General features: G+C 31.4%; 52 protein-coding genes and 4 tRNA genes. 42 read left to right on the top strand and 14 right to left on the bottom strand.

The annotated features are described in order from the left end of the window. Positions 1 to 6: 6 nt before the first annotated feature. The gene (locus PKN74_RS03010; RefSeq protein ID WP_472308464.1) at positions 7 to 840 is read left to right on the top strand and encodes a carbohydrate ABC transporter permease; all 834 of its coding nucleotides are present in this window, start codon (positions 7 to 9) and stop codon (positions 838 to 840) included. A 169-nt stretch (positions 841 to 1,009) separates the two neighbouring features. Here the strand turns inward: PKN74_RS03010 and PKN74_RS03005 are convergent, their stop codons facing one another. Beyond that, complete coding sequence (locus tag PKN74_RS03005; RefSeq protein ID WP_472308462.1) at positions 1,010 to 1,276, bottom strand: YbbN family protein; 267 nt, start codon at positions 1,274 to 1,276, stop codon at positions 1,010 to 1,012. 126 nt (positions 1,277 to 1,402) lie between these two features. On the opposite strand from PKN74_RS03005, the gene wrbA reads away from it, so the two are divergent. The 7 genes from wrbA (at position 1,403) to PKN74_RS02970 (ending at position 8,424) form a co-directional block, all read left to right on the top strand. Further along, complete coding sequence (wrbA, locus tag PKN74_RS03000) at positions 1,403 to 2,014, top strand: NAD(P)H:quinone oxidoreductase (protein WP_472308460.1); 612 nt, start codon at positions 1,403 to 1,405, stop codon at positions 2,012 to 2,014. 171 nt (positions 2,015 to 2,185) lie between these two features. After that, on the top strand, positions 2,186 to 2,842 hold the full coding sequence (locus tag PKN74_RS02995; protein WP_472308458.1) for a winged helix-turn-helix transcriptional regulator: 657 nt from the start codon (positions 2,186 to 2,188) through the stop codon (positions 2,840 to 2,842). After that, the gene (locus PKN74_RS02990) at positions 2,842 to 4,011 is read left to right on the top strand and encodes a DegT/DnrJ/EryC1/StrS family aminotransferase (protein WP_472308456.1); all 1,170 of its coding nucleotides are present in this window, start codon (positions 2,842 to 2,844) and stop codon (positions 4,009 to 4,011) included. Before PKN74_RS02995 ends, PKN74_RS02990 begins: the two co-directional genes overlap by 1 nt. 34 nt (positions 4,012 to 4,045) lie before the next feature. After that, entirely contained in the window at positions 4,046 to 5,353 is a 1,308-nt protein-coding gene (locus tag PKN74_RS02985; RefSeq protein ID WP_472308454.1) for a nucleotide sugar dehydrogenase, read from the top strand. A 34-nt stretch (positions 5,354 to 5,387) separates the two neighbouring features. Beyond that, the gene (locus PKN74_RS02980; RefSeq protein WP_472308452.1) at positions 5,388 to 6,461 is read left to right on the top strand and encodes a Gfo/Idh/MocA family protein; all 1,074 of its coding nucleotides are present in this window, start codon (positions 5,388 to 5,390) and stop codon (positions 6,459 to 6,461) included. Positions 6,462 to 6,916: 455 nt separating this feature from the next. Beyond that, the gene (locus PKN74_RS02975; RefSeq protein ID WP_472308450.1) at positions 6,917 to 7,351 is read left to right on the top strand and encodes a hypothetical protein; all 435 of its coding nucleotides are present in this window, start codon (positions 6,917 to 6,919) and stop codon (positions 7,349 to 7,351) included. Positions 7,352 to 7,359: 8 nt separating this feature from the next. Then, on the top strand, positions 7,360 to 8,424 hold the full coding sequence (locus tag PKN74_RS02970) for a gluzincin family metallopeptidase (protein WP_472308448.1): 1,065 nt from the start codon (positions 7,360 to 7,362) through the stop codon (positions 8,422 to 8,424). A 7-nt stretch (positions 8,425 to 8,431) separates the two neighbouring features. Here the strand turns inward: PKN74_RS02970 and PKN74_RS02965 are convergent, their stop codons facing one another. The 7 genes from PKN74_RS02965 to PKN74_RS02935 are packed head-to-tail and all read right to left on the bottom strand — an operon-like array spanning position 8,432 to position 18,665. Then, positions 8,432 to 10,411, bottom strand: a complete 1,980-nt coding sequence (locus tag PKN74_RS02965; RefSeq protein WP_472308446.1) for a glycoside hydrolase family 13 protein — start codon at positions 10,409 to 10,411, stop codon at positions 8,432 to 8,434. 55 nt (positions 10,412 to 10,466) lie between these two features. Next, positions 10,467 to 12,272, bottom strand: a complete 1,806-nt coding sequence (abc-f, locus tag PKN74_RS02960) for a ribosomal protection-like ABC-F family protein (RefSeq protein WP_472308444.1) — start codon at positions 12,270 to 12,272, stop codon at positions 10,467 to 10,469. A 23-nt stretch (positions 12,273 to 12,295) separates the two neighbouring features. Next, a complete protein-coding gene (locus PKN74_RS02955) occupies positions 12,296 to 13,216 on the bottom strand; it encodes an ABC transporter ATP-binding protein (protein WP_472308442.1) in 921 nt (306 codons plus the stop codon). Continuing rightward, positions 13,203 to 13,655 (bottom strand): SsrA-binding protein SmpB, encoded by a 453-nt coding sequence (gene smpB, locus PKN74_RS02950; protein WP_472308440.1) that lies wholly within the window; start codon positions 13,653 to 13,655, stop codon positions 13,203 to 13,205. The genes PKN74_RS02955 and smpB overlap by 14 nt, the downstream gene beginning before the upstream one ends. Positions 13,656 to 13,696: 41 nt before the next feature. Then, positions 13,697 to 14,812, bottom strand: coding sequence for a DNA integrity scanning diadenylate cyclase DisA (disA, locus tag PKN74_RS02945; RefSeq protein WP_472308438.1), 1,116 nt, complete (start codon positions 14,810 to 14,812; stop codon positions 13,697 to 13,699). Next, positions 14,809 to 16,161 (bottom strand): DNA repair protein RadA, encoded by a 1,353-nt coding sequence (gene radA, locus PKN74_RS02940; RefSeq protein WP_472308436.1) that lies wholly within the window; start codon positions 16,159 to 16,161, stop codon positions 14,809 to 14,811. The genes disA and radA overlap by 4 nt, the downstream gene beginning before the upstream one ends. After that, a complete protein-coding gene (locus tag PKN74_RS02935) occupies positions 16,158 to 18,665 on the bottom strand; it encodes an ATP-dependent Clp protease ATP-binding subunit (protein ID WP_472308434.1) in 2,508 nt (835 codons plus the stop codon). Before PKN74_RS02935 ends, radA begins: the two co-directional genes overlap by 4 nt. Positions 18,666 to 18,965: 300 nt before the next feature. On the opposite strand from PKN74_RS02935, the gene PKN74_RS02930 reads away from it, so the two are divergent. From PKN74_RS02930 to PKN74_RS02880, 11 genes are all read left to right on the top strand, one after another. Continuing rightward, positions 18,966 to 19,041 (top strand) — tRNA-Thr (locus PKN74_RS02930). Positions 19,042 to 19,069: 28 nt separating this feature from the next. Continuing rightward, positions 19,070 to 19,156 (top strand) — tRNA-Tyr (locus PKN74_RS02925). A gap of 45 nt (positions 19,157 to 19,201) precedes the next feature. After that, positions 19,202 to 19,366 (top strand): 50S ribosomal protein L33, encoded by a 165-nt coding sequence (gene rpmG / locus PKN74_RS02920; RefSeq protein ID WP_472308432.1) that lies wholly within the window; start codon positions 19,202 to 19,204, stop codon positions 19,364 to 19,366. A 41-nt stretch (positions 19,367 to 19,407) separates the two neighbouring features. After that, positions 19,408 to 19,626 carry a preprotein translocase subunit SecE gene (gene secE, locus PKN74_RS02915; RefSeq protein ID WP_472308430.1) on the top strand — a complete coding sequence of 73 codons (219 nt, stop codon included), beginning with the start codon at positions 19,408 to 19,410 and terminating at the stop codon, positions 19,624 to 19,626. A gap of 86 nt (positions 19,627 to 19,712) precedes the next feature. Further along, positions 19,713 to 20,777 carry a transcription termination/antitermination NusG family protein gene (locus PKN74_RS02910; RefSeq protein ID WP_472308428.1) on the top strand — a complete coding sequence of 355 codons (1,065 nt, stop codon included), beginning with the start codon at positions 19,713 to 19,715 and terminating at the stop codon, positions 20,775 to 20,777. 61 nt (positions 20,778 to 20,838) lie between these two features. Further along, positions 20,839 to 21,267: a 50S ribosomal protein L11 gene (rplK, locus tag PKN74_RS02905; protein ID WP_472308426.1), complete on the top strand. Its 429-nt coding sequence runs from the start codon at positions 20,839 to 20,841 to the stop codon at positions 21,265 to 21,267. 19 nt (positions 21,268 to 21,286) lie between these two features. Next, positions 21,287 to 21,997 carry a 50S ribosomal protein L1 gene (rplA, locus tag PKN74_RS02900; protein WP_472308424.1) on the top strand — a complete coding sequence of 237 codons (711 nt, stop codon included), beginning with the start codon at positions 21,287 to 21,289 and terminating at the stop codon, positions 21,995 to 21,997. 186 nt (positions 21,998 to 22,183) lie between these two features. After that, entirely contained in the window at positions 22,184 to 22,720 is a 537-nt protein-coding gene (gene rplJ, locus PKN74_RS02895; RefSeq protein WP_472308422.1) for a 50S ribosomal protein L10, read from the top strand. A gap of 19 nt (positions 22,721 to 22,739) precedes the next feature. After that, complete coding sequence (rplL, locus tag PKN74_RS02890; protein WP_472308420.1) at positions 22,740 to 23,123, top strand: 50S ribosomal protein L7/L12; 384 nt, start codon at positions 22,740 to 22,742, stop codon at positions 23,121 to 23,123. A gap of 138 nt (positions 23,124 to 23,261) precedes the next feature. Further along, positions 23,262 to 26,819, top strand: coding sequence for a DNA-directed RNA polymerase subunit beta (rpoB, locus tag PKN74_RS02885; RefSeq protein ID WP_472308418.1), 3,558 nt, complete (start codon positions 23,262 to 23,264; stop codon positions 26,817 to 26,819). 81 nt (positions 26,820 to 26,900) lie between these two features. Next, a complete protein-coding gene (locus PKN74_RS02880; RefSeq protein ID WP_472308416.1) occupies positions 26,901 to 31,835 on the top strand; it encodes a DNA-directed RNA polymerase subunit beta' in 4,935 nt (1,644 codons plus the stop codon). 64 nt (positions 31,836 to 31,899) lie between these two features. On the opposite strand, the gene fliD is transcribed toward PKN74_RS02880, so the two are convergent. Beyond that, entirely contained in the window at positions 31,900 to 33,390 is a 1,491-nt protein-coding gene (gene fliD, locus PKN74_RS02875; RefSeq protein ID WP_472308414.1) for a flagellar filament capping protein FliD, read from the bottom strand. 217 nt (positions 33,391 to 33,607) lie between these two features. Between fliD and PKN74_RS02870 the strand changes: the two genes are divergently transcribed. The 11 genes from PKN74_RS02870 to PKN74_RS02820 all read left to right on the top strand — a co-directional run bounded on the left by PKN74_RS02870 (position 33,608) and on the right by PKN74_RS02820 (position 43,720). Next, a complete protein-coding gene (locus PKN74_RS02870) occupies positions 33,608 to 34,768 on the top strand; it encodes an RtcB family protein (protein WP_472308412.1) in 1,161 nt (386 codons plus the stop codon). Positions 34,769 to 34,859: 91 nt separating this feature from the next. Beyond that, the gene (trpS, locus tag PKN74_RS02865) at positions 34,860 to 35,837 is read left to right on the top strand and encodes a tryptophan--tRNA ligase (RefSeq protein WP_472308410.1); all 978 of its coding nucleotides are present in this window, start codon (positions 34,860 to 34,862) and stop codon (positions 35,835 to 35,837) included. A gap of 156 nt (positions 35,838 to 35,993) precedes the next feature. Beyond that, complete coding sequence (locus PKN74_RS02860) at positions 35,994 to 36,515, top strand: hypothetical protein (RefSeq protein ID WP_472308408.1); 522 nt, start codon at positions 35,994 to 35,996, stop codon at positions 36,513 to 36,515. A gap of 37 nt (positions 36,516 to 36,552) precedes the next feature. Further along, a complete protein-coding gene (scpB, locus tag PKN74_RS02855; RefSeq protein WP_472308406.1) occupies positions 36,553 to 37,089 on the top strand; it encodes an SMC-Scp complex subunit ScpB in 537 nt (178 codons plus the stop codon). Next, a complete protein-coding gene (locus tag PKN74_RS02850; protein ID WP_472308404.1) occupies positions 37,049 to 37,783 on the top strand; it encodes a pseudouridine synthase in 735 nt (244 codons plus the stop codon). The genes scpB and PKN74_RS02850 overlap by 41 nt, the downstream gene beginning before the upstream one ends. A 277-nt stretch (positions 37,784 to 38,060) precedes the next feature. Continuing rightward, positions 38,061 to 38,693 (top strand): sigma-70 family RNA polymerase sigma factor, encoded by a 633-nt coding sequence (locus tag PKN74_RS02845; RefSeq protein ID WP_472308402.1) that lies wholly within the window; start codon positions 38,061 to 38,063, stop codon positions 38,691 to 38,693. Then, positions 38,690 to 39,301: a hypothetical protein gene (locus PKN74_RS02840; protein WP_472308400.1), complete on the top strand. Its 612-nt coding sequence runs from the start codon at positions 38,690 to 38,692 to the stop codon at positions 39,299 to 39,301. The genes PKN74_RS02845 and PKN74_RS02840 overlap by 4 nt, the downstream gene beginning before the upstream one ends. Positions 39,302 to 39,399: 98 nt before the next feature. Then, on the top strand, positions 39,400 to 41,901 hold the full coding sequence (leuS, locus tag PKN74_RS02835; RefSeq protein WP_472308398.1) for a leucine--tRNA ligase: 2,502 nt from the start codon (positions 39,400 to 39,402) through the stop codon (positions 41,899 to 41,901). Between the two features lie 121 nt (positions 41,902 to 42,022). Next, a complete protein-coding gene (locus tag PKN74_RS02830) occupies positions 42,023 to 42,700 on the top strand; it encodes a redox-sensing transcriptional repressor Rex (protein WP_472308396.1) in 678 nt (225 codons plus the stop codon). Continuing rightward, on the top strand, positions 42,697 to 43,197 hold the full coding sequence (locus tag PKN74_RS02825) for a hypothetical protein (protein ID WP_472308394.1): 501 nt from the start codon (positions 42,697 to 42,699) through the stop codon (positions 43,195 to 43,197). The genes PKN74_RS02830 and PKN74_RS02825 overlap by 4 nt, the downstream gene beginning before the upstream one ends. After that, positions 43,190 to 43,720: a metal-dependent hydrolase gene (locus PKN74_RS02820; protein WP_472308392.1), complete on the top strand. Its 531-nt coding sequence runs from the start codon at positions 43,190 to 43,192 to the stop codon at positions 43,718 to 43,720. The genes PKN74_RS02825 and PKN74_RS02820 overlap by 8 nt, the downstream gene beginning before the upstream one ends. A gap of 3 nt (positions 43,721 to 43,723) precedes the next feature. Here the strand turns inward: PKN74_RS02820 and tsaB are convergent, their stop codons facing one another. Beyond that, the gene (gene tsaB, locus PKN74_RS02815; RefSeq protein WP_472308390.1) at positions 43,724 to 44,392 is read right to left on the bottom strand and encodes a tRNA (adenosine(37)-N6)-threonylcarbamoyltransferase complex dimerization subunit type 1 TsaB; all 669 of its coding nucleotides are present in this window, start codon (positions 44,390 to 44,392) and stop codon (positions 43,724 to 43,726) included. Positions 44,393 to 44,433: 41 nt separating this feature from the next. Next, positions 44,434 to 45,822: a tetratricopeptide repeat protein gene (locus PKN74_RS02810; RefSeq protein ID WP_472308388.1), complete on the bottom strand. Its 1,389-nt coding sequence runs from the start codon at positions 45,820 to 45,822 to the stop codon at positions 44,434 to 44,436. Positions 45,823 to 45,965: 143 nt separating this feature from the next. Here PKN74_RS02810 and recJ point away from each other — a divergent pair, with 143 nt between their 5' ends. The 11 genes from recJ (at position 45,966) to PKN74_RS02755 (ending at position 55,666) form a co-directional block, all read left to right on the top strand. Then, positions 45,966 to 49,079 (top strand): single-stranded-DNA-specific exonuclease RecJ, encoded by a 3,114-nt coding sequence (recJ, locus tag PKN74_RS02805; RefSeq protein ID WP_472308386.1) that lies wholly within the window; start codon positions 45,966 to 45,968, stop codon positions 49,077 to 49,079. Between the two features lies 1 nt (position 49,080). After that, positions 49,081 to 49,353, top strand: coding sequence for a hypothetical protein (locus PKN74_RS02800; RefSeq protein ID WP_472308384.1), 273 nt, complete (start codon positions 49,081 to 49,083; stop codon positions 49,351 to 49,353). Further along, positions 49,350 to 50,039: a Holliday junction resolvase RuvX gene (ruvX, locus tag PKN74_RS02795; protein WP_472308382.1), complete on the top strand. Its 690-nt coding sequence runs from the start codon at positions 49,350 to 49,352 to the stop codon at positions 50,037 to 50,039. Before PKN74_RS02800 ends, ruvX begins: the two co-directional genes overlap by 4 nt. Continuing rightward, positions 50,030 to 50,101, top strand: a tRNA-Arg gene (locus PKN74_RS02790). Before ruvX ends, PKN74_RS02790 begins: the two co-directional genes overlap by 10 nt. A gap of 57 nt (positions 50,102 to 50,158) precedes the next feature. After that, the gene (gene mreB, locus PKN74_RS02785) at positions 50,159 to 51,166 is read left to right on the top strand and encodes a rod shape-determining protein MreB (RefSeq protein WP_472308380.1); all 1,008 of its coding nucleotides are present in this window, start codon (positions 50,159 to 50,161) and stop codon (positions 51,164 to 51,166) included. A gap of 19 nt (positions 51,167 to 51,185) precedes the next feature. Beyond that, positions 51,186 to 51,908, top strand: coding sequence for a flagellar hook-basal body protein (locus tag PKN74_RS02780; RefSeq protein WP_472308378.1), 723 nt, complete (start codon positions 51,186 to 51,188; stop codon positions 51,906 to 51,908). Between the two features lie 57 nt (positions 51,909 to 51,965). Continuing rightward, on the top strand, positions 51,966 to 52,751 hold the full coding sequence (gene flgG, locus PKN74_RS02775; RefSeq protein ID WP_472308376.1) for a flagellar basal-body rod protein FlgG: 786 nt from the start codon (positions 51,966 to 51,968) through the stop codon (positions 52,749 to 52,751). Positions 52,752 to 52,809: 58 nt separating this feature from the next. Then, the gene (gene flgA / locus PKN74_RS02770) at positions 52,810 to 53,739 is read left to right on the top strand and encodes a flagellar basal body P-ring formation chaperone FlgA (protein ID WP_472308374.1); all 930 of its coding nucleotides are present in this window, start codon (positions 52,810 to 52,812) and stop codon (positions 53,737 to 53,739) included. A gap of 5 nt (positions 53,740 to 53,744) precedes the next feature. After that, positions 53,745 to 54,380, top strand: a complete 636-nt coding sequence (locus PKN74_RS02765; RefSeq protein WP_472308372.1) for a flagellar basal body L-ring protein FlgH — start codon at positions 53,745 to 53,747, stop codon at positions 54,378 to 54,380. Between the two features lie 12 nt (positions 54,381 to 54,392). Then, on the top strand, positions 54,393 to 55,379 hold the full coding sequence (gene flgI / locus PKN74_RS02760; RefSeq protein ID WP_464233769.1) for a flagellar basal body P-ring protein FlgI: 987 nt from the start codon (positions 54,393 to 54,395) through the stop codon (positions 55,377 to 55,379). Positions 55,380 to 55,381: 2 nt separating this feature from the next. Continuing rightward, a complete protein-coding gene (locus PKN74_RS02755) occupies positions 55,382 to 55,666 on the top strand; it encodes a hypothetical protein (RefSeq protein ID WP_472308370.1) in 285 nt (94 codons plus the stop codon). On the opposite strand, the gene PKN74_RS02750 is transcribed toward PKN74_RS02755, so the two are convergent. Together PKN74_RS02750 and rsmG are read right to left on the bottom strand one after the other, a co-directional pair. Continuing rightward, the gene (locus tag PKN74_RS02750; protein ID WP_472308368.1) at positions 55,657 to 56,427 is read right to left on the bottom strand and encodes a lipoate--protein ligase family protein; all 771 of its coding nucleotides are present in this window, start codon (positions 56,425 to 56,427) and stop codon (positions 55,657 to 55,659) included. The two genes, PKN74_RS02755 and PKN74_RS02750, sit on opposite strands and share 10 nt — an antisense overlap. Beyond that, positions 56,424 to 57,101, bottom strand: coding sequence for a 16S rRNA (guanine(527)-N(7))-methyltransferase RsmG (gene rsmG, locus PKN74_RS02745; protein ID WP_472308366.1), 678 nt, complete (start codon positions 57,099 to 57,101; stop codon positions 56,424 to 56,426). Before rsmG ends, PKN74_RS02750 begins: the two co-directional genes overlap by 4 nt. A 70-nt stretch (positions 57,102 to 57,171) precedes the next feature. Here rsmG and PKN74_RS02740 point away from each other — a divergent pair. Next, positions 57,172 to 57,259: transfer RNA gene (locus PKN74_RS02740), tRNA-Ser, on the top strand. A 59-nt stretch (positions 57,260 to 57,318) separates the two neighbouring features. Here PKN74_RS02740 and lepB read toward each other — a convergent pair. Beyond that, on the bottom strand, positions 57,319 to 57,671 hold a 353-nt coding region (lepB, locus tag PKN74_RS02735; RefSeq protein WP_472308364.1), incomplete at its 5' end, for a signal peptidase I.

The following is a 57,671-nucleotide window of genomic DNA, read 5'->3' as shown; positions in this document are numbered from 1 at the left end:
TTATTTATGCGAAAAGTAAAAGTATCACCTATTGAACAAATTGTTGTACATTTAATATTAATAATTTGGTTATTAATTTCGGTGATCCCCTTTGCATGGATGCTTTCAACCTCTTTCAAAGGACCAGGTGAAATTTTTATCTTTCCACCTAGGTGGATTCCCAAAAATCCAACTTTAAAAAATTATAAAGATCTATTTCAACAAATGAATTTTGGTAGACCGTTCTTAAATTCTGTAGTAGTTTCTCTTTCCACAACCTTTTTATCAGTCTTATTAGCAACTATGGCTGGTTACGGATTTGCAAAATTTAACTTTAAAAATAAAAATACTTTATTTCTTTTAGTTCTGGGAACAGTTATGGTTCCTGGGCAAATCACTATGATTCCTGTTTTCTTATTGTTAACTAAACTAAGTTTACTGAATACTTATTGGGGCTTAATCTTACCAGCAATAGCAAATGCATTTAATATATTTTTCATGAGGCAATTTATTAGTGGAATACCAGATGAGTTAATAGAAGCCGCGAAAATGGATGGGGCTAATGAAGGGTGGATATTTTTCAAAGTTATTATTCCCTTGTCTAAACCAGCTATGGCAGCTATAACTATATTCACTTTTACAGGTTCTTGGAACAATTTTCTATGGCCCTTAATTATAGCAACAGATGAAAGTATGTACACTTTACCGGTAGCTGTTTCTGTTCTTGGAGGTCAATATACGGAAAACATCGCGATGCAAATGGCTGGTTCAGTCATAGTCATTCTACCATTAATAATAGTATTTTTATTCACCCAAAAATACTTCATCAAAGGAATCACTTTTACCGGATTAAAAGGATAATATAAATAAAGTGGACGTGTAGTTAAGTACGATATCAGTGGATTTACCAACACGGAAACCAACTACGATGAATGATCAAAATATGTCGCAAAATTTATGAATCAACCAAAATAAAAGCTGCTTTAAGCAGCTTTTTTTAGCAATACTTTTAAACTTTTCTGAATAATTCTTAGTCAGTTGAATAGTATCTATCTAAAAAGTTTCTAATCTCATATCCTCCAAAATAACTTGAAAACCTTATTAATTCCTGATTTTCTTTATTTAAGAAAATAATGGTTGGAACAGAAAAAACCAGCATTTGACCAGACTCTTTTTGACTGTTAGATACATCTACAATCTCATGAGGTATATTGTACTCATCGCAAATGAGAATAAACTTAGGTAAAAAGTCCTTACAGACCGGACAATTATCACTTTTAAGATAAAGTGCTTTCATTGTAAATTTCCTCCTTAATCGTTTACTAAGGTATGTTCATTAATTATTATATATTTTAAATATTTTTAAAATATTAATGTTATCATAAAAGAGACAAAATTTATCTCGATTAAAGGAGGTTACTTTATGGCAAGAATAAGTATAATTTTTTACAGTATGTACGGTCATACATACAAATTGGCAGAAGCAGAAGCCCAGGGGGCTAGAGAAATAGAGGGTGTCGAAGTCGATATTTATAGAGTTCAAGAAACTGTTCCAGAAGATATCTTAATAAAATCGGGCGCAAAAAAAGCCCAAGAAGCCTTTAAACACCTTCCTATTGCCACTTTAGATTCTTTAACACAAGCTGATGCTATAATATTTGGAACTCCTACAAGGTTTGGAATGATGGCTGCTCAAATGAGACAGTTTTTAGATACGACAGGAGGATTATGGAGTAGAGGAGAATTGGTTGGAAAAATTGGAAGTGTTTTTACAACTACTAGCACACAACATGGAGGGCAAGAATCAACTATCTTGAGTTTTTACACTACATTGTTACATCATGGGATGATAATTGTAGGGCTACCTTTCACTTTACCCTCATTAAGTGATAATTCTAGCGTTCATGGCGGATCACCATATGGTGCTTCTGCAATAATTAAATCAGAAGATAACTCTCCCAATATAATTGAACTTGAGATTGCTAAAACGCAGGGAAGACGTGTTGCAGAAATTGCTAAAAAACTTTTTGGATAATTTTTTTGTAAATAAATCAGATAACGTATAAAAACCTAGAGAATATTCTCTAGGTTTTTTATAGTTTTTATTAAAAAGAAATTTAAAAACTTGACATTAAATATAAGAAATGTTATAATGAAATAAATTATTCACTTAGTGAGTGAATTAAAGTTTTGGGGTGATATATTCATGTTAAATATTGAAAAATATACATTTTTTAATCCCTCTCCAAATTTTAGGGAAATGATGATATTAAAATTAATTTCTGAAGATAATGATATTTCTCAGGATAAAATTTCAAAAAATGTTGGCATTGTTCCGTCCATGGTAAATAAATATTTAAAGGATTTTGAGGAGAAGGGTTATATACTAAAATGTGGGGAAAATAAAAGGAATATGAGTTATGAACTAACTGAACAAGGAATAAAAAGGTTGCAATTCCTTACAGTAAGTTTTGTCGATGAAGTTTCAGAATTGTATTTTGATACAAAAGAATCATTTAAAAAAGTTCTACATACCCTAAAAAAGGATAAACTTGAGAACATATTGTTGTATGGTGCTGGCGTAGTTGGGGGTATTGTTTTAAAAATTTTAAAAAGCGAAAATGTTAATGTTGTCGGCTTTCTGGATGACTCTGTCTCAAAACAAGGTGATCAGTTGAAGGGTATAGATATATATCCTCCGGAAAAAGCTAAGGAAATAACTTATGATGCATTAATAATTGCTTCTTTTAGACATTCTGAAAAAATTTTAAATAATGCTTTAGAAAGAAATTTAGAAAAATTGTACGTTTTTCAAATAGATGAAGAAGGAAATATCTTGTTAAGGAAGGGGGAGCAAAACTAATGGAGGAAAAAATGCAAGTTCCTCTTTTTGATTTAACTCGTCAATACAAAAAAATAAAAAAAGACGTGCTTAAAAATTTAGATGCTGTTTTTACATCCGGTAATGTAATAATGGGAAGCAACGTCAAAATGTTTGAAAAAGAGGTATCTAATTATCTTGGAGTAAAAAATGCTATAAGCGTAGCAAATGGTTCAGATGCTCTAAGGCTTTCAGTTCAAGCACTTGATATAAAAAAAGGAGATTACGTTATTACTACACCATATACCTTTTTTGCAACCGCTAGTTCTATAGTTTTAAATCAAGCAACTCCGATATTTGTAGATATAGAAGAAGACTTTTTTAATATAGACTTGGATCAAGTAGAAAAAGTTCTCAAAACTCACCCTAAGAAAGAACGTATAAAAGGTATAATTCCTGTACACCTTTTTGGTAAGACAGTTGATTTAGAAAGATTAGAAAATATAAAAAATAATTATAAAGTAACTATTATTGAAGATTGTGCTCAATCTATAGGATCTGTTTGGTATTACTCAAGTGGAGACAAAAAGTGTAGCGGAACGGTCGGAGACCTAAATGCATTTTCTTTTTTCCCTACAAAAAACCTTGGCGGATATGGTGATGGAGGCTTAGTTGTTACAAATAATGAAAAGTTAGCTGATCGAGTTAGAAAACTAAGGGTTCACGGGGCCTCTAAAAAATATTACCATGACGAGGTGGGATACAATTCTCGTTTGGATGAGGTACAAGCAGCTATATTACGTATAAAATTAAAAAACTTAGATTATTACATTGAAAGAAGAATAAAAAAGGCTCAATATTATAACAAGTTTTTTGAAGAAAAAGGCTTGGATAAATATATAAACTATCCAAAATATTTTGATAATCGAGTTCATGTTTACCATCAATATGTAATTTCAGTAAAAAACGAGGAAGAACGTGACAAATTGAAGAAATTTCTTAAAGAAAATGGAATTGAAACTGGGATTTACTATCCGTTGGGTTTACATCTTCAAAAATGTTTTGAAAATCTTGGATATAAAGAAGGTGATTTTCCAATAACAGAAAAAGCTACACGAACAACACTAGCTTTACCTATGTTTCCAGAGTTAACCAGGTACGAACAAGAATATGTTGTTAGAAAAATAAAGGAGTTTTATGCTAGTTTTTAATTCTTATTAAATAGGACAAAGGGGGTAAAAAGCAATGGCTTTACTAGAAAAAATTCAAAATAAAACAGCTAAGATTGGAGTAATAGGTTTAGGTTATGTTGGATTACCTCTAGCAGTAGAAAAAGCCAAAGCAGGATATACCGTTCTAGGGTTCGACGTTCAAAAAGAAAAAGTAGATAAAGTTAATAAAGGGATAAATTATATAGGAGATGTAGTCACTGCAGAACTTGAAGATTTAGTTAGAGAAGGAAAATTAAGTGCAACAACTGATTATGATAGAATAAGGGAATGTGATGCAATAATGATTTGTGTTCCAACCCCACTCAATAAATACAAGCAACCTGACTTGAGTTTTGTAATTAATTCAACTAATGAAGTTGCTAAAAGAATGAAAAAAGATACTTTAATAGTTTTAGAAAGTACCACTTACCCTGGTACCACAGAAGAGGTGATGCTACCAATATTGGAGCAAAATGGTTACAAAGTAGGAAAAGACTTCTTTTTAGCTTTTAGTCCTGAAAGAGTGGACCCAGGTAATTTAGTCTACAAAACAAAAAATACCCCAAAAGTAGTTGGTGGTGTTACAGAAAAATGCACTATGTATGCAAAATCATTATACGAAAGGGTTTTAAATGCAGAAGTTTTTACAGTTTCCTCTCCTAAAGAAGCTGAAATGTCAAAAATCCTAGAAAATGCTTTCAGGATAGTAAATATAGCTTTCGTTAACGAAATGGCAATCCTCGCTAAAAAAATGGATATAAATATTTGGCAGGTAATAGATGCAGCTGCAACAAAACCTTTTGGATTTATGCCGTTCTACCCTGGACCTGGCGTTGGTGGACACTGCATTCCAATAGATCCTTTTTATTTAACTTACAAAGCAAGAGAATACGATTATCATACTAGACTTATTGAACTAGCTGGGGAAATCAATGATTATATGCCTGAATATGTGGTTGAACGGTTAATGGATATTTTAAATAACAATAAAAAATGCTTAAATGGGGCGAAAATCTTAATGTTGGGTGTTAGTTATAAAAATGATATAGATGATTTGCGTGAATCCCCTGCTTTAAAAATTCTAGAAATATTAGAGACAAAAAAGGCCAACATAAAAATACACGATCCGTATGTTAAACAATTTAAGTATAAAGATAAATTATATACAACTGAAGATTTAACGGAAAAATTATTAAAAGAAAGTGATGCTGTTATAATTACTACGGGTCATAAAAAAGTAAATTATGAATTTGTAGCTGAAAATGCCGTTGTAATTTTTGATACAAGAAATGCAACTAAACATATAAAAGATAAATATCCTGAAAAAATCTTTTTAATTTAAAACAAAATTTAGTCTATATATGGAAGGTGCTGCAATGTTAAGAATGGCGGTAATAGGTTGTGGAAGAATAGCTCAGCAAAAACATTCTGAGGCCTTAATAAAAAATTCTGATTTCATAGAAACAGTTGCTGCTTGTGATTTAGTCGAAGAAAAAGCAGAAGAATTTGCAAAAAAAATAGAAAATGCAGGTTTAAAAAAACCAGAGATATATATTGACTACAAAAAACTTTTAAAAAGAAAAGATATAGATGCAGTAAGCATAGCTACAGAAAGCGGAAATCATTATGAAATTAGTATGGAAGCTTTAATAAATAACAAGCATGTTTTAGTAGAAAAACCTATGGCCCTGTCAACAAAACATACTAAAGAAATGATCAGAGAGGCAAAAAGCAATAATTTAAAGTTAGCCGTCTGTTTTCAGAATAGGTTTAACCTTCCAATTCAGGAATTAAGAAAAAAAGTTGAACAAAATGCTTTTGGTAAGATTCTCCATGGTCAAGCTTCAATAAGATGGAATAGAGACAAGACTTATTACGAGCAGGCAAAATGGAGAGGTACTTGGAAAGATGATGGGGGTACCCTAATGAATCAGTGCACGCACAATATTGATTTGCTAATATGGAATATGAATTCCGAAATTGAAGAAATATACGGTGTGATAAAAAATTTTACTCATCCTTATATAGAAGCGGAAGATTTTGGAAGTGCCATAATCAAATTTAAAAACGGATCTATCGGTTTAATAGAAGGCTCGGCAAATGTTTACCCTAAGAATTTAGAAGAAACTTTGTCAATCTTTGGAGAAAAAGGTACTGTAGTTATTGGAGGATTAGCTGTAAATAAAATCAAATATTGGAGGTTTCCTGACCAAGAAGGACATCCCTTTCAAAACTTACCTGATCCTGATACTGTTTATGGTAGTGGTCATATTCCACTATATAAAGACTTTTATGAATCAATCAATGACAACAAAGAACCTTATATAAATGGCACCGAGGGTCAAAAAGCTGTTGAAGCTGTTTTAGGAATCTATAAATCTGCAAAAGAAAGAAGACCTATCAAATTTCCCGTAGAATTTTCAACTTTGGAGATGATTTCTGACGGTTGAGTTAAGGGAGCTATACTGTAAACCCTTCTAAATTAAAAACCCTATTTTTTCGAAAATTTTCTTTCAAAAGTTTCTAAGTATTTAAGAAATACCTTATGGTATAATTAGTTACCATGAGTATAGAAGAAAAGGAGGTTAGAATTTTCCGTATTTATGACTACGGGAAATTCTTTATTTTTTATGTTAGATGAAAAAAAGTAGATTTCCATACTTTCTTCTTTATAATCATTGTAGTTATAAAATTTCATCAAATCAAAAAATCGAAGAAAACCTATTCATAGAAAGAATATATAGGGTAATGCTAGCAGATACAAGGGTTTTTATATAATAGAAAAATTGTTGTAAGTTGTTATAACTTGTTGTGGTGACGGGGTTCTTAAACATTTTTTAGTAAAATGTATAGAAATTTTATGAATTTATCACATTAATAATTACTTAAAAAAGAGGTGTTTCTAGTGTTTATTAATCAAGTTGTTAACTTATTTCAAGAACTAAATAAGAAAGAAATTAAGGCAAGTAAGTTAGGTTGGACACAGTATACTACAGGTTTTGATTTAGGAATTGAACAAGCTTATCAAGACATAGCTACTTTCTTAGAAGATGAGGAAAATTTTAAAATCATATGTGAGCATAAAGAAAAAGAATTAAACACTGTTGATAAACGAAAGATAGAAATAGCATACAAGATCTTTGAACCGTTTCATAAAAATAAGAAAATAAACGAGCTAAACCTCCAAATAAGGCAAAAAACCAATGAACTCTCTATGATACTTAATACCTTTAGATTTAAGATAGATGGCAAAGAAGTAACTTCAGTAGAAATAGATCAAATGTTGACTAATGAAGATAGAAACCTAAGAAAAAAGCTTATTTTTCGAGAAATCAAATAAATAAAGTTTTGATTGATAACGGATTTATTGAACTCATAAATCTAAGAAAAGAATTGGCAAAAGCTGAAGGTTCAAGGGATTTTGTAGAATATATGCTGAAAAGAGATGAGCTAAGCTCAAATATATTTGAAGGGTGGAAAGATGAATTAAGAAGCTATATAGATATACTAAATAATAAAAGGAACGAGCTTGCCAAAAGATATTTAAATATGAACGAGTTGAAACCTTGGGATGAGGAATACTTAAAATCTATAATAGCTCCTTCTTTAAACAAAAAAGTTGACATGACAGATTATTACAATATCTTAAGAGAATTCTTCCTAAACTTCGGAATTAATCTAGACAATTTTAATATAACTTATGATATTTTCCCAAGAAGAAACAAATCTGAATGGGGATACAATTTTCGAATAAAAACTGGTGAAGATTCAAGAGTTTTGGCAAACGTTAAAAATCGCTATTCCGAATATAAAACCCTTTTACACGAAAGTGGACATGCAATTCACTCATTCCTACAAGATCCAAATGAAATAATACTAAATAAAGGAATAAGCGGCATTATTACTGAAGGTATAGCAAATCTATTTGGAAGTTTTATATATGACAAATTATTTTATATAAACTTCTTTAACAAAGAAGTAGAAGAAGAGTTTGAAAAAATAAAAGAATACGAAAAACTGAGTTATTTAAAATTTATAGGAAACATTTTTTTCGATCATGAATTATATAGAAACGAAATTTTTTCTTTAGAGGACATTTATAACTTATATTTTAGGGTTTATGAAGATTTATTTGGAGATAAACCTTTAGAAGAAGAACCTCCTTTTGGTTACAGAATTCATTATACTACGCATCCTATATATATGCATAACTATTTTATGGGAGATGTTACGTGTGAAATGTTAAGAAAGGTATTTTGCGAAAAGCAAAACGTCGAAAACATCTCTGAAAAACCTACAGAATTTATTGGATTTTTGATAGAGGAAGTTATCAAACCTTCTGGATTGTATAAATATGAAGAATTGTTTGAAAAAATTAGTGGAGAACCTTTTTCTCTAAAATGGTACTTCTAAAAAGTCTTTAATTTACTTTTATAATAATAGCTGTCTTTTCTGGGATTTTTAAATTTTTTATACCTTCACTAAAATATTCATCTTCTAAATTCACTTCTTTTGTCGAGAAAAGAATTTCTGTTTGTCCTTCTTTCTTATCTAACAACCAAACAGGAATTTCGGCTTCAATTACTTTTTCTTCCCTGTTTATTATTGTTACAACATTTTCATCTTCGTTCCAAGAAGCATAAGCCACATATCCTTCTTTCCAGTCGATAAAATCGAACGAACCTTTTCGTAGACAAGGTGTAGTCTTGTAGATTTTAATTAATTCCTTTGTAAAATCAAATATTTCTTTGCTTTCTTCAGTTTCTTTTCCCCACGGATAAGGCCTTCTATTATCAGGATCGGTCCATCCTGCAAGTCCTATTTCGTCGCCATAATACAAGCCAGGCGATCCCGGTATTGTAAACATCATTACAAGTCCTATCTTAAAAACTTCTAAGTCTCTTCCCTCAATAGCTTCTTCATGTGTTCTTAGGCCTAATCTACCAACTTTTTGAGTTGTTCTTGTTATCCATCTTGAATGATCATGATTACTCAATTGATTTAACGCAATAAATTTGCTGTTCATTGGCAATTGCGACAGAGCCCATCTTACAGTATTGACTAAGTAATTAGAATTTTTTAATAACTCTGGTTTTAAGTAGTCGTTATGTTTTTCCATTCCTGTTAAAAAGTAACTAATCGGATCCATACAAGTTATATAATTCATTATTGAATCCCAGCATTGTCTTTCCAACCATGGAAGCGGAGACTTATATATTTCTGCAAATATTACCGCGTCAGGATTTACCTTTTTCACTATTTTGTAGAAAAACCTCCAAAAAGAGGTATTCATTTCGAAAGATTTTCCTAAATCATCAGCTACATCCAATCTCCATCCATCTACATTGAAGGGCTCGCTTACCCACTTTTTACCAATATCAGCTATATATTTCCATAAATTAATATTTCCATAATTCAATTTGGGAAGGGTCCTGTACCCCCACCAACCTTCATACTTTTTTTTTGAATTCCAATAAAAATATCTTCTATATGGTGAAGATTCATTATTTAAAGCACCATCTCCATAAAGATTCATCTCATCAATCCATTTATGAAAAGAACCACAATGATTAAACACACCGTCTAAAACAACCTTTATATTCCTTCTATGGCACTCTTCTACTAATTTCTGAAATAGTTCATCACTTTTAATTAGATTAATTTCAGAAGTTGTTCTAACTTTATATTTTTCTGTTAAATCTTCAGTATCCTCGATGATAACTCCAAAATGTGGGTCTATATGTTCATAATCTTGAGTATCATATTTATGAGGACTAGGAGAAACAAAGATTGGATTTAAATAAATCGTTTCTATCCCTAAATCTTCCAAATAATCAAGTTTTTCTAAAACACCTTTTAAATCTCCCCCATAAAACTCTCTGTGTCCATTTTTAGGATGAGGAAGTGTTTCCCAATCTTTTTTAACCACAACCTGCCCGTCATATCGATATTCATTGTTTACAGGATCATTAGTTTCATCAGCATTATAAAATCTGTCAACAAAAATCTGGTAATAAACAGAGCCTTGTGCCCACTTTGGGATTTTAACCCCAGCTATTAAAGTAAAATCTATTATTGGCCTGCTGTTCTCAACAACTCCCATCGCATCATAAACGATGTTTTTTTTCTTTTCCAATAAATTTATTTCAAAATGGTATTTTAAAATCCTGTCTGGCATATTAAAAGTACTTTCAAAAAAACAATAATAATCAGTTTCTTTATAAAACTTCATTGATTTATGTTGATACCTTTTGACGTTTTTCTCAGGCATAAAAATAACTTTTCCTAAACTCTTACCTAAATATTTTGGTATTCTTAATCTAACAGTAACAAGATCCCCTATCTCAGGTTCTTCGGGTGAAAGATAAAAACTTGTTTGATCTGAATAGATACCCCTCATAATCTTTTTATCCTCCGATTTATTGTTTATATAAATTTAATGTATTTTATTATATTTATATAAAATTTTTATTTTTTTCTAGTGCATCTAATTCATCTATAATTTCTTTTTCCATTTTTTCTAAAACCAATAACTTTTGTTCTAATTCATTTTTTTCTTCCATTAACTCTATTATTTTATTATAATCGTCTCCAAATTCAAAAAGTTTAGCCTCGATCCTATCTAAGCTTTTGAATAATGCCCAAGCTTGGGTTCTTACAGATAAAAGTTGATCATTTAAACTTTTTATCCTATTTTTTATTCTATTTCTTTCTTTGTAAGTTTCATTTTGCGCTTTTTTCTTTTGTAATTTAAAAGAAGAACTTCTAATATTATCTAAAATATTGTCAAGATTTTTAGATTCGATACACTCTTCATTGTCAATCAATAAAAATTTATCTGCTATATTTTTTATAAAGCATTCATCATGAGAAACAAAAATTATAGCACCTTTATACTCTTTGAGGGTCTTTTCAAGTGATTGAATTGTCAAAACGTCTAGATTATTTGTTGGTTCATCTAAAATTAAAACATTAGGTCTTTCAAGTAGAATCTTGGCTAATGCTAGTCTTGTCAGTTCTCCACCGGATAATTCTTTCACTTTCTTAAAAACTTCATCACCATAAAATCCAAATCTGCCTAAATATTTTCTGACTTCAAAATCTTTCCAATCTTGCACCAATTGCCATGTTTCACCCAAAACATCCATATCATCAGAGAGTTCCATAACAACTTGATCTAAATATCCCACTTTTATATTATATCCCCATTCTATTTTTCCAGAATAAGAACTTATTTCTCCCATCAATATTTTTAAAAGAGTAGTCTTTCCACAACCATTTTTCCCTAAAATTGCTAATTTTTCTCCTTCATATAATTCAAATGAAATGTTATTCAATAATTTTTGCATCTTATCATACGAGAAAGAAAGATTCTTAACCTCTATTACTTTGTATCCAGTTTTTGGTGGTTCGGGAATTTTTATTTCAATTTCTTTTTCTTGTTCAATGTTTTCGATTTCTTCATATTCTTTTTTTAACTCATTTAATTTTCTTTCTCTTATTACAGCTTGTTTCATCATCTTTTCAGTTCCCCATGTTCTATACCTTTGAATCATCTTTTCCAACCTTTGAATTTCTTTTTGTAAATTATTTCGGCGAGCATTAATTGAGTTTATATAGATCTCTCGAGAGGAAATATATTCGTCATATGTTCCTTTGAATTCCCATATTCGTGAATTGTTTATTTCCCAATACCTATTACAAAGCTCTTTCAAAAATACCCTATCATGAGATACTATAACCATAGCTCCCTTGTAATTTCTTAGGTAATTTATTAGCCATTCTATTGAATATAAATCCAGATGATTAGTTGGCTCGTCTAACAACAATAAATCGTTCTTGCCAGACAAAGTCCTTGCTAAAGATAATCTGGTTAATTCTCCCCCACTCAAACTAGAAACTTGCCTATCCCATTGGTCTTCGGAAAAACCAACGCCCACAAGTAAACTCCTTGTAATTCTGTCAACTATATAATCAGAATAATCTTCTAAAACTGCCTCTTTTATGAAATCGTAAATACTTAAATTTTTGCCATCAACGCGATATTGTCTAAGGATAGAAATGTTTAAATTATTTTTTCTTATTACTTGACCTTCAATAGGTTCGGTATCCCCATAGATAATATTAAGTAAAGTTGTCTTACCAGCACCGTTTTTTCCAATTAGTGCTATTCTATCACTGGGATTTATAACCAAATTCACATCATAAAACAAATAAAAATCCCCATAATTATGTGAAACATCTTCCAATCTGATAAGCACTGCTAATCATTCCTCAAATTATATTAATTTTCAATTATATAAGAATATATATCTTCTAAAGTTGGTCGCAATTTAGTTTGTGATACTTCTACTTCATCTAAAGAAAAATAAGGGTTTTTAGTTTCTACAATTATTTTTTCTTCAGAAACAAGTTTAATTGAAATAACATCGGGTAAGCTTTTGAGCCTTTCAAGCACCTTTGGATGATCTCCTTTTCTAAAGGTAAGTTCATATATATTTATTTTAGAATCAAATTTTTCATATATCTTATCAATACTGTCTTTAATCACAATTCTCCCATCAACTATTATTCCTACATTTGTAGCTAATTGTTCAACTTCCCATAAATAATGAGAAGATATTATAATTGTAGTTCCTTTTGTAATATTTTCGTTCAAAACAAACTTTCTTATAAATCTAGAAGATTCTACATCAATTGCATTTGTCGGTTCATCCAACAAGAGTATTTCTGGAGATTTTAACAAAGCTCTGGCAATATTAAGCTTTTGCTTGTTTCCAGATGAAAGATTTTTTGTTAACTTACGGTCATACTTATCTAAATCAAAATTATGTAAAAATTCGGTTATTTTCTCCTCGGCGTTTTCCACATCAGCAACCGCTGCAAAAAGTTTAAGATTTTCATAAGGAGTTAGATCTTCTTCTAAAACAGAATAATCAGAAACCAATGAAATATATCTTCTTAATGTTTGCTTATTTTTATATAAATCTTGCCCAAAAACTCTAACTTCACCAGAAGTTGGAGTTAATAAAGTAGATATCATCTTCATTATTGTAGATTTCCCTGCTCCATTAGGTCCTATAAGGCCGAATATTTCACCCCTATTGATTTTTAAATCAACATTATTAACAGCTATTGTATTTCCAAACTTTTTGGTCACCTTTTCAAAAGAAACAGCTTCGTTTACTCCCTCAAATGTTCTCATATTTTTCTAACTTTTTAACTCTCCTTTCAAAATCTCTTTCAGCTATTTTTTCCCGTTTATCGTATTTTTTTAGTCCTCTAGCAAGCGCTATTTTGACTTTTATCAGACCTTTATCGTTTACATAAAATTCTAAAGGGATAATAGTTAATCCTTCCTTTTTTACTTTATTCTCTAAACGTATTATTTCTTTTTTATGCATTAACAATCTTCTAGGCCTTTCTGGATCGTGATTGAAAACTGAAGCTCCTGGATAAGGACCTATATGAACATTATATAGAATTAATTGACCATTTTCTATTTTACAAAAAGAATCTTTTAGATTAATGTTTCCAGCTTTAGCAGACTTGACTTCCGTTCCTTTCAATTCTATCCCACATTCATAAGTTTCTAAAATTTCATAATCATGGTACGCTTTTTTGTTTCTAGCCAGAACTTTCATTTTTAACACCTCAATTTAAAAACTTTTAATTTTTTCTGTTCTTAGCTTCCTACCCTTGGAGTCTGCCTTTCACTACTAGTCAAGAAATCAATCTCCTCTTGACTTCTTTTCTTTTTATCCAAAGCATTCAATATAACTTCGGCCCTTCTTTTTCCAACTCCAGGAATGGTTGTAAGGTCTTCAAATTTAGCTTTCATCAATTCAGGAAGAGTTTTGAATCTTTCCACAACGTTTCTTACAACTACCGAGGGAAGATTCGTAGAATAAAGTATTCTATAACCTTTTGACGCCACTCCAAACTCTTCCAATTCATCTTCGGATTCTATATTTTTATAACCAAGTGCCTTCGCTACTTCCAACGGCCTTACTAAATTATCTACACCCAAATCTTTAAAAATTTCTATAGCATCTTCAGGTTTTTGATAGGGCAAATTTTCTACACTATAATCCATAATTATTGCTCCTACAAGTTTTGGAACAGATCTTAAAATCTCTTCATATTCAAGCCTTACACTTCCAGCCACTTCTCCCAATTCTAGCAAATATTGTTCCGCTTTTTGAGTAATACGTATTGTAAGCATGCCTTTTGATATAACTTCAACTACATCTCTAAGAGAGACTTTTTCCTTTATCTCTTCTAAATTTAAATAATCTACTAGACTAATAAAACTTTGTCTATACCGTTGAGCTATTGTAATTTCTTGATTCAATCTCGCAAATAAAACATTTTCGGGTAGTAACTCATGCTTTAATTTATCATAATATACAGATATAATATTCCTTCTTTTAGAAATCGCAACTGTTAAATCACCTGTCTGTATGGCAACTTTTTCTGCGGTTTTATGTCTCATTCCAGTTTCAGAGCTAGGTATATTTTTATCTGGGTTAAGGAGGGCATTGGCATATAAAATTTTAGTACCATCGCTATTTAAAACCACTGCTCCGTCCATTTTAGATAGTTCATACACTTTTTCAGGTAAAAAGTCACAATTTAATTCAAATCCTGGCTGTATGAGTCCATCTTTGACGTTATCTTCTGGATGAGATGAAAAGAATAACAAGGCTCCAAGGCTAGCTTCCATTATCCTGTCTACCCCTTTTCTCATAGGTTTGCCGGGAGCTAATAAATTGAAGATTTTTTGTAATTTTTCGTTCAAGTGTCACTTCCCTCCTCTCCAAATAATTTTATCAAATCTTTAACATTTTCAGCAATTTTAAAATTTTTATTTACAATATTTTTATTTTTGGGGATTAATATGACATCAGCGCCTAACTTTTGAGCTACTTCTATCCTTTTTTCTAAGAGCGATACTGTTCTAACTCTTCCATCTAACCCAATTTCTCCCATAGCAATTACTGAAAATAATAGCGGTCTGTCTATCATAGAAGAAATCAAAGAAACTGCGATTGCTAAATCCATTGAACTATCGGATATCTTCAATCCTCCAGACGTGCTAACAAATATATCCTTGGTTTCAATAGGCAGCTTTAGTTTTTTTGAGAGAACGGCTGTAATCATCAACAACCTATCCAATGGAATACCAGATGTAACTCTTCGAGGTGATCCATAAACTGGATTACTTACCAAAGCTTGAATTTCAATTGGTAAAAATCTATGACCTACTTTTACAACTGTCAAAGTATTACCTGGTTCATTAGAATATTCCGACAGGAAAAAAGAAGTAATATCTTCTATTGGTTTTAAACCTGTTTGAGTAATTTCCAATATTATCATCTCATCTGTAGGACCAAATCTATTTTTTAAAACTTTCAATATTCTGAGCCCTGAACTTCTTTCTAGATCTATTTGAATCACACAATCAACCATATGTTCCAAAACTTTAGGACCTGCTATAGCCCCTTCCTTATTTACATGACCAACAAGGACTACGGGCACTTCAGCCTTTTTTGCATAGTCTACTATCTTTCTTGCACATTCTCTAACTTGAAGTAAACTCCCAGGCACCGAATCAACATCATCACTTTTCAAAGTTTGTATGGAATCTATAAATATAGCAGCAGGAGAGTAATCACTATTAATTAGAGTGCTGATAATTGTTTCAACGTTACTTTCAAACATCAGAGCGATCTTTTTGTTGCTTATATTTAGCCTTTCAAATCTTTGAAGAACCTGATTTATCGATTCCTCACCAGAAATATAAAATATTAATCCTTCATCGATATCTAAAGAATCAGCTAGCTGAGTTAGAAGAGTACTTTTACCTATACCTGGTTCACCACTCACCAGATAGACCCCACCTTTGACAAGACCTCCATTTAGGGCTTCGTTGATTTCTTTTGATTTAATAGAAATTTTTTGTGGGGGAGAAACTTGTTGTCCAATAAATACTATTTCAGCACTTTCTTTGATATTGTTATCAAAAGCAATATCCGCGGTATATTCTACCGCGGATTCTAATTCTTTACATACCGGACATCTCGCAAACCATTTGTCTGTTTCATAACCACAATTGTTACAGACATAATACTTTTCTATTTTTTTCAAGTGTTAACCACTTTCTTTTCTGCTTTTTTACGCTTATTAGGAGATTTTCTGAAACTTAATTTGTCATCATTTTTCCTATGAGTTACGATTATTATGTCATCTTCCTCATATTTATTCTTAAGAATTTCTTCAGATAAAGGATCTTCAATATATCTCTGAATTGCTCTTTTCAATGGCCGAGCTCCAAATACAGGATCATATCCTTTATCTAATAGAAAATCAATTGCACTCTCTTTGACTGAAAGACTAAGATTCTTTTCTTCGAGTCTACTTTTTATATCGGATATTTGGATAAATATAATTTCCCTAAGCTGCTTTTTGGTTAATGGGTGGAAAACTATGATGTCATCTAATCTGTTTATGAATTCCGGTCTAAATGTTTTTTTGACTGCAGACATCACCTGTTCCTTCATATCTTGATAATCACTTTCGAAATCGTCAGTGTCTACAAATCCCATCGTTCTTTTAGTTTTGCTAATCTGTTCAGATCCTAAGTTTGAAGTCATTATTATGATAGTATTTCGAAAATCTACAGTTCTTCCTTGAGAATCAGTTAGTCTCCCTTCATCCATTATTTGTAATAGTATGTTATAAACATCTGGATGAGCTTTTTCTATTTCATCTAAAAGTATAACTGAATAAGGTCTTCTTCTTACTATCTCTGTTAGTTGACCTCCCTCTTCATATCCGACATATCCTGGAGGTGCACCGATAAGTCTAGAAACACTGAATTTTTCCATATATTCATTCATATCTATTCTTACTAAATGTGTTTCATCACCAAATAAATATGCTGCTAAAGCTTTTGCTAACTCAGTTTTTCCCACTCCAGTCGGTCCCAAGAATAAGAATACTCCTATTGGTCTTCTTGGATCCTTCAACCCACTTCTTGCTCTTCTTATGGCTTTAGATACAGATTTTATAGCTTCATCTTGACCAACAACTCTCTTATGCAAAACATCTTCAAGGTTCAACAATCTTTGCATCTCTTCTACTTCGAGTTGTTGCAAAGGAACTCCGGTCCAATTCGAAATTATTTCTGCTATATCTTCTTCTGTTATATCAATTATGTTATTTTCTGCTTCGTTTCTCCATTTCACATATGCCTCTCGGTACTTCTCTTTCATCTTCTCTAATTCATTTTCGATTTTTTCCCTTGGCTCTTCCCTGGAGAACTTGTTAGCTACTCTTTTCTTTTCAAATTCTTCAATTTTTTCTAACTCCATTCGAAGCTTTGGAGGCAAAGTTAAAGCTACTAATCTAGATCTTGCACCTGCTTCATCTATTACATCTATTGCCTTATCCGGTAAATTTCTATCTGTTATATACCGGGCTGAAAGATGAGCTGCAGCTTCAAGTGCCCTATTAGAATATCTAACTTTATGATGTTCTTCATATTTATGCTTTATTCCTTGTAATATTTTAATGGTTTCTTCTACTGAGGGTTCAGTCACATAAATTTTTTGGAACCTTCTTTCCAGTGCTGGATCCTTTTCTATAAACTTCCTGTACTCACCCGATGTTGTTGAACCAATTATAGTTATCTTTCCATTAGCTAAAGCTGGTTTTAAAACATTAGCAGCGTCCATCGATGAACCTTCAGCGGCACCAGCTTCTACAATCATATGGAGTTCATCTATAAATAGGATTATATCTTCTGTCTTTTCAAGTATTTGCATTAATTTCTTCATTCTTTTTTCAAATTCGCCGCGATATTTAGTTCCGGCAACTAAGGCTGTAATATCCAAAGAAAAAATTGTTTTATTTTTTAAGATTTCCGGAACGGATCCTTCCACAATTCTTTGAGCTAACCCTTCCACTATTGCGCTTTTGCCCACACCTGCTTCTCCAATCAACACAGGATTGTTTTTCTTTCTTCTCGCTAATATCTCCATAACTCTATTTATTTCTACATCTCTTCCTATTATTGGATCTAACTTGTGATTTTCAGCTAAAGCAGTTAAATCTATTCCAAAATCTTCTAATTGCTTAAGAGCATTTTGCTTTTGACGTTTTCGTTCTTCTAGTTCTTCACTTTTAACAATATCAGTTTTTCCAGATAATTCGCCCTTCAACATCATTTCAGATAATTCTTTTCTCATTAACGATAAATTGATACCCGATCTTTTAAGTATATGGGAAGCAATTCCTTCTGCTTCTCTACAAATACCCAATAAAAGATGCTCAGCATCAATTTTGTCATATCCCATCAATTCTGCTTCATCATATGCAAGTTCTAATATTCTCTTTGCTCTAGGTGTAGGCTGCGGAGAACCAATTATTCCCTGAGTAGAATTGGTCCCAACGACATTGGTTATCTCCATCTTTATATTATTATAATGAAGATTAAATTCATCGAATATCTTATCTAAGTGCCTACCTCCAACTTTTAAAAGCCCTAAAAGTATATGCTCGGTTCCAACATATGGATGACCCATTTCTTTCGCTTCATTTTGGGCCTCAATAAATACTTTCGCGGCTCTTTCCGTAAAATTATCAAACATGTCTTCTCCTCCTTACTACCATCAACCTATATGATTCTATTCTAATTTTATATTGTTATAATGATTCATATAAAAACACTGGCTACCCCAAAAAATAGTAACTAAAACTGCTTTGTTTTTCACTATAATTGTATCATGAATATTATTAAAAACAAAGTAAATAAAGTTAAATTTGATAGAAATTGGTTTTTTAAACAAATATTTAATATAATATATTCGTTTTAATCTTTTTTTAACTCAAATGCAATTGACAATTGCACACTGGTTTGATATAATCTTTTGCAGTTGAATAATGTTCATGCCGATGTAGCTCAATTGGCAGAGCGGCTGACTTGTAATCAGCAGGTTGGGGGTTCAAGTCCCTTCATCGGCTCCAAGTTATAAACAATTTATTATGTTGATTTGGTGAGGTGCCCGAGAGGCCAAAGGGGGCGGACTGTAAATCCGCTGGCAGATTGCCTTCGAAGGTTCGAATCCTTCCCTCACCACCATTATTCTTATGATCTACTTATCTACTCTACAAGAGAGGTGAAATTATGGCAGCAAAGACCCCGATCATAAATTTTTCATTAAAATGCACTGAATGTAATAACAGAAACTATTACAAGAAAAAAAATAGAAACTTTAAGAAAAAAATAGAACTAAAGAAATATTGTCCAAAGTGTCGTAAACACACTTTACACGTTGAATCAAAGATTTAATCATAAATTAGCACATACTTTAAAAAGTAGGAGTGTTTTAAATGTCAAAATTTTGGATTTTTTTAACATCAGTTTGGCAAGAAGCAAAAAAAATTAAGTGGCCTACAAAAAAAGAGTTGCTAAATTCCACTTTAGTTGTTCTGGTTATTTTGGTAGTCGTAGCAGCTTATTTATTTGTTGTTGATTTTGGTTTAGTCCAATTTTTTACACGTTTGGTGTATCCTTTTTTCTTGGGTATAACTCCTTCTTCTTCACCTTAACACCAACTAATATTAATTAATATTAAAAAATTAAAAAATTGATAAATTTAACAAATTGAATTCAAAAACGTGGTGATTTTTTAAAGATGCGTAAAGAATGGTATGTTTTACAAGTATATTCTGGAATGGAAAACAAAGTCAAAGAAAATATTGAAGAGAAAATCAAAAATCTTGGATATGACAAATATGTTGGAAGAATCGTTATTCCTGAAATAGAAGAATTAAATTACACAAATAGGCGAATAGACAGAATATTTGTGTCGAAAGAAGCGGAGCTGTTTGTAAAGAAAGGCAAGGATGTAAAAAAAGGTGATTTGCTTGCTAAGGAACCACCTACCAAAGTCAAATCAAAAGGAAAGATCATTGAGGTAAAAAATTACCGAAAAATTATGGTTGAAACTGAAGGGAAAAAATACTCAAAAACTTTTTTAATACCAGAAAGTGTAGGAATAATAGCAGGTTTAAGAGTAGGAAAAAAAGTATCGTCCGGAACTCCACTGAGCAAAAATTTTGAATATGAATGTGATGTGGATGGTGAGATTGTAAGTATAGAAAAGGTTAAAAGAATAGTCGTTCAAACTGAGTCAGGAGAAAACGAAGTATATATTGTTCCAAAAGAAACTTTCAAATCAGAAATTTATAAAGTTGGAATAATTGTAGAAGCCGAGGAAGTAATTGGGGATGCTAAAGAATATAGGGCAAAATTTGCTGGGAGAATAGATATACGAGAAACTCCTCTCATTAAAGAAATTAGATTGATAAAAACTAAGAAGAAAAATTTATTCCCTGGATACATATTTATTGAAATGATGTATACTAAAGAAGTTGAAGAAACTATTAAAAAGATACCTTATGTGTCAACTTTTTTAAACATAGGAGGCAAACCTTTCAAACTTCCAAAAAATGAAATTAATGTGGTGTTGAGATTGATAGGGGAAGAAGAATTCGAAAAGAAAAAGGTTCAAGAAATTAGAACCGATTTTGAAATCGGAGAGCATATTAAGATAATCAGCGGACCTTTTGAATACTTTACAGGAAAAATAAAAGGTATCGATTTAGAAAAACAAGAGGTAAAAGTGGGTGTAAGCATGTTCGGAAGAGAGACAACTGTTACACTTTCATTAAGTGAAATTGAAAAAATTATCGATTAAATTTAACATAACGAGAGTGGGAGGGATTATTCCCGATATACCACAAGGAGGAAGAGATTGAATGGCAAAGAAAGTTATTAGAGTAGTAAAACTTCAATTAGAAGCAGGAAAGGCAACTCCTGCACCTCCTGTTGGCCCAGCGTTAGGCCAATATGGAGTAAATTTAATGGAATTTTGTAAAAAATTTAACGCGCTTACAGCTGATCAAGCAGGAACTCTTTTGCCTGTAGAAATTACTATCTATGGAGATCGTTCCTTTTCTTTTGTAGTAAAAACTCCTCCCGCTTCGTTTTTACTAAAAAAAACAGTTGGTGTAAAATCTGGAGCCAAGGAACCTGGAAAAGAAGTGGTAGGTAAAATCACAAAATCCCAGCTAAGAGAAATAGCCGAAGTAAAGATGAAAGATCTAACTGCTAAAGACATAGATGCTGCTATGAGAACCATAGCCGGAACGGCAGAAAGCATGGGAATAGAAATAGTCGAAGGCTAGAGAGGGAGGAGGAATAGCTATGCCAAAAAGAGGAAAAAAATACAAAGAAGCTTTAAAACTAGTGGATAGAACAAAAAGGTACAGTATCGAAGAAGCTATTGAGCTTGTAAAAAAAGTTTCCTATACAAAATTTGATGGAACTGTTGAATTACATATAACTTTAGGAATAGATCCCAAAAAGACAGATCAAAATATTAGAGGAACAATTTTGTTGCCAAAAGGCACTGGTAAAATGGTAAGAGTTTTGGTGTTTGCTGAAGGTGAAAAGGCAGAGGAGGCTCGTCAAGCCGGCGCAGATTATGTTGGATCAGACGATTTAATAGAGAAAATAAGTTCTGAAGGATGGACAGATTTTGATGTGGCCATTGCTACTCCAAACATGATGCCTAAAATCGCAAAGCTCGGTAAGATTTTGGGCCCTCGTGGCTTGATGCCATCACCGAAAGCCGGCACCGTCACAGATAACGTAGCACAAGCTGTTAAAGAATTTAAAGCTGGAAAAATAGAAGTTAGAAATGATAGAACTGGCAATATACATATACCAATAGGCAAAGTTTCATTTGATAATGAAGACCTCAAAGAAAATTTACTTTCGGCACTTGATCAAATTAATAAAATGAAACCAGAGAGTTTAAAAGGTAAATTTATTAAAAACGTAGTTATCGCTCCTACAATGGGTCCTGCAATATCTTTAGACTTAAGTACTCTTAATTTGAGCAAAGTTGCCTAATAATTTGTTTGAATATTGAAATTTAATACTACGTACCAAAGAAAGTAGGTCTTTTACAAGATAAGAGTAAAATTCTCGCCTACAGAGGTACGTGGAAAAGTAAAGAAATAAATGGAAGAAATTTAAAAATTTATTTCTTTTAGAATCCGCGGCCTTGTGCCGCTTTTTTTATGAGGAGGTGTTCTTTTGTTAACTAAAGAACTAAAAAAAGGATTAATTCAAGATTTCATTGATGCGCTAGAAAACGCTAATTTAATTCTCTTTATTGATTTTACTGGTATGAATGTTCCTTTATCCCATCAATTTAGAATGGAACTATACAACAATTTTGAAGAAAATGTTGTATATAAAGTATATAGAAATTCCTTACTAAAAACTGCTATTAAATTAGCAGATAAATCTGAAGAAGATTTTGAAGATTTTTTGAAAGGCCCTACAGGTATATTATATGCTAAAAATGTGGATCCCATAGAAGTTTTAAAATTTGTTAAAAAATTCTCTGATTCTAACAAAGGAATCCCTTTTATCAAAGGTGGAATCTTAGAAAGGCAAATAATAGATTCAGAAAAGGCTAGCGAATACGCAAAACTTCCTTCAAAACAGGAGTTGTATGCTATGGTTGTTAGAAGTATAAATTATCCAATATTTGGTTTAGTTAATGCCTTAGCGGGCAATATAAGAAACCTTGTTTATGTTTTAAACGCTATAAAAGAAAATAAGTAAATTTGGAGGTGCATGGTAGATGACAAAAGAAGAATTTATCAACGAAATTAAAAAAATGACAGTAGCTGAACTCGCTGAATTAGTCAAAGCTTTAGAAGAAGAATTTGGAGTTTCTGCAGCGGCTCCTATAATGGCTGCAGCTGTTCCTAGCGTAGCAGCTGGCCAACCAGAAGAAGAAGAAAAAACATCTTTTGACGTAGTCTTAAAAAGCTTTGGAGAACAGAAAATCGGCGTAATAAAGGTAGTAAGAGAAATAACAGGATTGGGACTAAAAGAAGCAAAAGATTTAGTAGAAAAAGCCGGTACACCTGAAGCGAAAATAAAGGAAGGTGTAACTAAAGAAGAAGCAGAAGAAATCAAAAAGAAATTAGTAGAGGCCGGAGCTGAAGTCGAAATTAAATAATTGAACTAATATTTTAACACAATTTTCAAGAAAAAAAGATATAATTGAGTTCGCATTGGACTTTTTGTCTGATGCGAATTTTGCTGTTTAGTTTTGGTTTTGTAAAGATATATTTTTCGTATGCTGAGGTGATTGTTTTTGAACACTATCACTAGAAAAGTAGGTAAGAGGTATAGGAAATTCTTTGGAAAAGTCCCAGAAAATGTAAATTTGTACGAAGATTTAGTCAAAATACAAAAAGATTCTTTCAATGACTTTCTAAATCATAAATTGCTGGAAAGTATCAAAAGTCACATGCCCATTCAAGTATCTGTAAAATCTACTGGTAAAAAAAACAAAGATATCTTAGTTGATTTTTTTGATACGAGATATGAAAAGCCCGTTTTAACTGAAGATGAATGCCGCGATAAGGGTTTAACTTATGCAGCAAAAGTCTATTTAAGTGTTAGAATAACAGATACTTCCACTGGCGAAATCATCGAAAAAGATGATGTATTCTTATGTAATGTCCCATATATGACCGATAGAGGTATCTTTATAGTTAACGGTGCAGAAAGGGTTATAGTAAACCAACTTGTCCGATCGCCTGGAATTTATTTTATAAAAGAAGAAGAAACTGATACCAGCAAAGAAATGTATACAGCTCATTTTTTGCCTGATAAAGGCGCTTGGTTAGAGATCCTGTATAATCCTAGTAAAGAAATTCTTCAAATTAGAATCGATAGAAAAAGAAAATTTAATCTTTTTCTATTCCTAAGAGCTTTAGGTTACGAAAGTGATTTGGATATTCTAAAATTATTTCCTGAAACTATTAATCTTGAAGATGATATTGAAGTTTCTTTTCATAGTGAATGTACTGTTTTATCTGACTTAAAATTTGAAGAACTTGAAAAGTTGGAACCTCCTAGAAGATCTACAATGGGGATGAAACTTTCTGAAATAATTGATATTTTAAAAGAAAATGAAGTGGAAACTATTACTGTATGTAACAGAGTTGCACAAGTAACTTTGGATAGGATGAAAAAGAGATATGAAAAAGATGGGGTTTTAACTCCATTAGATGCATATAAGGAGATCTATTCAAAACTGAAACCTAACGAAATTCCTAGACCTCAAAAAGCTAAAGAAGAAATAGAAGATATGTATTTTAATCCTTCAAAATTTGATTTCTCCAATATTGGTAGGCAAAAAGTTCAAACCAAATTACGAGGCGCATATATTGAATACCTAAGAGAAGTTGAAAACAAAGATATTCCACCTGAAATGGAAGAAAAGATAAAATATCCTTTCAACTCTAATGCTGTTGAGAAACTAGACATTATATTATCCACCCGTTATTTATTAAAGTTACCTGAAAAACCTGAAGGTTTAGATACAAGAGATCATCTGGGTAACAAAAGGGTTCGCTCTGTAGGTGAACTAATGAAAGTTGAGTTTGAAAGAGCCTTTTCGAAAATTGTTCAACACATTCCCGAAAAGGTTGCAGTTGCACAATCTATAAACAAAATAAACCCTCAATCATTAATAAATTCTCGAGCCATAATGACCGCATTTCATCAATTTTTTGCTACTAGTCAATTATCACAGTTTTTAGATCAAGTCAATCCTCTTGCCGAATTAACTCATAAAAGAAGATTATCTGCCATTGGACCTGGTGGCTTAAAGAGAGAACATGCTAAATTTGAAGTTAGAGATGTACATCACTCACACTATGGCAGGATGTGTCCAATAGAAACACCCGAAGGAGCTAATATTGGACTTATAACCTCTTTAGCAATTTTAGCAAAAGTTGATGAGTATGGATTTCTAACTACACCTTACTACAAGGTAAAAAAAGGAAAAATTGAATATAAAGAAGTGACATATTTAACTGCAGATGAAGAAGAGCTTCACAAAATCGCTCCTGCATCTGTTGAAGTTAATAAAAATGGAGTTATCACTACGGAATACGTTGAAGCAAGATATTTAGGTAAAGTATCGCTCTTCCATAGAGATGAAATAGAATATATTTCAGTTACTCCTAAGCAAATAGCTTCTGTGTCAGCTGCTTTGATCCCTTTTTTAGAACATGACGATGCTAACAGAGCTCTTATGGGGTCTAATATGCAAAGACAAGCGGTACCATTATTAAAAACAGAAGCTCCTTTTGTTGGTACAGGAGTAGAATGGTTAGCTGCAAGAGATTCTGGATATTTAATCCTTGCTGAACACCGGGGATTTGTTGATTATGTAGATGGTAGGAAAATAGTTATTACTAGGCTAAATGACAAAGATGAACCTATAATAGATTCAGAGGGAAATACTGTAAAAGATGAATACATTTTAATGAAATATGTCAGGTCTAACCAAGATATGTGCATAAATCAAATGCCTTTAGTAGACGTTGGAGAAATCGTAGAAAAAGGAGATCCTCTTGCGGATGGCCCATCTATGGATATGGGAGAACTTGCTTTGGGAAAGAACGTTTTAGTGGGATTCATATCTTGGGAAGGGTATAATTTCGAAGACGCGATTGTAGTAAGTGAAGAACTATTAGAAAACGATACTTTTACGTCTATTCATATTGAAGTGTACGAAACTAAAGCCATGGATACCCAATTAGGACCAGAAGAAATTACTGCTGATATCCCTAATGTTAAAAAAGATCTATTAAGAAATTTAGATGAAGAAGGAATCGTTAAAATAGGATCCTATGTTTCGTCTGGGGACATTTTAGTTGGTAAAGTAACCCCAAGAGGAGAATCTGACACTTCTCCAGAAGAAAAACTTATTAAATCAGTTTTTGGAGATAAAGGAAGAGATGTAAAAGATACTTCCTTAACGTTACCTCATGGAGTTGAAGGTAGAGTAATAGATGTTCAAGTTTTTGATCGAAAAGATATACCTTCTTTGGAAATTGGCGTAAATAAATATGTTAAAGTCTTTATAGCTACCAAGAAAACTCTTGAAGCGGGAGATAAATTAGCAGGTAGACATGGAAATAAAGGGGTAATCTCTACTATTTTAAATAAAGAGGATATGCCTTTCATGCCTGATGGTACACCCTTGCAAATGCTCTTGTCTCCTTTAGGGGTTCCATCTCGTATGAATATAGGACAAATTTTAGAATTACATTTAGGTTGGCTTTCCATGCTAACTAATGATTATTATGCATCTCCAATTTTTGATGGAGCTACAGAAGATGAAATAATGGATGAACTGCATAAAATAAGAAAGAAAGAGGGTCTTGATCTAGGGGAAGATGATAACTATCCTACTGGAAAGATAGTTTTAAGAGATGGTAGAACTGGCGAACCTTTTAATTTTCCCGTAGCAGTTGGTTCTATGTATATACTCAAGCTTTCTCATATCGCAAAGGATAAGATTCATGCTCGCTCAACAGGACCATATTCGTTAATTCATCAACAACCTCTAGGTGGTAAAGCTCATTTTGGAGGTCAAAGGTTCGGTGAGATGGAGGTTTGGGCCTTAGAAGCACATGGAGCAGCGCATACACTCAATGAAATGCTAACTTACAAGTCTGATGATATTAGAGGAAGAAATGAAGTGTACAAAGCGATTTTAAAAGGTGAAAACTTACCCGAACCTGGAATACCAGAAAGCTTTAAAGTTTTAGTGAAAGAATTACAAGGTTTATTGCTTGATATTAGGATATACGATGAAGAAGGTAATGAATTAGACATAGATAAAATTTAGAATAAGTTATTAATTGTAGGATTTGGTTAATTTCATGCTCCACAAAGCAGAGAAAATTAATCCTCAAGGAGTGAAATTTTAATGGCGAACGTTTCTTCTTTTCAAAGAAAAATAGCGAAAATAAAAATTGGGGTTGCTTCTCCAGAAACTATTTTAGCAAATTCTAACGGCGAGGTCATAAAACCTGAAACCTTAAATCATAGAACGGGAAAACCCGAAAAAGATGGTTTGTTTTGTGAGAAGATTTTTGGCCCTACGAAAGATTACGAGTGCGCTTGTGGAAAATATAAAGGGAAAAAATATGAAGGTACAGTCTGTGAAAGGTGTGGAGTTAAGGTAGAATCCAAAGAGGCAAGAAGGAGGAAAATGGGGCACTTGGCGTTAGCTACCCCCGTTTCGCACATTTGGTATCTTAAGTCTTCTCCATCTGTGCTTTCTATACTTTTAAATATTAGTGTTAAAGACCTAGAAAACATTATATATTACGGGTCAAAAAGAGTGGTTGAAAGGGCTTATCTTATTTTAGCAAGTTCACAAAATGATGCTTTAGGGTATTTCCCTGGAGAAATATTATATCAAAAAGAATTTGAAATTTATTCTCAATACCTAAATTTGCATGTAGAACCTGCAGTTAAAACTTCTTCAGTAAAAGGATTACCTGTAGCCGATATAAGTGGAAAAGTTGATATAAAAACCGAATTAACAGAAACTGACAGAGAATTAAGTTGGATAATAATTCGAGATGAAACAGGTATTGAAAGAAGATACCCTATTTTTGAAGGTGCTTCGATCATGGTTGAACAGGGACAACATGTAGAGAAAGGTACCCCTTTAGCGGATAGATTCTTATATGAAGATGACTATCTGACTCAAAAAGAATATTCCTTGTTCATGGAGCATTATCCCGGATCTATAGAAGTTGAAAGAGACATAGAGAGGGATACTCCTATTGTAGTTATAACTGATATAGATAAAAGGTTTTCAAAAAGAATTGGTAAAAAAACAGGAGATATACTACTAGAAGATGAAGCAAGAGCTTATGAAGAAGTAATGAAGATATTAAACTCAAAAATAAAAGAGGAAAGAGAAAGAGTAATAAATAAAACCTTAACAGAAGATATAACTTTCCCTGAGAAAAAATTTGCAAAAGGTCTAAAAATCACACAGGATGTACTCAATCAATTATTAGAATTCGGTGTAAAAGATGTTTTAGCAAAAGATGAAGAAGACAACGAACGAATTTATCAGATAAACAAATATGAAAAATTCGAAGCTGGATACGGAGCGGAAGCTGTTCAAAAATTACTAAAAAAGTTAGATCTTGAATTGTTGAAGGCTAAATTAGAATCTGAATTAGAAAAATTAGATAAAAAAAGTCAAAAGGCCTTAAAAATTCTAAGAAGATTGAAACTTGTGAATGACTTTATCAATTCTGGAAACAAACCCGAATGGTTAATAACTAGTTTAATTCCTATTATTCCACCTGATTTAAGGCCTTTGATTCAAATAGAAGGTGGAAGATTTGCGGCTACGGATTTAAACGATCTTTACAGAAAAGTTATAAATAGAAACAATAGATTAAAAAGACTTCTAGAAATGGATGCCCCTGAAATTATAATTAGAAATGAAAAGAGGATATTACAGCAAGCTGTAGATTCTTTAATTTATAATGGCCGTGTTGGAAAACCAATGACTGACCGAAACAGAAGGCCTTTGAGATCATTGACTGATTTATTGAAAGGCAAAAAAGGAAGGTTTAGGAGAAATCTTCTAGGTAAAAGAGTTGACTATTCAGGAAGAGCTGTAATAGCAGTAGGACCTGATTTAAAACTCCATGAATGTGGTTTGCCTAAAAAAATGGCACTAGAATTATTTAAACCTTTTGTTTTAGCTGAATTACTTAAAGGTTCGAATGCTGCAAGTAAAAGCGCAAGAAAGTTCAAGAAAACTATAATAGAAAAAGAAATGCCAGAAGCCTGGGAAGTTCTTGAAGAGGTTATAAAAGGTCATCCGGTTTTGTTAAACAGAGCTCCTACTCTTCATAGAATTTCAATTCAGGCATTTATTCCAAAACTTATAGAAGGAAATGCTATAAGATTGCATCCTTTAGTATGTCCACCGTTTAATGCTGATTTTGACGGAGATCAAATGGCTGTACACATACCTCTTTCTAACATAGCTCAAGCGGAGTCTAAATTCTTAATGCTGTCTAGATACAACATTATTTCTCCAGCAAATGGGAAACCTATATCCATGCCTGGAAAAGATATAATTGCTGGCACTTATTATTTAACCATGCATGAAGATGACAAATTTGAAAATACGAAATTGCCTAAAAGTCCACAAGATATGGGTAATGATAGCTTTGTAAGATATGTCTTTTCTGATAATTTGGAAGCTATTTATGCATATGAATACTTCAAAATAATTGATTCTGACATACACTTACAAGGTGATCATTTAGAATGGAAAAAATCTGATTTTTCCTTACATGAACCAATAGGTTACAAAGATAAAAAAGGAAACTTAGTCAAAACGACCGTAGGAAAAGTTATATTCAATGAAGCTGTTGAAGAAGACTTAATTGATTATTCCAAAAAAATGGATAAAAAAGAATTAAAAAACCTTATTTTTGCTACCTTTGAAAAATATGGTATAGACAAGACAGCTGATTTGTTAGATGACATAAAAGATTTTGGTTTCCATTATGCTACTTTATCTGGATTAACCATATCAATCAGAGACGTACTCCTCTCTCCAAAAAGAGAAGAAATAATAGAGGAAGCCAAGAAAAGTGTACTAGAAATCGAATCTCTCTATGAAGAAGGATATCTCAACGACAATGAAAGATACAAAGAAATCATACAAATCTGGGAAAATGCTACGAACAAAGTAACAGAAGAAACTGCTAATACATTTAGAAAATACCCATTTAATCCAATATGGATGATGATAGAATCTGGAGCTAGAGGTAACATAGATCAATTAAAACAATTAGCAGGAATGAGAGGTTTAATGGCTGATCCGTCTGGTAAAATCATCGAAGTACCTATTACCTCAAACTTCAAAAATGGATTGTCAGAACTCGAATTCTTCACGTCAACACATGGATCCAGAAAAGGTTCAGCTGATACTGCTTTGAGAACATCTACAGCAGGATATCTAACTAGAAGACTTGTGGATGTTGCTCAATCAATTACTATAACAGAGGAAGATTGTGGAACAGATAAAGGCGTCGAAGCAAAAGAACTTTGGTCAGACGGTTCAAAAATTGAAAATCTCTCAGATTTCTTATTTGGAAGAATATTAGTAAGAGACGTCTTAGATCCTGAAACCGGAAAAATTATATTTAATAAAGATACTGGAAAGAAATATGAAAAAGATTTGATGTTAAAAGAAGGAGACGCAAAGTTCTTAGCCAACTATACCAAAGAAATTCCTATATATGTCGACAGAAAATTGAATATGGAAAACATTCCAAATAACATCTATTGTGAATCTCTAGAAGATGTGGTGATAGACAATAAAGTTCTGATTAAAAAAGGTGAAGAAGTTACAGAAATTGTGACAAAAGAGTTACTTTTACATGGGATAAAATCTCTAAATGTAAAAGAATATAAATCAGTAGATTTTGTACATGTTGGAGAAGATTTGAAAGTTAATATAGATGGCAGACCGACGACATTACTTAAATATCAAGAAAGAATTGATATAAAAACCGCTAAATTACTTGAAAAACATGGTGTTGCAAAAGTTAGAGTTAGACCATTAATATTCATAAGATCACCTTTAACCTGTGAAGCTGAAGAAGGAATATGTGCAAAATGTTATGGTATGGATCTATCAAATTATAGATTAGTGAATATTGGTGAAGCTGTTGGAGTTATTGCTGCTCAATCAATTGGTGAACCAGGTACACAGTTGACCATGAGAACGTTTCACACTGGTGGTATTGCTACTACTCAAGACATCACTCAGGGTTTACCAAGGGCCGAAGAATTATTTGAAGCGAGGAAGAAAACCAAAGGTCCAGAAGGAATCTTTGCCAAATCGAAAGGGATAGTTAAAGCAATAGAAAGAGACGAAGAAAACAAAAAAGGTAAAAAACTCAGAATAATTGTAGAAACACCAGATGGCGAATTAGATATATATGAAGCTGATTACAAAACTAAAGCTGCAGTTGAAGTCGGAGATAAGGTATTACCTGCTCAAAGATTGACTACGGGCAACATAAAGCCAAGAAAGATACTCAAAGATTTAGGTGTGGATGAATTATCAAATCATTTGTTAAGCGAGATAAAGAAAATCTACGCTGAGCAAGGCGTTGACATCCATGATAAACACTTTGAAATAATAATTAGACAAATGATAAACAAAGTGGAAGTTATCGATGGCGGAGATACACACTACATGCCAGGAGACTTGGTACCATACAATAGAGTAATAAAAATTAATGAAGAAATTTTGAATGAAAATGCTCTAGTACCTGAAAATAGAGAAATAGTTCTAGGGAAAAAATTAGCTAAAAAGGTAATTATTGCTTCAGAAAACGATGATGAAGAAAGCAAAGTTTATGAACAAGGGACTAATATAACTGAAGAAGTCATAAAAGATATAATAGAAGCTGGTATTAAAGAAATAGAAATTTACGAAGAATATAAAGAAATAAAAGCAGAGGACGGTACTACCCACATAGTTGGTACCCCCAAAAAATATCTAATTAATGCAAAAAATACTATAAAGTTTGAAAGAAGATTGCTAAGAATAACAAAGGCTTCATTAGAGAGAGAAGGTTGGCTTTCTGCAGCCTCATTCCAACAAACTGTGCAAGTATTAACTGAAGCTGCAATTGAAGGAAGAGTTGACAAGTTAAAAGGCTTAAAAGAAAATGTCATAGTTGGTCAACCAATCCCAGCAGGTACAGGTTTAAGTTTATACACAAATCTTAATTACGAAATTGCCCAACCAGAAAAAGAAGCAGAGGTCGCCGCAGGAAGAGAAAAATCAGTTGGTTAATAGAAAAAATATTTTTAGTTCATAGAAAATGGTGCTGTTTGATAACAGCACCATTTTCTTTTACTTATTGTTTTTGATTAAAGAAAGCATTTTGTATATAAGCACCTTGAATTGTCAGTTTTTGAATAGCTTGTTCCATCGCTGCAAACTTATTATAATAGTAAGCTTCCTTTCTTTGAAGTTTATCTAAAAGAGTGGTCATATCTTTAGCAAGCCTTCTCATTTGATTTCCAATTGTACCATTTGTACCGGCGATTCTGTCAATATAACCGTTGAACTTGGTAACTTCATAAACATAGTTTTGTATATTTTGTGCCACTCCATATTTTCCGTTGGTTTTGTCATTTATAGCAAATAATTTCCAAACATCCTCTGGATTCTTACTTAAAGCCTCTCTAAGTTTATCCTCATCTAATTTTAAAAGTCCTTTCATCGTATTTTCATAATTTCTACCTGTGTCACCCGAACTTATTCCTATACTTAGTAAGCTCCTGAACTCCCCATCCACATTAGTAGAAGAATAAACTATATTCCTTAAGTTATAAAAAATATTCTCTAAATTCCTGTTTCTTGTTAATAACCCCTTCATGTAATCTTCTTCAGTCATATCCTCTGCCGCTTTATTTGTAACTTTACTTTCATGAAGTAAATCATATATATAAGTAATAGTTTCGTTGTACTTATCCACAAATTGTTTAACAGCTTCGACGCTTTTATCGACATCCTGTTCTACAGAAACTTTAACGTATTCATCATACGAGAGAGACTTTAATTCTATTGTTGTACCAAATATATTTATTGTATTTTCTGTTAAATTTTTATATGTTGTTGAAGGAGTTGTACCATTAAAAGATAACTCAACTTCTGCATAACTGCCCAAAGTAATATTTTCATTATTTAATTTCAAGTTGGTTAATAACAGTTGGCCTAAAGAATCTTCTTCGGCCGTTATTTCTATTTCCTCTGGGCCATTTTTATTGCTGATGATAAAAAATTTACCGTTTACCTCATCAAATTTCGCACTTACACCCGCTCCAGAATCATCTATCTTCTTTATTAAATCATTAATGGTATCACTTGATGAAAGAGAGATCTCTTTAGAAGATGTTCCTTTTTTAATTGAAATTTTTATATCTTCAGTATCATTGCTTCCTAAAATTGAACCTAGCGTCGATTTCTTAGTTATATTAGAATCTATTTCTTCGCCTATTAACACTGAAGGCGAAGCTAAAGAGTTAACTTTTAAATAGAAAGTTGCGTTGTCAGCATCGGCTGAAGAAGATGCTGTTAATACCTTTTCATTGGAAGAAACAGCTTTTTTGGGGATTAAATTTCCTTGCAATTTAAACTCGATTAGAAAATCATAAAACTCTTCTAACTTCTTATCTATTTGCATCCAGACCTTTTGTTGATAGTTTAAAGTATCAAATTTTTCTTGAGCTCTGTTTAAAGGCTGCATTTCTATTTCCATTAATTTCGAAACAGTAGATGCAGTGTCCAATCCTGATACTATACCAGGTATTTGAAAAGACCCTAAATAAGGATTGTACGCCATGTTATCATCCCCTTCTATTTTAAAAAACCAGTAACACAAATTAGTTCATATCAAATTTTCTATCCACTTTATTATCGTCCATTTCCTGTAAAACTTAATAAATAAAAAAAATTATGCTTTTTACTATACTCATAAATATTATAACCTGTTTTTAAATTTTTTAACACTTTTATGTTATTATTTTGATGAATGAAATGTAAAGTAAGGAATGAAAAATATGATGGTAATTAAAGGTCAATTTAATGAAGCGGTAGTTTTCACTAAAAGTTTAGAAGAAGAAGCTATACAACAAATCAAAGAACTTTGTAATCAAGAATTTGTAAAAGGTAGCAAAATTAGAATCATGCCTGATGCCCATACTGGAGTAGGATGTGTAATAGGGACTACTATGACTATTAAAGATAAAGTTGTTCCAAATTTAGTAGGCGTGGATATAGGCTGTGGTGTAGATGTTTGTAAAATACAAGAAAAAAATATTAATTTTGAGGCTCTTGATAATGTTATTAGAAGAGAAATTCCTTCAGGATTTAAAGTTCGAAAAGTACCTCACCCTTATGTGGAGATGACCAAAATCTTTAATCTAAAATGCAGAGATTATGTAGATCTAGAAAGAGCTTTGGTAAGCATCGGTACTCTGGGAGGGGGTAATCATTTTATAGAAGTAGCAAAAGACAGTGAAGGTAACTTATACTTGCTCGTTCATTCGGGTAGTAGATATTTAGGCAAAGAAGTTGCAGAATATTACCAAAATTTGGCTTATGCACTGTTAACAGGACAGCCTATTTTCACAAAAAAATCAAAGAAAAAAAAGAATAAGAATAAGGTAGATACTGGAAAAATAAGCATTCCAAAACATTTAGCTTATCTCGAAAATGGTCCGTTTGAAGATTATTTACACGACATGCAAATAGTCCAACATTATGCTCAAATAAATAGACAAGCTATTATAAACATAATAGTACAAAACATGAATTTAACAATTGTTGAGCATTTTTCAACCATTCATAATTATATAGATTTAGAAAACATGATCTTAAGAAAGGGAGCTGTTTCCGCCCAAGAAGGAGAGAAGTTAATAATACCTATCAACATGAGAGACGGGAGTTTAATCTGCATAGGAAAAGGAAATCCTAACTGGAACTATTCCGCCCCTCATGGCGCAGGAAGAATCATGAGCAGAAGGCAAGCAAAAAAAGATCTTGATTTAGAAAAATTCAAAAACAGTATGAAAGGTATTTATTCTACATCTATAGGCTATCAAACACTAGACGAATCTCCTATGGTATATAAACCAATTGAAGAAATAGAAGAGGCTATTAAAGATTCTGTAGAAATTATAAATAGAATAAAACCCGTATATAATTTCAAAGCACCATGAATGAAGTGTGTGTTATAATTTGAATGTACGTTTATAATAATCAGAGTATTTCAATAAATATGACAAATTATTCTAATTATGGAGGCATAAGATGATAATCGTTAGTGGTATGAGAGCTACTGGTAAACTACATATTGGCAATTTAGTCACTCTAAAAGAATGGGTAGATATTCAGGAAAAAACACCTTTTAATTTCTTTTTTGTGGCAGATTGGCACGCATTAACTTCACATTTTGATAGCGTTGAAGTTATTGAAGAATCTACTTTAGATATTCTTAGACATTATCTAGCCGTTGGACTTAATCCCAAAAAAAGTGTGATTTTTGTACAATCTGCTATCAAAGAACACGCAGAACTATATCTGTTATTAAGTATGATAACCTCTGTTTCTCGCTTGGAAAGAATACCTACCTACAAAGACCAAATCAATAATATCTCAGATAAAGACTTAACAAACTTAGGATTTTTAGGCTATCCGTTACTTCAAGCTGCAGATATTTTAATGTATAAAGGGGATGGAGTTCCAGTTGGTGAAGATCAGATTTACCATATAGAATTTACGAGAGAAATTGCTAGAAAATTTAATATGCAATACCGCGAAGTTTTTCCAGAACCACAAGCTATAATCTCTCAAGTTAAGAAACTACCTGGCACAGATGGAAGAAAAATGTCAAAAAGCTATGGAAATATTATAAACATCGAAACAAACGAAAAGGAATTGAATGAAAAAATACTTCCTATGATGACAGATCCAGCTAGGGTTAGAAGAACTGATCCAGGTAACCCTGAAAACTGTCCTGTGTGGGAATATCATAAAGCCTTTACAAAATCCCAAGAAGAAAAAGATTGGGTAATTCATGGCTGTACTACAGCTTCAATAGGTTGTGTTGACTGCAAAAAATTACTTATTAAAAATATGAAAGAAGAATTGGAACCTATTTGGCATAAACTAGCAAATATCTCAACAACAGATTCTAAAAATATTGCTTTAGAAGGTAATGAAAAAGCAAGGACAGTTGCTAAACAAACAATGCAAGAAGTTAAAGATGCGATGCATCTAAGATGGTAAAAAGAGAGGGGAACTAAGGTAAGCTATGAAGAAGTAAACATAGAATTAGACATATTTTCTGGTCCTTTTTCTAAATTAGTTGAATTAGTAAAAGAAAAGAAGATATCTGTCAGAGAGATATCAGTTAGTGCTATTGCTGATTTATTTCTTGATTATGTGGAAAAAAATTTTGAAGATTTAAATTCAGTTGTAGAATTCCTAGAGCTAGCCTCATATTTAACCTTTTTAAAATCTCGAGAAGTTCTACCAAATTCATCCAAAGATCGAGATTTCAAAAGGCAGAGAGATTTCATTTACACTACTATTGAAAACTATGATATTTTAGAACAAGCAAAAAACCTAATTAAAGAGGATTTTGGAGAAAACAAAAGAAAACCTATCAAAGTTAAAAAAACTGCTACTCTAGATAATGAAGATGTAGGATATCAATTAGTTAAATTTTTTGATGATTATATAACAAATCAAAAAAGGTTAGAAATCATAAAAGATGATTATAACGTTGAAGATGCTATCAAAGAATTGCAAGAAAAAGAACGGTTTGATGTATATAATCTTTATGAGTACGCACAATTTAATAAACTAAGATTTGTTGTCTTTTTTTTAGCCGCCCTGGTGCTTGTTCAACATAAAATATTTGATTATAAAGATGGTTTTTTTGAATGTATTAAAATAAATTAAAAAATGATTACGTAAAGAGAGAGTAGGAAGAAATGAAATGAAAGATAGAAGAATTGATGTTGAAATAAGGATGATAGAGGCTCTTATATTTTCTAAACCCGATGGAATTTCACTCCAAGAAATATCTAAGCGACTTAAAATAAAAACTGAAGATGTAAAACAATATCTAAATGAAATAGAATTACATTATATTCAAGACCAACATGGAGTAGAATTAGCAAGAAATGGAAATAAATATAGATTTGAGATCAAACCAGAAATCAAATCCATGATATTTCCTAATCCTAAAAAACTTGAATTAACTGAAACTCAATTTGATGTTTTGACTATTCTTTTTATGAATGGAGAAAGTAGGCTAATAGAAATAGAAAATATAAGAGGAAAGAATAGCTACTATCAGATAAAAAGACTGATGGAGCATGGCTTAGTTAAAAAGGTGAAGAGAAAAAATCAACCTTATTATAAACTAACTGATAAATTTTATGACTTATTGCCAGACAAAACAATAAGGAAACTGGAGGATATGAAAAAAAGTGACTTTGCAAAAAGCCATTCAGACTTTGTTCCTAAGTAGGAGAAAGTCATCTGAGTATATTATAGGAAATGGTGTAAAAGTTAATGGCCAACTTATAAAAGAGCCATGGTATGAGTTAAAAGACACTGATGTTATTGAATTTAACAATAAAATTGTAAAAGTTTCAGATATCCAAAAAATAGAGCAAAACAAGGTTTATTATCTACTAAATAAACCAAAAGGTTATTTATGCACATTTAAAGATGATTTTGGACGAAAAACAATAGAAGATCTTATACGAAATAAGATAAAAGAAAAAGTTTTTTATGTAGGTAGATTAGACTACGATGCCAGTGGCATATTGCTTTTAACTAATGATGGAAATCTGGCTAACTTCTTATTAAGGCCGGAGAATAATATAAACAAAGTATACAACGTTTTAATAAATGGAATTATATCTCAAAAAGAAATAAATAAATTAAAAAATGGGGTAATTTTAGAAAATGGATACAAAACTCTTCCCGCTAAAGTAAAAATACTTAAAAAAAGTGATAATTCCTCTCTAGTTCAAATAACAATAAACGAAGGAAAAAAGAGACAAGTCAAACTTATGATGGGATCCTTAGGATATAAAGTTATCGAATTGTCAAGGGTTAAATTTGGACCGTGGAGCATAGATGAAGTACCAAATTCTGGAGATATAAAAAAACTGAATGAAATAGATTTTACTGAAGTTGGATATAAAAAGATATGAGGACGCAACGCGTCCTCATATGGATGAGCCGAAATATCAATTATGATGTTTCGGGGGGATGGGTAAGTTCATTATACATTATGATTATTAAGGATTAAATTCAATTAAATTAATCTAGGTTGCATTTTTTTCTCTTTTATGTTTATTTCCAAAAAAAGAAGCAAATGTATTTTGAGGGTGAAATTATTCACCCTTTTTCCATTACGAAGTACAATGTAGTATAATAAAAGTAAGTTAAAGTTATCTCTTCACATACTATTTAGAAATAGGGAGTTTTATGGGTAGAAATATTTATAAGCTTAGAGGTTTGCACTTAAACGAACTCATAGAATTGTCACAAGTAGGTGACAAAGAAGCTTTAGGACTTATATTGGAGAAATTTGAGCCTATGGTGAAATCTATTGTTTCAAAATACTATGGAACATGGGTAGAATTCGAAGATTTTTTACAGATAGGTTTTGTCGGCTTAATTCAAGCAGTTTATAATTTTAGAGACGATGCAAATACTAAGTTTTCTAGTTTTGCTTATATGAACATTTCTTCTGAAGTTAAATCTTTCGTAACTTACCTTAATAGGAATAAGCATAAGGTGTTAACTGATGCAATCAGTATCGAAAGAAGTGATGATTATTTCAGCGAGAACGCTGATTATTATATTGAAGACACTGATTCAGAAAAGCAAGATTTCTTAATGGACTATTTTTTTGCAAAAGGTATGGAAGAATTACATGATGATGAAAGAGAAATTGTCGAATTATGGATGAAGGGATATACTTATCAGGAAATAAGTGATATATCTAATGTAAACACAAAGAAAGTTGATAACACTCTTCAGAAAATTAAAAAAATCTTAGAAGAAAAAAAAGATGAATACGATAAAATAAAAGAAATTTTTGGGGGGTTAATATGAAATTCAAGATAACACTCGTCGTAATGGTCCTTGTAGCTATAACAATTGCAATAACGAATGAGATAAGAGTTATTGAACTAAAAAGAAATTTCCAAAGTCAATTTAATAGACTTAATTCTAACTTAACACAAAAATTAAATGATCTTGAAAAGGAAATTGAAACTCTTCAAAGCTATTATGATCCTAACGGAATAGTAGAAAAATTTATTGTCTCAAAAAGTTTTTTAGAAAAAAATATGAATGATTTAGATAAAATCTTAACTAGCTTAGATGAACCTTCTAATTCTGGATATATACAAATATATATAATTGGTCACAACGAAGTATGGGTATCTTTTAAAAATCCTGAAGGAAAATACATCTTCCAAGGAAATTTAAAGCCTGGTTTAAATCCATATAAATTTTATTTTTTCAAGGGTCCGACTGTTGAAACACAATATACTTATCAAGTACCTTACAATTCATCTTTTAAAAGCGGTGTCCCAGATAATACTTACTTTTTGATAAAAGAACCTGGTCAATACAGACTTATAAAACATCCAAATAAAGAAATTAACAACATAATGAAAGATTTAAATCTTTACATTCCTACTGTTACCGGACAATAAATGTGGTATAATTAACAAGGTGCATATTCTTTATATCTACTAAGATATATAACTATCTTAAAATGTTGATTAAACTTAAAATGGAGGAAATAACAAAAATGTCTGTTACAAACAAAGTTTACGATCCTAAAGAAATAGAACAAAAGTGGCAAAAGTTGTGGGAAGAGAATAAGATATTTAAAACACCTAATAAAGATATTAAACCAAAATATTATGACTTAGTTATGTTTCCATATCCATCTGGTTCTCTGCATGTAGGACACGTCAAAAATTACGTTATCGGAGATGTTGTGGCAAGGTATAAACGTACTAAACAATTTAATGTTTTACATCCTTTTGGCTTTGATGCGTTTGGATTACCTGCTGAAAATGCAGCTATAGAAAAAGGAAAGTTGCATCCAGAAGATTGGACATTTGAAAATATCGATATTATAAGAAAACAAATTAAAAAAATAGGAATAAGTTATGATTGGGATAGAGAAATAATAACTTGTAAAGAAGATTATTATAAATGGACACAATGGCTGTTTCTTCAACTATATTATAACGGCTTAGCTTACAAAAAGAAAGCTCCTGTTAATTGGTGCCCCCACTGCAAAACTGTTTTGGCCAATGAACAAGTTGTTAATGGTAGATGTGAAAGGTGTGGAACAGAGGTTACTATTAGAAGGTTAGAACAATGGTATTTTAAAATTACAGATTATGCAGAAAGACTTCTAAACGATTTGGATACACTTACAGGTTGGCCTGAAAACGTAAAAACAATGCAAAAAAATTGGATTGGTAAAAGTGAAGGTGCTGAAGTAGAATTCAAAATACATGGTATAGATAAAACTCTAAAAGTTTTTACTACAAGGCCGGATACTCTATGGGGCGTTACATTTATGGCTTTAGCGCCAGAATCTCCGTTAGTTGAAGAGTTAACTACTCCAGAAAACAGACAAGAAGTCGAAGAATTCATAAAAAAGATTAGTGTTCAAGATAGATTTAAAAGGACTTCTCAAGATGCTCCTAAAGAAGGTGTTTTTACGGGAAGTTATGCTGTTAATCCTGTTAACGGAGAGAAGATACCTATATATGTTGCAAATTACATTTTATACGAATACGGTACAGGTACCATAATGGCGGTACCTGCTCATGACCAAAGAGACTTCGAATTTGCTAAAAAATATAACTTGCCAATTAGAATCGTAATAAAGCCAAAGGATGCAAATGACTCTTTAAATGAAGATGATCTCGAAAATGCTTATACAGGTGACGGAATACTAGTTAACTCCGACGAATTCACTGGTTTAGAAAATCAAGAAGCCATAAAAAGAATTTGTGAATGGTTAGAAAGTAATAAACTAGGGGCTTTCGCTGTTCAATATAAATTGAGGGACTGGCTTATTTCAAGGCAAAGATATTGGGGAGCTCCGATTCCTATCATTTATTGTGACAAGTGTGGCACAGTCCCTGTACCCGAGGAAGACCTCCCTGTAAGGTTGCCAAAGGATGTTGAATTTAAACCTACAGGGACAAGTCCGCTCATTGATCATCCTGATTTCAAATATGTAAAATGTCCAAAATGTGGTGGCAAAGCAAGAAGAGAAGTAGACACAATGGATACTTTTGTTGATAGTTCTTGGTATTACTTAAGATATATTAATCCAAACTTAACAGACAAGCCTTTTGAAAAAAGTGACGTTAATTACTGGTTACCTGTTGATCAATATATAGGTGGAGTAGAACATGCCATTTTGCATCTACTATATTCTAGATTTATAACCAAAGTATTGAAAGACTTAAACTATCTAGACTTTGATGAACCATTCGAGAATCTTTTCACCCAAGGAATGATCTACAGAAATGGCGCAAAAATGTCTAAATCTAAAGGAAACGTTGTTTCTCCAGATGAAATGATAGAAAAATATGGAGCAGATGCTTTAAGAACCTATATACTTTTTATGGCCCCCCCAGAAAAAGATGCTGAATGGAATGACTCAGGAATAGAGGGTACTTATAGGTTTTTAAATAAAGTATGGAACACTTATATGAAAATTATTGAAAAGGTAAATAACATAAAATTTACTAAGAAATATTCTTTAAATAATAAGGTTGAAAAAGACTTAAGGAGAAAGCTACATAGGACTATAGAGAAAATAACAAATGACATAGAAGGTAACTTCCAATTTAACACTGCTGTAAGTTCTTTAATGGAGTTATTGAATGATTTCAATAATTACATAAACTCTGTAAATGAAAAAGAATGGAATATATTTCTATTAAAGGAATTTGCAGATAATTTTGTATTAATGCTTTCTCCGATTGCACCACATATCTGTGAAGAATTATGGAATTTGCTGGGAAAACAAAGCCTTATCTGCGAAGCCTTTTGGCCTGCAGTGGATAAGAAAGCGCTTGAAGTAGAAGAAGTGACTATAGCTGTCCAAATAAATGGAAAATTAAGATCTCAGGTTACAATTAATTTAGATCTATCTGAGGAAGAAATTAAAAAGGTAATTTTAGAAGATGAAAAAATTAAAAAATATATTAAAAACAAAACTATAAGAAATATAATATATGTCCCTGGAAAAATCATCAATATAGTGGTACAATAAGGTTTCATGTAATAATTTGGCCTTAAAAATTTGTAAGATTATTCAACTAAAACATTTAAAAGGAGGTGCAAAAGTTTTTCTGCTTTTTAATAACTTAGTTCAAGCGGAAAAACTAAAAAAAATGAAAGACGTAAAAGTTCCAAAGCCTACTATAAAAAGAATTGCGATGTATAATAGATTTTTAACCCAATTAAAAGAAGAGGGAGTAGAGAAAACATCTTCCAAAGAAATTGCAGAAGCTTTAAACATAAAAGCCTCTCAAGTTAGAAAAGATTTATCTTATTTTGGAGAATTTGGGAAAAGAGGGGTCGGATATAATGTAGAAAAATTATTATCAAAAATACACATAATTCTTGGTACCGAGAGAGTTTGGAACATTGCTATAGTAGGTGTTGGTAACTTAGGAAAAGCCATTTCACATTATCCTGAACTTGAGAAAAATAAATTTAGAATAGTCGCGGCTTTTGATGTTGATAAACGCAAAGTTAATTCAGTCTTATTGCCAGGAGTAGTAATTAAACACATAAATGAGTTAAAAGATGAAATGAAGAAAACTAATTTTGAAATAGCTATATTAACTGTTTCTTCTAACGCTGCTCAAACTGTTACTGATCTGCTTGTAGAAGCAGGGATAAAAGGAATTTTAAATTTTACTCCTGTCACTCTTAATGTAAGCGAAGATGTAGTTGTAGAAAATGTAGATTTTGTAGTCTCGCTCAAAACTTTAACATACGAAATTATTTCAAAAGCTGGTCGTTCTTCCGAAGAAAATACTACGAAGGAGGATACTGTTTTTTGATAAACTTAATTTATCCTATTTCTTTAGAAAACCTAAATAAACTTAAAAATGCTGAAAAAATCTTATATACAGGTAAGGTTATTTTTGTTACCCCTGAAGCTTTAGAAAGATTATCTAGTTACTACACTTTAGAAGGCATTCCGCTGTTTAACTTTTTAGGGGAATTTGTAACATATGGTACATTTAATTGGGCGCACAACGAAATTAAAAATATAAATATTTCCAAAATTTCAAATTATTTTGATTTTTTATTTTCTTCTGGAACTAATACCCTTATTGTCGACAAACTCACTTCTAAGGATTTGCATCAGCTCCAACATTATAATAGGCCCATATTAAAAACAGTTTCTAAAACAATAAAATGTGAACAAGCTAAGGTTCTATTTTATAAAGACCTAAAAAATGGCGGTATCATTGAATGTTGGTTAAAAAATCAACCCCTAGAAGTGTTAAATTTTAAAGATATTGAAAAGGTAGAAAACAAAAATAATGCCTAATTTCAAAACTCATATTTTTTCAGGTATTCTTGTTTTCCCTATCTTTTTCTTCTTATTTAATTGGCTTTATACTCTTTTTTTCAATGAAGTTAATTACATTTCTTATGAAATTGTTATTTCTTATTTTTTATTTGTAATAGGTAGTGACTTCCCGGATGTAGACCATAATTATTCATTTGTTAATAAGTTATTTAGACTCTCTTTGATTTTTGGTGTCGTTTATTATTTGTTTGAATATGACTATTTATATAGAAATTATCTGCCCCTTTCTTATAACTTGTCAAACTTAATAATTTTATCTTTAGGAATATTAATAGGGTTACTTTTAGGATTTTTGTTCAATGCACTTACAAAACACAGAGGAATTTGGCATTCCATATTCATGGCCATTGGTATGTCAGTTGCAATTTATTTAATCAATATAAAATCGCGAAAACCTGTGAAGATTCTATATTGCTTCAGTTTTTTATCAGGTTTTTCTTTACATCTTTTTTTAGATAAATTTCTTGATTCTAGTAAATAGCATTTAAGTATGGTTCTTTTCATAGTTTTCTACGGCAATAGGTTTTTGAAGATACAAAGGTATCACTTCTTCTACTTTCACTTTTTCTCCTCTTAGGGCAACTTCAATTATACTTTCATCGTCAATTTCTGCATTTAGTAATCGATTTTCTAGTTTATATTTTTCTTTGAAGTAGGAAGCTTCTTCATTTATTAAAATACAATCCTTAAGAATTCTATGAAAATGAATATAAAAAACCATTTCTGGCCCGAAAATTCGCTTGAGATTCTTATAAATAGACACATAAGCTGCATTTTCCCTAGCCCTTTTTAACACAGCCAATTTTTCCCCAACTAAATTTTTGTAATTCTTCAATGCCGAAAGATACAAAAAATCTGAGGAATAAAATGTATAAACTTCTTTTTCTGGTTTAATTACTAATAAACCTTGCAAAGTTGATATAGCCACCCTTATACCAGTAAATGATCCTGGTCCAATGTCAACAGCAAACATTTCTATATCGTTTATCTCTAAACTTGAATCTATCAATATCTCTTGAATTGCGCTTGCAAGATAATTTCCAGATTTTTTACCCAATAAAATTTTTTTATATATTTCATCATTTTTGGTCCTTAATAAGACAAACATTTCACTCAACGACGTAGATAAAATTAATAAATTTTCTTCTTTCATATTTAATATCTCCTTTAGATCAAAAATCTATTTTTTAAAAGTTATTTTTTATCGAATATATTTTTATTTTTTAAATTTAAAGCAGATTTATATGCATTTATGGAAGCTGCATAATCTCCTAATACTTCATAGGATCTTGCTAGTACAAGAAAATTCTTATAATTTCCTGGATCTTTAATAACCAACTTTTCAGCTAAATGCACCGCATACTTACCAAACTTTAAATTGCACAAAAAGTTTATTTTATTATATGTTGGAAATAATTCAAAGTATAAAAAAATGAACAAAGTTGCAATTCCAATTCCAATAATAATATATATAAATGCAACATACTTATTTTCACGAACTTGATTTTCTGCTTTTGTTTTCTGCTGAGATAAAGATGAATCTACACTTACCTTAGAGGTTGGGTAACTTTGAATTCTAATAACGTTATTTTGTAATTTTAATATTTCACCGTTTATCTCGTTGTTAAAGGCCAATTGCAAATTTTCAAAGTTTTTCTCAATGGGTACAAGTTCCTGAATACCATCTAATTTGGAATTCAAAGTTCTTAATAATGAATAATACATATTATACAAAAGATTCTTCTCAATCTGTATATCTTTAAGTTCAATACCAACATCATAAACCTGTGAAATAAAAGAAGGTAATTCTTGTTTCTCTATAAAAAAAACACTGTTGTTAAGAGATGTAAGCATCTTTTTTATTGTAAAATACTTATCAAGTTGTGAATAAACTACTAAGGATTGTTTTAAAAAATTATTTTCTTCTAAAAAGGAAAGAAGATTATATATGCCTAAATAATTTTCCTCATTTACTACATATCTTGACTTATTAATAATTTCTTCAAATAGAGCAAAATTATTTTGGGGGACAAATGTTGAAATAAAATTTTTCATGTCTTCGTCGAAAAAAATCGGCAATTTAACAGAATTTTCCACAATACTTTCTATGAATTTTTCGTATGAATTCACGCTTAAAAACTCGCGTAAGCCATCTAATTTATATAGATATTTATAAAATGGTTCGGAAAAAATACCTGTTTCAAGTATTTCTTCAATGACAGTAGGAATTTGAGGAAAAATATAAATAATCATTTCAGTATCTTCTTTGGGTAAACGGAAATTCGCGCTTAATACTCCTAGATTAATACAAAAAGATTTGAGATCTTCAGAAAGAACAGCATCTACAAAGTAAAAATCTTTATATTTATTGTACAAATACCTTTTTGCAGATATCAATTCTCCCACTTCTGAAATTTTGGTGTCTGTGGGATTGTCCTTTATATATTCTACAAAATACTCCCACGATATTTCTAATGTGCCAGGATTTTTTGAAAGATTAATTAGATCATCTATTGAAACTGCTCCTAATACATGAGAAACAAATAAAAATAAAACCAATGTTATCAAAATTCTTTTTCTCACTTTATGAATATCTCCTTTTTCTTTGTTAGCTAGGTTAATTATACTACATTTACATATAACCTAATATACATGTTTTGGTTTAGGAAAGCTAATAAGGTATAATATATATAAAGAAAAAAATAAAGAGAAGGGAGAAATTGAATATGGAGGGAAAATGGAAGGTTTTTTGGGACCAAAAAGATCCTCTTTATAAAGAAAGGGAAAAGATCGCAAAAAACCTATCTTTTTCTTTGGGAATTTCAGACTTTTTAAGTAAACTGTTGGTTTCTCGTAATATAGAGACTCCCGAAGAAGCAGATATATTTTTAAACCATCCTGAAGAATATACCTATGATCCTTTCTTAATGAAAGATATGTCAAAAGCCGTTGAAATATTAAAAACCATCAAACAAAAAAAGGAAAAGATAGCAATATTTGGTGATTACGATGTTGATGGAGTGACCTCTTGTGCGGTTTTGTATCTTGGTATGAAAAAATTAGGTTTTGAAGTAACATCTTATATACCTTCTAGAATAGATGAAGGATACAGTCTAAATGAAAAAGCGATTTTTGAATTAAAATCAAAAGGATACAATAATCTAGTAACGGTTGATTGTGGAACTACCTCATTAAAGGAAATAGATTATGCTAAATCTTTAGGCATGAGAGTAATCGTTACTGATCATCATATTCCTAAGGATGAACTCCCAAATGCCGACGCTATCATAAATCCAAAAAGAAATGATTGTAAATATCCTTTCAGAGATTTAGCGGGAGTAGGTGTAACTTTTAAACTACTTCAAGCGCTTTTTAGTTCTTTTGACGAATCATTAGACCCGTTTGAATATATTGACCTCGTAGCTGTTGGTACTATCGCCGATATAGTATCCATCCTATCTGAAAATAGATATTTTGTAAAAAGAGGAATAGAAAAGTTAAAAACAAATCCTACCAAAGGCCTTGCTTATCTACTAAACGAGTTGAAAATAGTCGACTCAGAAATTAACTCTAGAACGATTGCTTACAAAGTAGCTCCAAAAATAAACGCCGCTGGTAGAATGGCTAATGCATACGCTGCTTTCAAACTGTTAACTTTAGATGAGGAGGAAAAAATCAATAAGGCAGTTTCTGATCTTTTAAAACTTAATTCAAGACGGCAAAGTACTGAAAGAGAAATATATTTATACGCTTTAAGTTTACTTGATTTACATCCAGAATATAAAGACGACGATGTACTAGTTCTTAGTGGAGAAAACTGGCATTTAGGAGTCCTAGGAATAGTTGCTTCTAAATTATCAAGTCAATTTAATAAACCAGTATTAATGATTTCTAAAAGTAAAGATATCTGCAAAGGTTCTGGAAGAAGTCCTCAGGGAATTGATTTAATGGAACTATTACTCAAAGTTAGCGAAGAAAATCTTCTAGAAGAATTCGGTGGACATAAGTTAGCAGCGGGATTCTCCTGTTATTCTAAAAACATAGAAGCTCTAAGAAAAACCGTTAATACTGCTTACAAAGAAATTTATGGAAAAAAAGAAATCCCATATTATTTAGAAATAGATATGGAAATTGATTGCATATTTCCAAACATGTTTGAGGACTTAGAAAAGTTGGAACCTTTTGGTTATATGAACCCAGAACCATTATTTTTAATAAGAAATGCAAAAATTGAAAACTTAAAGTTTTTCAGTAATGGTTCTCAAAACTTTTATGGTATTCTTAAAAATGATAATTCATTGATTGTTGATGTTTTAGGTTATGATTTAGGTATAAATTTGTTAAATCTTAATTGGAACAAAAGAAAAGATTTGTTAGTTGATGCAGTTGGAACTTTTAGAATAGAAAATTCATATAACCTTAAAAACAGTTATGTAAAATTCTATCTTCAAGATATGAACATTAAAGAACATGCCCTCTTTGAAGAATCAAGTGAGAACAAGCTGTTAAACCCCATTTTGAAAGATGAACTTGATAAAATTTCTCAGATAGAAGTATTGAAAGAAAACCTATTAAATAATAAAGTAGTTATGTTTTTACCAAGTAAACTTAAAAATGTGTCTTTGATTAAAAAGATTTTGTTAAGTATAGAAAACAATAAAAAAGTAATGATAATATCGGGAACAAAAAGTTTATTAGAACATTCTTATAAAATAGTTTCTTCTTATTTACCAGAAAATATGCTCTTTGTGAATAAATATTATTCAATGAACGCAAATGTACTACCTAAATTTGAAGTATTTTTTTTGACAGTTCCTGAATACTTAAAGAATTTACACGTCCTGGATTCTATGGACTGCCAAATAATAATAGACGAACCTTTTTATACCTTATTTCATCCGGTTATAAGAAAAGTTAAAGATTTCATTGAATTTAGAAATCATATCCTTACAAAGCAGAATGTGACCATGTTTGGTGCCTTATATGATGAAAATCTGAAAGAGCTTTTAAAAAATTATGGTTTTAAAATTCTCATAGCTTCATCAGCAAATAATAATTTTGAAGTTATAAAAGAAAATAATAATGTTGTAAACATTATAAAAGAATATATTGACAGCCGAAACAGTCGTGTTGTAGTTCTTAATGAATCTTCTAGACAAAAATCTTTAATAAAGTTGATGGACAAAAAATTTAATATAAATGATGGTAATATTAAAATTTTTAATCACTCAATGAGCTATAGGGAAAAAATATTAGCGCGAGAAGAATTTAGAAGAGAATATGCATATTTTTATTTGACCTCTTTTTCTAATAATGGTCTTGCTTTAGAAACAAAGGGTTACCCTCCTACCATAATAGTTCTGGATGTGCCAAAAACAGCTTTAGAATTTTTAGATTTAGTTTCTGGTTGGTCCAATAAAAACCAAAAGATCTCGATAATTTTTGGCTATGACAAAAAATTCAAAGTTAGGATGATGTACGATTATGCAAAAAAATATCCGTCCTTTAAAATTTTGAAAAAAACTTATGATTTCATTAAATCGAACAATTCAGAAATTGATAGTGTTGTTAACACTCTATTTAAGGGAGAAAGTGACTTAGCTTTTGTTGTTTTAGGAGTTCTTCAAGAAGCCAATTTGATAAAAATTCATGATGATGATATTGAAATAACTAGTAGCTTTGATTTAAAAAAACTACGTGAAACATCAAATTTCAAAGAAAACATATTAGATAGTTGGATACTAAAAAATTCTATTAACTTTTATGAAAATTTTGATTCAAGAGAATTTATTGAATTTTTAAAAGGAAATGTCACTAAAATCGGGGCACGAGGTGTATAATTTGAACAAACAACTGTTAACAACTCTTGATCTTAATATGATAGTTATAGTTCAAAACTATGAAATACTTATTGTAAAAGATTTATTAATAAGAAACCGGTTTTTTTGTAAAATTTTTCCGTTCCCTGAAAAGTTTTCAGAAAACTGCGAACCAATTATAGTTGTTTCAGCAAAAGATAAATTAGACGTTGAGCACATATTGGATACCAATAACATAAATTATGAATTGATAAAAATAGAAAAAGATATTGTAGGTGAACTCTTAGCCAAATGAAAATATACTGTATTGACTACGGAACTACCTTTTGTGGAATAGCAGTTACTGACGAAAAACTAAAAATAGCTTTACCAAAGGATACTGTTAGATCTGAAGAATTAACTGAATATTTAGAATCTTTAAATTTAAATAACGGAAGTATACTTGTGTTTGGGTTGCCAATTTCTTTATCTGGAAGATATTCACACCAAACTTTTTTAACAATTGAAACAGCTTTGCGTATAAAAAATAAAACAGGATGTCAAATTTTTTTAGTAGATGAACGCTTAACAACTTCATCTTTGTATAATGAATTAAAAGGAAATGTACCTTTTAAAAAAATAAAAAAAGTTAAAGATCAAAACAGCAGTGTTTTGATTCTTAATACTTTTCTAGAAAATCCTCAAATAGCTGTGGAATTACGCGAAAAACCTATTTATAAAATAGAATGTGACTTATCTATTTATAATAATATTTTGATCGTTGATGTTCCTATAAGTAATATCCTAGAAAAAACCAAAAATGAGAATTTAACTTTATTTACACAAGACCCTTGGATATTCTGGTTTTACTACAAGCAAGGGCTTAAAAGTACTTCTCTAACTTCGGATTTACAAAACGATTATGAATTAATAATCTCACTTAAAGAAAATGAAAAGAAAATTAGGACGTTATTTCCTTTGTCCAAATTAATGTGCCTGTAGCCTAAAGGATAAAGCGTTGGACTCCGGATCCAAAGATGCGGGTTCGATTCCCGCCAGGCACAAAATTATTTATTTTTATTTATCAGATTTTATTAGTAATAAAAGACAGGAGGTAAATTATGGCAAAGTCTGATTTGGGTATAGATTTAGGAACCGCTACTTTTGTTGTTTACCAAAGAGGCAAAGGAATTATTATTGAAGAACCATCAGTAGTTGCGATAGACAAAAACAAAAAAAATATGATAGCTATAGGAAAAGAAGCAAAAGAAATGCTCGGAAAAACACCCGATCAAATACAAATAATAAGGCCTGTACAAGACGGAGTGATTGCCGATCCAAACATAATAGAAGAAGTTTTAAGGTATTTTATAAAAAAAGCTAACTCCCGTAGCTTCAGTTTCTACAAACCAAATTTAATAATAGGTATTCCTGCTTTAACCACAGATGTTGAAAGGAGAGCAGTTAAAGAAGCTGCTTCGAGAATTGGAGCAGCAAAAGTTTTTCTAATCAGTGAGCCGTTAGCAGCAGCGATTGGAAGCGAAATTGACATTGCCGAACCCAATGGACACATGGTTATTGATATTGGAGGAGGTACTACAGATATCGCGGTTTTAAGCCTCGGAGGTTGTGTACTAAGTCAAACAATAAAAGTGGCTGGAGAAGCTATGGATCAAGAGATAGTAAAATATATTAAAAGACGATATAAATTTTTTATTGGTGAAGCTACAGCCGAACGTTTAAAAATAGAAATTGGCAAGGCACATCCGAGTGAAGAAACTTTTGAAACAGAAGTTAAAGGGCAAAACCTAAAAACAGGTTTACCTGCTTCCATAATTATCAATTCTGATGATATCTTGAATGCAATAAGGCCTGTGTTGAATGAAATTGTTAATAAAATCAAAAGCATTTTAGAAAAAACCCCTCCGGAACTATCAGCAGATATAATGAGAAACGGTCTAATCGTAGTAGGAGGAACTGCAAAGTTAAGAGGTTTAGACAAATTAATAAGTGAGCAAACTGGCATAATAACACACATTCCAGAAGATCCTCATCTAACTTGTGCTAAAGGGACAGGAATTTTGCTAGAGAACATAGAATTATTAAACAGGGTACAAGTTAGTTTCTAAAAATGGAGGAAGAAAAGATATGAGAGGTATTTATGCCGCCACAGCTGGAATGTTAAATTCCCTTGCTGAACTTGATTCAATAGCAAATAATTTGGCTAACGTAGATACAGTTGGCTACAAAAAAGATTATAACGTCTTTAAAAGTTACTATGAAAAAGAAATAAGGGCTTACCAAAATGAAGATGCTCGTGGAAGGACAATAGGAAACATTTTTAGCTCTGTTGTTTTAGATGACGTTATTCTAAGTAGAGAACAAGGTCCATTGAATGAAACTGAGAATAACTTTGATTTTGCCATTCATGGACAAGGTTTTTTCAAAGTTCAAAGAAACGATAATTTTCTTTATACCAGAAATGGTGAATTTACAATTGATAATCAAGGGTTTCTTGTGACGAAAAATGGTGATCTTGTGTTAGATGATCAAAACAATCCTATAGTGGTAGATATAGATGATTTTTTTGTGTTTAGTGATGGGAGTATTGCTGGAACCGATGCAAGATTAAATATTGTGAATTTAGAAAATATAACAAAATATGGTGACAATTATTTTATCGGTCTCGAGTTAGCTCTCACTCCACAAGAATATAAAATAAAACAGGGATATTTAGAAGGTTCTAATGTAAATGCTCTAAATGAAATGATAAAAATGATCGAGGCAAATCGGAAATTTGATATTCTTCAACATGCAATAAGTGCCACAGATTCATTGAACGCTAAACTCGTTGAAATTACTTCAATTTAAATATTCTTTAAGACATAAGATTATTTATCTTCCACAAAACAGTCTGGAGGGAAGAACATGTTGGTATCCTTATATAGTGCCGCAACAGGAATGAACGCAGAACAGCGGAAATTAGACATCATCTCTAATAACTTAGCAAATGTTGATACTACAGGTTACAAAAAACAAAGGGCAGAATTTCAGGACCTTCTTTATTCATCTGTTAAGGAATCAGGTACACCCACTGCACAAGGATCTATTTTGCCTACAGGATTATATGTAGGTCATGGTACCAGATTATCTTCAACAACAAGAATTTTTACTTTAGGAAATATCGAACCAACGGATAATTCAACTGATTTAGCTATTATGGGAGACGGTTTTTTCCAAGTTCAAATGCAGGATGGAAGAATCGCTTACACAAGAGATGGTTCTTTTAAGATCGATGCAAATGGAAGACTTACAACTAGTGACGGTCTTATGATAATTCCAAACATAGTAATTCCCGAAAATTCCGTAGGGATCAATATTTCACCTGATGGCATTGTAAGTGTTGTTCTTGGAGATGGAAGCATACAAAACGTGGGAAACATAACCATAATAAGATTTTTAAATCCTTCAGGTTTAAAGCCAGTAGGTAATAATTTATACATAGAAACTCCAGCTTCTGGTAATGCTGTAGAAGGTATTCCTGGACAAGATGGTTTTGGCTCCTTACAACAAGGTTATTTAGAAAAATCCAATGTCGATGTGGTTAAAGAAATGGTAGATATGATTATCGCTCAAAGAGCCTACGATATAAATTCAAAAACGATCACAACTGCAGATGAAATGCTAAGAACCGTTTCTAACATTAAACGATAAACATAAACCAAATTTTTCCACAGAGTGGGCCTGTTTCATAATGGAAGGCGGAATAGTCATGTTAAATCGATTTTTCGTAATTCTTATTTTAGTAATGTTTTTTTTGGTATCTTCCTTTTTATTTTCAAAAATGATTTTCCATGTACCTAAAGAAGTAATTTCAGAAGATAGAACTTTTTCTTTGAAAGATCTATTTCAAGACATCAATTATGATAGAACTATTTCGTATATCACCGGAGATTCTATTATCTACACAAAAGAGAATTTAGCTAAAATTCTGAATGGTTTATTAAACAGTTATTATAATGATTTTGAAATAGTATTTGAGTCAGATCAAATAACTATAATCTATGATGACAAAAAAAATTCAACCCAAAATAATATTGATTTATTTTCTTTCCTAGAAGAAGCGATCAAGGAATATGACTCGGAATTAATAATTAAAAGCATAGACCTAAAAAATGTCCCTAAAACTGTTATTGAAGCTGAAATATCAAGAATCTCTCAATCTGGCGATAAACTATTTATCAGTGTTTATGTAACAGATGAAAACTATAAAAAAAAGTATATTTCTATCACAGCAGAAGTTGCTAAATATGAAAAAGCCTTAATTTACTCAAGAGATGCTAAACGAGGCACTGTTTTAAATGAAACTTTTACGGAAGAAGCTACTGTAAATTCTTTGGCAATAAGGTACATACCCGTTGATATACAGTTACTAAAAGAAGGAAAATATGAATTAACTAAAGACGTAAAAAAAGGAGAAATCGTTAATCTTACTTATTTAAAAAAAATCCCTGACATTAAAGCTGGAGATGTTCTTATTGTTATAGTGGAATGTGAAGGCATAAGAATTACAAGCATTGCAAGAGCTATGACAAATGCGAATTACGGTGAAATTATCAACGCTAGAAATACTGAGACAGGACAAATAATTTCAGGTAGGCTAATAGAAGGACCTGCAGTTTTGGTTAAAATCGGAGGGTGATCGAAATGAAAAATATAAAAGGTAGATACTATATTGTTTTTGTAATAATTTCTTTATTTTTAATAACTACCGTGTTTGGAGATTCACTTTGGAATAAAAAAGATGAGGAAGCAAATTCTTTATTTACGTATAACAATAATTTTAATATAGGTGACATTGTTATCATAGTTGTTTCAGAAAATCCTTCTTTATCCTTATCTGAAAGTATGCCAAATTACAAAGGCTCATCAACCCAAACTATCAACTCTTTTGTAAGCAGCATAGCTGGTATGGACTTGAGTAAATTTTTACCGATCGGTTCTTCTGATCCTTCACAGATATCAGTTCAAAACAATCAAGTTACTTCTTCTTCAAGTGCCAAAGTACAGTTATTTATTTCTTCAATAATTGTTGATAAAAATGAAAATGGATTATTTAAAATAAGAGGGGAAAAAGAAATTAAAATTGGCAAAAATAGAAATACAATTATAGTCGAAGGTCTAATTTCTCCTAAAAATATAGCAAAAGATGGAACTGTATTTTCTGAAAGTATTGCTGATGCTAAAATATGGTACGATGGCGATATTGTTTTTCAACAAGATCCAAACGAGCCATCTTGGTTATCTTCAATTCTTTCAGGAATAGCAAATATATTCTTTTAGAGGTGGGGTGTAATGAAAACAAAATTTTCTTATTTTTTTATTTTATTAATCATTATTCCTGCTTTATCTTTTTCAGCCGTTAGAATAAAAGACATTTCAAATTTTAGAGGAGCAAGAGACAACCAATTGTTTGGTATTGGATTAGTAACCGGTCTGAGTGGAACAGGAGATTCTGGAAGTGTAACTTCGGAAATGATTAGTAATATGTTAGTAAATTTTAATATATATCTTGATTCTCAGGTAAAGACCAAAAACAGTGCCATTGTTATGATATTCGCAGATATTCCTCCATTTTACAAAGAAGGAATGCGGCTAGACGTTACAGTGGCAGCTATTGGAGACTCACAATCACTTGAGAATGGGTATTTAGTTCAAACTCCACTATATGGAGCGGACAATAGAGTTTATGCTGTTGCTCAAGGAAATGTTTTGACAGGAGGAGCTAACGTTAGAACTACTTCTAATTTACAGAATAGATATAAGGTCGTAGGATATATATCTGAAGGAGCCATTATTGAAAGAGAAATACCCGCAAGTATCGTTAAAGATAATACTGTGACAATCCACTTAAAACAACCAGATGTCACAACTGCTTCAAGGGTATCTAGCGCAATTAACTCAACTTTTTCTTTTAAAATTGCCCAAGCAACCGATCCTTCTTCTATTAGAATAGAAGTTCCAGAATTCTTTGAAGATGACATTATATCGTTTCTAGCTTTAATAGAAGAAATTGAAGTTGTTCCTGATGCAAAAGCAAAAATAGTAATTAATGAAAAAACTGGTACAATAGTTTTAGGTGGAAATGTTGAAATGGATGATTTTACAGTAAGTTATGGTAATTTTAATATCAGTATAGAAAACCAAAAAATTAATGGAAAACCTGCGACTGTTTCTACACTTATAACAGCCTTGAAATCTGCAGGCGCTACACCTCAAGATATAATAGCAATCATACAAAATGCAAGTTCTTACATTTATGCGGAACTAGTGGTGATGTAGATATGAATACAGAGATTATAACCTCAGCATTAACATTATCAAGATCAAACTATGAAAATTCTGATGTCAAAGAAGTCACAGAAATCTTTGTAGCTAATATCTTTTCAAAAATTTTAAATGATGCTCAAAACAATAAACTATTTGAGGATAATAAATTAATTCCGGAATCCAATGCTGAAAAATGGCTTAAGGAATTAATAAATATGGAATACGCAAATTTAATAGTCAAACAATCTATGCAACCTTTAGTCCAAGAAATAATAAAATCTTTCCCTCCTCAAAGATAAACAATAAATTCATTTTTTATATTTTCAGCTCTTTGTATTTCTTTTTGTATTAAATTCCCCTCGATAACTTCTTCTTCAAAGATCGATCCGAATCCTTTTTTAAAAGCATTCGTGAGATCTTTCTTGCTAAAGTTTTTATTGTTAAGTGATTTAATATCAATTGTATGTCCTTGTAAATAACGTTTTATTTCCTGCTTATTTGAATATTTAAAACAACTGACGTAAGCGTCATAATCGATTTCAATAGGAATTGAACCATGTTGTAAAATAAATGAATTTGTTCTATATTGAGCACTACCAACAAATTTTTTACCATCTATTTTAATTTCATAAATAGAGGGTGCATCATAACATATATCTTTTGTTACTCCGCTTTTTTTCGAACTTTCTAACTCCGCATTCATTCCTAATAATTTAAAAGACTCTACTAGAGCTTTAGATATTTTTAAATAGCTGTCTAAAAGATTGATAGGTAATTTATCATAGTTTAGATAAGTTGAAAATGAATAAGTAAACTCACTTTTGTGTAAAACCCCCCTTCCTCCAGTAGGTCTTTTAACAATTGAGATACCTTCCTTGTTTATATAATTTAAGTCTAAATTATGAGTTTTTTGATGTTTACCAAGGGAGAGAGTAGGCCTTAACCATTCATATATTCTTATTGTTGTTACTTTTTCTAAAGCTGCACTCTCAGCTAAAGATAAATCCAATGCCATATTCATTGTACCTTCGCGTTTCCCATCAACTATCAATCTGATCATACTTCTTCACCTATTGGATACTTGGCAGGGATTCCTTTCTCTCTTGGATACTTTTTGGATGTCTTTTCAAGCTTTCTAAAAACCACTAAGTAGCGTTTCTTTTGTCCTTTTTCTATTTCATACTCTATGGTGTAATCTTTTTGAACTTTGAGTAATTCCTGAGCTTTTTCTACATACTTCCATTCATCACGAAAAAAATTGGGTCCTTTAAATAGTGATATTAAACCTTGAACTTTTACAGGAGAAGTTAAATACTCCAAAGCAATATCACCACGCGCTAAAGCTTTGCAAGTTGCATAATCAAAACATTCTCTGTAACTTCTGGCAAAATCTTCTGCTCTTTCATTAAAAACTTTAACGTTTTTTAAATTTAAATCTTCTATAAAAGCCTCTATGGCCACAACCTTTTTTTTAACACTTTCTACAAGATAAAAGCGTTTTTCAGGAAAACATATTGCCCAAACCAATCCTGGTATTCCTCCACCAGTTCCTATGTCAAGAATAATTTTTGAAGATAAAAAACCTTCATCATTAAATATCGGTATTAAAGAGTCAAGTATAAGATTTTCATAGGCATCATTTTCATCCTTATATGATGTCAAATTTACAGGATAATTTACCAGTAAATTAACGTATTTTTCAAGCTTTTTCTGAATTTCCTTGGAAAGTTCCATTGACAATATACTCCTTTTATGGTAAAATTGGTTATAGTAGAGGTTCAGACGATAAAATTGTATTATATTTGGAGACGTAGCCTAATTGGCTAAGGCGTCGGTCTTGAAAACCGATGGGGTTACACCCCGTGTGGGTTCGAGTCCCACCGTCTCCGCCACACATTTAAAATTTAAAAAACCGCCTTTTTGGCGGTATTTTTATTTGAAGATAGCATTTTTAAAAGATTTTTCCAAACCTATTAAATGGATAGATACGCAAAAAAGTAGTTCCTATGATATTTTTAGTTGGAACGAAACCGAAAAATCTGCTATCTTGACTTTCGAGCGTGTTGTCACCCATGAAAAAGTAGTACCCCTCTGGTATTTTAACGTTTACCAATCCTTCAGAATCCACAAAAATTAGCTCTCTCAAATTAAGTTTTGATAGTTCGTTTTCATAAAATTCTGTGAATAAGAGTGTATCTCTCATCTCTTGATAAAAAAGTAGTGTTGGCCTTCCGGCAATGAGCCTACCCGTAAAATTGTCTTTATACATAAACAAAATATCAGAGCTCTCGATCTCATATCTAT

It is taken from the genome of Defluviitoga sp., assembly GCF_035349255.1.
Lineage (GTDB): Bacteria > Thermotogota > Thermotogae > Petrotogales > Petrotogaceae > Defluviitoga.
This window is presented reverse-complemented; position numbering and strand designations above follow the sequence as displayed.

Coding starts and splice junctions, on each gene's coding strand:
- PKN74_RS02990 (WP_472308456.1), top strand. CDS start 2,842: ATGGAGGAAAAAATGCAAGTTCCTCTTTTTGATTTAACTCGTCAATAC.
- PKN74_RS02965 (WP_472308446.1), bottom strand. CDS start 10,411: ATGAGGGGTATCTATTCAGATCAAACAAGTTTTTATCTTTCACCCGAA.
- secE (WP_472308430.1), top strand. CDS start 19,408: ATGTCAAAATTTTGGATTTTTTTAACATCAGTTTGGCAAGAAGCAAAA.
- PKN74_RS02755 (WP_472308370.1), top strand. CDS start 55,382: ATGAATACAGAGATTATAACCTCAGCATTAACATTATCAAGATCAAAC.
- PKN74_RS02910 (WP_472308428.1), top strand. CDS start 19,713: ATGCGTAAAGAATGGTATGTTTTACAAGTATATTCTGGAATGGAAAAC.
- PKN74_RS02870 (WP_472308412.1), top strand. CDS start 33,608: ATGATGGTAATTAAAGGTCAATTTAATGAAGCGGTAGTTTTCACTAAA.
- flgI (WP_464233769.1), top strand. CDS start 54,393: ATGAAAACAAAATTTTCTTATTTTTTTATTTTATTAATCATTATTCCT.
- PKN74_RS02985 (WP_472308454.1), top strand. CDS start 4,046: ATGGCTTTACTAGAAAAAATTCAAAATAAAACAGCTAAGATTGGAGTA.
- ruvX (WP_472308382.1), top strand. CDS start 49,350: ATGAAAATATACTGTATTGACTACGGAACTACCTTTTGTGGAATAGCA.
- PKN74_RS02845 (WP_472308402.1), top strand. CDS start 38,061: ATGGGTAGAAATATTTATAAGCTTAGAGGTTTGCACTTAAACGAACTC.
- rplK (WP_472308426.1), top strand. CDS start 20,839: ATGGCAAAGAAAGTTATTAGAGTAGTAAAACTTCAATTAGAAGCAGGA.
- PKN74_RS02830 (WP_472308396.1), top strand. CDS start 42,023: ATGAAAGACGTAAAAGTTCCAAAGCCTACTATAAAAAGAATTGCGATG.
- wrbA (WP_472308460.1), top strand. CDS start 1,403: ATGGCAAGAATAAGTATAATTTTTTACAGTATGTACGGTCATACATAC.
- mreB (WP_472308380.1), top strand. CDS start 50,159: ATGGCAAAGTCTGATTTGGGTATAGATTTAGGAACCGCTACTTTTGTT.
- rpmG (WP_472308432.1), top strand. CDS start 19,202: ATGGCAGCAAAGACCCCGATCATAAATTTTTCATTAAAATGCACTGAA.
- PKN74_RS02820 (WP_472308392.1), top strand. CDS start 43,190: ATGCCTAATTTCAAAACTCATATTTTTTCAGGTATTCTTGTTTTCCCT.
- PKN74_RS02765 (WP_472308372.1), top strand. CDS start 53,745: ATGAAAAATATAAAAGGTAGATACTATATTGTTTTTGTAATAATTTCT.
- rplL (WP_472308420.1), top strand. CDS start 22,740: ATGACAAAAGAAGAATTTATCAACGAAATTAAAAAAATGACAGTAGCT.
- flgA (WP_472308374.1), top strand. CDS start 52,810: ATGTTAAATCGATTTTTCGTAATTCTTATTTTAGTAATGTTTTTTTTG.
- trpS (WP_472308410.1), top strand. CDS start 34,860: ATGATAATCGTTAGTGGTATGAGAGCTACTGGTAAACTACATATTGGC.
- scpB (WP_472308406.1), top strand. CDS start 36,553: ATGAAAGATAGAAGAATTGATGTTGAAATAAGGATGATAGAGGCTCTT.
- PKN74_RS02955 (WP_472308442.1), bottom strand. CDS start 13,216: ATGAGAACATTTGAGGGAGTAAACGAAGCTGTTTCTTTTGAAAAGGTG.
- PKN74_RS02780 (WP_472308378.1), top strand. CDS start 51,186: ATGAGAGGTATTTATGCCGCCACAGCTGGAATGTTAAATTCCCTTGCT.
- smpB (WP_472308440.1), bottom strand. CDS start 13,655: ATGAAAGTTCTGGCTAGAAACAAAAAAGCGTACCATGATTATGAAATT.
- PKN74_RS02995 (WP_472308458.1), top strand. CDS start 2,186: ATGTTAAATATTGAAAAATATACATTTTTTAATCCCTCTCCAAATTTT.
- PKN74_RS02840 (WP_472308400.1), top strand. CDS start 38,690: ATGAAATTCAAGATAACACTCGTCGTAATGGTCCTTGTAGCTATAACA.
- PKN74_RS03005 (WP_472308462.1), bottom strand. CDS start 1,276: ATGAAAGCACTTTATCTTAAAAGTGATAATTGTCCGGTCTGTAAGGAC.
- PKN74_RS03010 (WP_472308464.1), top strand. CDS start 7: ATGCGAAAAGTAAAAGTATCACCTATTGAACAAATTGTTGTACATTTA.
- rsmG (WP_472308366.1), bottom strand. CDS start 57,101: ATGGAACTTTCCAAGGAAATTCAGAAAAAGCTTGAAAAATACGTTAAT.
- recJ (WP_472308386.1), top strand. CDS start 45,966: ATGGAGGGAAAATGGAAGGTTTTTTGGGACCAAAAAGATCCTCTTTAT.
- leuS (WP_472308398.1), top strand. CDS start 39,400: ATGTCTGTTACAAACAAAGTTTACGATCCTAAAGAAATAGAACAAAAG.
- PKN74_RS02935 (WP_472308434.1), bottom strand. CDS start 18,665: ATGTTTGATAATTTTACGGAAAGAGCCGCGAAAGTATTTATTGAGGCC.
- rplA (WP_472308424.1), top strand. CDS start 21,287: ATGCCAAAAAGAGGAAAAAAATACAAAGAAGCTTTAAAACTAGTGGAT.
- flgG (WP_472308376.1), top strand. CDS start 51,966: ATGTTGGTATCCTTATATAGTGCCGCAACAGGAATGAACGCAGAACAG.
- fliD (WP_472308414.1), bottom strand. CDS start 33,390: ATGGCGTACAATCCTTATTTAGGGTCTTTTCAAATACCTGGTATAGTA.
- tsaB (WP_472308390.1), bottom strand. CDS start 44,392: ATGAAAGAAGAAAATTTATTAATTTTATCTACGTCGTTGAGTGAAATG.
- PKN74_RS02750 (WP_472308368.1), bottom strand. CDS start 56,427: ATGATCAGATTGATAGTTGATGGGAAACGCGAAGGTACAATGAATATG.
- PKN74_RS02880 (WP_472308416.1), top strand. CDS start 26,901: ATGGCGAACGTTTCTTCTTTTCAAAGAAAAATAGCGAAAATAAAAATT.
- PKN74_RS02980 (WP_472308452.1), top strand. CDS start 5,388: ATGTTAAGAATGGCGGTAATAGGTTGTGGAAGAATAGCTCAGCAAAAA.